General features: G+C 63.1%; 55 protein-coding genes and 1 riboswitch (2 of these 56 cut by a window edge). Of the genes, 29 read left to right on the top strand and 26 right to left on the bottom strand.

Features of this window, described 5'->3' with window-relative positions:
* Positions 1-3,125, top strand: the 3' portion of a protein-coding gene (locus R8L07_01620; protein ID MDW3204212.1) for an ABC transporter substrate-binding protein. It extends 22 nt beyond the left edge of the window; 3,125 of the gene's 3,147 nt are visible here — the last part of the coding sequence; the start codon falls outside the window, past its left edge; the stop codon is at positions 3,123-3,125.
* A gap of 54 nt (positions 3,126-3,179) precedes the next feature.
* Positions 3,180-3,575: a DUF393 domain-containing protein gene (locus tag R8L07_01615; protein MDW3204211.1), complete on the top strand. Its 396-nt coding sequence runs from the start codon at positions 3,180-3,182 to the stop codon at positions 3,573-3,575.
* A gap of 2 nt (positions 3,576-3,577) precedes the next feature.
* Here the strand turns inward: R8L07_01615 and R8L07_01610 are convergent, their stop codons facing one another.
* Positions 3,578-4,615, bottom strand: a complete 1,038-nt coding sequence (locus R8L07_01610) for a methyltransferase domain-containing protein (GenBank protein ID MDW3204210.1) — start codon at positions 4,613-4,615, stop codon at positions 3,578-3,580.
* Between the two features lie 169 nt (positions 4,616-4,784).
* On the opposite strand from R8L07_01610, the gene R8L07_01605 reads away from it, so the two are divergent.
* The 3 genes from R8L07_01605 (at position 4,785) to R8L07_01595 (ending at position 7,690) form a co-directional block, all read left to right on the top strand.
* Positions 4,785-5,972 (top strand): phosphoglycerate kinase, encoded by a 1,188-nt coding sequence (locus tag R8L07_01605; GenBank protein ID MDW3204209.1) that lies wholly within the window; start codon positions 4,785-4,787, stop codon positions 5,970-5,972.
* 78 nt (positions 5,973-6,050) lie between these two features.
* Positions 6,051-7,292, top strand: a complete 1,242-nt coding sequence (locus tag R8L07_01600) for a PQQ-dependent sugar dehydrogenase (GenBank protein ID MDW3204208.1) — start codon at positions 6,051-6,053, stop codon at positions 7,290-7,292.
* 80 nt (positions 7,293-7,372) lie between these two features.
* Positions 7,373-7,690, top strand: coding sequence for a hypothetical protein (locus tag R8L07_01595; GenBank protein MDW3204207.1), 318 nt, complete (start codon positions 7,373-7,375; stop codon positions 7,688-7,690).
* A gap of 124 nt (positions 7,691-7,814) precedes the next feature.
* Here R8L07_01595 and R8L07_01590 read toward each other — a convergent pair whose 3' ends face one another.
* On the bottom strand, positions 7,815-8,057 hold the full coding sequence (locus R8L07_01590; protein ID MDW3204206.1) for a hypothetical protein: 243 nt from the start codon (positions 8,055-8,057) through the stop codon (positions 7,815-7,817).
* A 223-nt stretch (positions 8,058-8,280) separates the two neighbouring features.
* Between R8L07_01590 and R8L07_01585 the strand changes: the two genes are divergently transcribed.
* On the top strand, positions 8,281-8,556 hold the full coding sequence (locus R8L07_01585) for a helix-turn-helix transcriptional regulator (protein MDW3204205.1): 276 nt from the start codon (positions 8,281-8,283) through the stop codon (positions 8,554-8,556).
* Here R8L07_01585 and msrA read toward each other — a convergent pair.
* The 4 genes from msrA to R8L07_01565 form a co-directional block, all read right to left on the bottom strand.
* Positions 8,531-9,193, bottom strand: a complete 663-nt coding sequence (gene msrA, locus R8L07_01580) for a peptide-methionine (S)-S-oxide reductase MsrA (GenBank protein MDW3204204.1) — start codon at positions 9,191-9,193, stop codon at positions 8,531-8,533. The genes R8L07_01585 and msrA overlap by 26 nt on opposite strands.
* 83 nt (positions 9,194-9,276) lie before the next feature.
* Entirely contained in the window at positions 9,277-10,242 is a 966-nt protein-coding gene (locus R8L07_01575; protein ID MDW3204203.1) for a methyltransferase domain-containing protein, read from the bottom strand.
* Positions 10,243-10,333: 91 nt separating this feature from the next.
* On the bottom strand, positions 10,334-11,536 hold the full coding sequence (locus tag R8L07_01570; GenBank protein ID MDW3204202.1) for an MFS transporter: 1,203 nt from the start codon (positions 11,534-11,536) through the stop codon (positions 10,334-10,336).
* 123 nt (positions 11,537-11,659) lie between these two features.
* The gene (locus tag R8L07_01565; protein MDW3204201.1) at positions 11,660-13,177 is read right to left on the bottom strand and encodes a UbiD family decarboxylase; all 1,518 of its coding nucleotides are present in this window, start codon (positions 13,175-13,177) and stop codon (positions 11,660-11,662) included.
* Between the two features lie 148 nt (positions 13,178-13,325).
* On the opposite strand from R8L07_01565, the gene R8L07_01560 reads away from it, so the two are divergent.
* Both R8L07_01560 and R8L07_01555 read left to right on the top strand, forming a co-directional pair.
* Positions 13,326-13,700, top strand: a complete 375-nt coding sequence (locus R8L07_01560; GenBank protein MDW3204200.1) for a DUF4170 domain-containing protein — start codon at positions 13,326-13,328, stop codon at positions 13,698-13,700.
* Positions 13,697-14,419, top strand: a complete 723-nt coding sequence (locus tag R8L07_01555; protein MDW3204199.1) for a hypothetical protein — start codon at positions 13,697-13,699, stop codon at positions 14,417-14,419. The genes R8L07_01560 and R8L07_01555 overlap by 4 nt, the downstream gene beginning before the upstream one ends.
* On the opposite strand, the gene R8L07_01550 is transcribed toward R8L07_01555, so the two are convergent.
* Positions 14,409-15,017, bottom strand: a complete 609-nt coding sequence (locus R8L07_01550; GenBank protein ID MDW3204198.1) for a TetR/AcrR family transcriptional regulator — start codon at positions 15,015-15,017, stop codon at positions 14,409-14,411. The two genes, R8L07_01555 and R8L07_01550, sit on opposite strands and share 11 nt — an antisense overlap.
* A gap of 136 nt (positions 15,018-15,153) precedes the next feature.
* Between R8L07_01550 and R8L07_01545 the strand changes: the two genes are divergently transcribed.
* Complete coding sequence (locus tag R8L07_01545; GenBank protein ID MDW3204197.1) at positions 15,154-15,894, top strand: SDR family oxidoreductase; 741 nt, start codon at positions 15,154-15,156, stop codon at positions 15,892-15,894.
* A gap of 136 nt (positions 15,895-16,030) precedes the next feature.
* Here the strand turns inward: R8L07_01545 and R8L07_01540 are convergent, their stop codons facing one another.
* A complete protein-coding gene (locus tag R8L07_01540; protein MDW3204196.1) occupies positions 16,031-16,708 on the bottom strand; it encodes a hypothetical protein in 678 nt (225 codons plus the stop codon).
* 168 nt (positions 16,709-16,876) lie between these two features.
* Complete coding sequence (gene leuA / locus R8L07_01535) at positions 16,877-18,550, bottom strand: 2-isopropylmalate synthase (protein MDW3204195.1); 1,674 nt, start codon at positions 18,548-18,550, stop codon at positions 16,877-16,879.
* 437 nt (positions 18,551-18,987) lie between these two features.
* Here leuA and R8L07_01530 point away from each other — a divergent pair, with 437 nt between their 5' ends.
* Complete coding sequence (locus R8L07_01530; GenBank protein MDW3204194.1) at positions 18,988-20,598, top strand: thiamine pyrophosphate-binding protein; 1,611 nt, start codon at positions 18,988-18,990, stop codon at positions 20,596-20,598.
* A gap of 3 nt (positions 20,599-20,601) precedes the next feature.
* On the opposite strand, the gene R8L07_01525 is transcribed toward R8L07_01530, so the two are convergent.
* A complete protein-coding gene (locus R8L07_01525; protein ID MDW3204193.1) occupies positions 20,602-22,005 on the bottom strand; it encodes a mechanosensitive ion channel in 1,404 nt (467 codons plus the stop codon).
* Between the two features lie 25 nt (positions 22,006-22,030).
* Positions 22,031-23,080, bottom strand: coding sequence for an A/G-specific adenine glycosylase (gene mutY / locus R8L07_01520; protein MDW3204192.1), 1,050 nt, complete (start codon positions 23,078-23,080; stop codon positions 22,031-22,033).
* Between the two features lie 59 nt (positions 23,081-23,139).
* Here mutY and R8L07_01515 point away from each other — a divergent pair, with 59 nt between their 5' ends.
* The 3 genes from R8L07_01515 to R8L07_01505 all read left to right on the top strand — a co-directional run bounded on the left by R8L07_01515 (position 23,140) and on the right by R8L07_01505 (position 28,335).
* Positions 23,140-23,685 (top strand): DUF721 domain-containing protein, encoded by a 546-nt coding sequence (locus R8L07_01515; protein MDW3204191.1) that lies wholly within the window; start codon positions 23,140-23,142, stop codon positions 23,683-23,685.
* A 100-nt stretch (positions 23,686-23,785) separates the two neighbouring features.
* Positions 23,786-24,475 (top strand): DsbA family protein, encoded by a 690-nt coding sequence (locus R8L07_01510; GenBank protein MDW3204190.1) that lies wholly within the window; start codon positions 23,786-23,788, stop codon positions 24,473-24,475.
* A 137-nt stretch (positions 24,476-24,612) separates the two neighbouring features.
* A complete protein-coding gene (locus R8L07_01505; protein ID MDW3204189.1) occupies positions 24,613-28,335 on the top strand; it encodes an AAA family ATPase in 3,723 nt (1,240 codons plus the stop codon).
* Here R8L07_01505 and R8L07_01500 read toward each other — a convergent pair.
* Positions 28,332-29,252, bottom strand: coding sequence for a LysR family transcriptional regulator (locus R8L07_01500; protein MDW3204188.1), 921 nt, complete (start codon positions 29,250-29,252; stop codon positions 28,332-28,334). The genes R8L07_01505 and R8L07_01500 overlap by 4 nt on opposite strands.
* A gap of 100 nt (positions 29,253-29,352) precedes the next feature.
* On the opposite strand from R8L07_01500, the gene wrbA reads away from it, so the two are divergent.
* Together wrbA and R8L07_01490 are read left to right on the top strand one after the other, a co-directional pair.
* Entirely contained in the window at positions 29,353-29,988 is a 636-nt protein-coding gene (gene wrbA, locus R8L07_01495; GenBank protein ID MDW3204187.1) for an NAD(P)H:quinone oxidoreductase, read from the top strand.
* Positions 29,988-31,277 carry an MFS transporter gene (locus R8L07_01490; GenBank protein ID MDW3204186.1) on the top strand — a complete coding sequence of 430 codons (1,290 nt, stop codon included), beginning with the start codon at positions 29,988-29,990 and terminating at the stop codon, positions 31,275-31,277. Before wrbA ends, R8L07_01490 begins: the two co-directional genes overlap by 1 nt.
* On the opposite strand, the gene R8L07_01485 is transcribed toward R8L07_01490, so the two are convergent.
* Positions 31,207-32,604 carry an FAD-linked oxidase C-terminal domain-containing protein gene (locus R8L07_01485; protein MDW3204185.1) on the bottom strand — a complete coding sequence of 466 codons (1,398 nt, stop codon included), beginning with the start codon at positions 32,602-32,604 and terminating at the stop codon, positions 31,207-31,209. The genes R8L07_01490 and R8L07_01485 overlap by 71 nt on opposite strands.
* Positions 32,605-32,816: 212 nt before the next feature.
* Between R8L07_01485 and R8L07_01480 the strand changes: the two genes are divergently transcribed.
* Positions 32,817-33,485: a DUF2062 domain-containing protein gene (locus R8L07_01480; protein ID MDW3204184.1), complete on the top strand. Its 669-nt coding sequence runs from the start codon at positions 32,817-32,819 to the stop codon at positions 33,483-33,485.
* A gap of 21 nt (positions 33,486-33,506) precedes the next feature.
* Here R8L07_01480 and tenA read toward each other — a convergent pair whose 3' ends face one another.
* From tenA to R8L07_01435, 9 genes are all read right to left on the bottom strand, one after another.
* Positions 33,507-34,172: a thiaminase II gene (gene tenA / locus R8L07_01475; GenBank protein ID MDW3204183.1), complete on the bottom strand. Its 666-nt coding sequence runs from the start codon at positions 34,170-34,172 to the stop codon at positions 33,507-33,509.
* 32 nt (positions 34,173-34,204) lie between these two features.
* Entirely contained in the window at positions 34,205-35,173 is a 969-nt protein-coding gene (locus R8L07_01470) for an ABC transporter substrate-binding protein (protein ID MDW3204182.1), read from the bottom strand.
* Positions 35,174-35,218: 45 nt separating this feature from the next.
* The gene (locus R8L07_01465) at positions 35,219-35,971 is read right to left on the bottom strand and encodes an ABC transporter permease (protein ID MDW3204181.1); all 753 of its coding nucleotides are present in this window, start codon (positions 35,969-35,971) and stop codon (positions 35,219-35,221) included.
* Positions 35,968-36,729 (bottom strand): ABC transporter ATP-binding protein, encoded by a 762-nt coding sequence (locus R8L07_01460; GenBank protein MDW3204180.1) that lies wholly within the window; start codon positions 36,727-36,729, stop codon positions 35,968-35,970. Before R8L07_01460 ends, R8L07_01465 begins: the two co-directional genes overlap by 4 nt.
* Before the next feature lie 17 nt (positions 36,730-36,746).
* The gene (locus R8L07_01455) at positions 36,747-37,847 is read right to left on the bottom strand and encodes a TRAP transporter substrate-binding protein (GenBank protein ID MDW3204179.1); all 1,101 of its coding nucleotides are present in this window, start codon (positions 37,845-37,847) and stop codon (positions 36,747-36,749) included.
* A complete protein-coding gene (gene thiD, locus R8L07_01450; protein MDW3204178.1) occupies positions 37,844-38,665 on the bottom strand; it encodes a bifunctional hydroxymethylpyrimidine kinase/phosphomethylpyrimidine kinase in 822 nt (273 codons plus the stop codon). The genes R8L07_01455 and thiD overlap by 4 nt, the downstream gene beginning before the upstream one ends.
* Positions 38,662-39,336, bottom strand: coding sequence for a thiamine phosphate synthase (gene thiE, locus R8L07_01445; GenBank protein ID MDW3204177.1), 675 nt, complete (start codon positions 39,334-39,336; stop codon positions 38,662-38,664). The genes thiD and thiE overlap by 4 nt, the downstream gene beginning before the upstream one ends.
* On the bottom strand, positions 39,333-40,106 hold the full coding sequence (locus R8L07_01440; protein MDW3204176.1) for a hydroxyethylthiazole kinase: 774 nt from the start codon (positions 40,104-40,106) through the stop codon (positions 39,333-39,335). Before R8L07_01440 ends, thiE begins: the two co-directional genes overlap by 4 nt.
* Before the next feature lie 78 nt (positions 40,107-40,184).
* A riboswitch (TPP riboswitch) is annotated at positions 40,185-40,289 on the bottom strand.
* Positions 40,290-40,350: 61 nt separating this feature from the next.
* The gene (locus R8L07_01435) at positions 40,351-42,954 is read right to left on the bottom strand and encodes a hypothetical protein (GenBank protein ID MDW3204175.1); all 2,604 of its coding nucleotides are present in this window, start codon (positions 42,952-42,954) and stop codon (positions 40,351-40,353) included.
* Between the two features lie 119 nt (positions 42,955-43,073).
* On the opposite strand from R8L07_01435, the gene R8L07_01430 reads away from it, so the two are divergent.
* The gene (locus R8L07_01430; protein MDW3204174.1) at positions 43,074-43,253 is read left to right on the top strand and encodes a DUF4169 family protein; all 180 of its coding nucleotides are present in this window, start codon (positions 43,074-43,076) and stop codon (positions 43,251-43,253) included.
* Between the two features lie 4 nt (positions 43,254-43,257).
* On the opposite strand, the gene R8L07_01425 is transcribed toward R8L07_01430, so the two are convergent.
* Together R8L07_01425 and R8L07_01420 are read right to left on the bottom strand one after the other, a co-directional pair.
* A complete protein-coding gene (locus tag R8L07_01425) occupies positions 43,258-43,509 on the bottom strand; it encodes a cyclase (protein MDW3204173.1) in 252 nt (83 codons plus the stop codon).
* A gap of 112 nt (positions 43,510-43,621) precedes the next feature.
* Positions 43,622-44,521 carry a GGDEF domain-containing protein gene (locus R8L07_01420; GenBank protein ID MDW3204172.1) on the bottom strand — a complete coding sequence of 300 codons (900 nt, stop codon included), beginning with the start codon at positions 44,519-44,521 and terminating at the stop codon, positions 43,622-43,624.
* A gap of 212 nt (positions 44,522-44,733) precedes the next feature.
* Between R8L07_01420 and R8L07_01415 the strand changes: the two genes are divergently transcribed.
* Positions 44,734-45,507, top strand: a complete 774-nt coding sequence (locus R8L07_01415) for a class II glutamine amidotransferase (protein ID MDW3204171.1) — start codon at positions 44,734-44,736, stop codon at positions 45,505-45,507.
* 6 nt (positions 45,508-45,513) lie between these two features.
* Here the strand turns inward: R8L07_01415 and R8L07_01410 are convergent, their stop codons facing one another.
* A complete protein-coding gene (locus R8L07_01410; GenBank protein MDW3204170.1) occupies positions 45,514-45,804 on the bottom strand; it encodes an usg protein in 291 nt (96 codons plus the stop codon).
* Positions 45,805-46,126: 322 nt separating this feature from the next.
* On the opposite strand from R8L07_01410, the gene groES reads away from it, so the two are divergent.
* From groES to R8L07_01380, 6 genes are all read left to right on the top strand, one after another.
* Positions 46,127-46,441, top strand: coding sequence for a co-chaperone GroES (groES, locus tag R8L07_01405; protein MDW3204169.1), 315 nt, complete (start codon positions 46,127-46,129; stop codon positions 46,439-46,441).
* A gap of 55 nt (positions 46,442-46,496) precedes the next feature.
* Positions 46,497-48,131 (top strand): chaperonin GroEL, encoded by a 1,635-nt coding sequence (gene groL / locus R8L07_01400; GenBank protein MDW3204168.1) that lies wholly within the window; start codon positions 46,497-46,499, stop codon positions 48,129-48,131.
* 349 nt (positions 48,132-48,480) lie between these two features.
* On the top strand, positions 48,481-49,803 hold the full coding sequence (locus R8L07_01395) for a pentapeptide repeat-containing protein (protein ID MDW3204167.1): 1,323 nt from the start codon (positions 48,481-48,483) through the stop codon (positions 49,801-49,803).
* A complete protein-coding gene (locus R8L07_01390; protein ID MDW3204166.1) occupies positions 49,800-50,885 on the top strand; it encodes a HAMP domain-containing sensor histidine kinase in 1,086 nt (361 codons plus the stop codon). The genes R8L07_01395 and R8L07_01390 overlap by 4 nt, the downstream gene beginning before the upstream one ends.
* A gap of 23 nt (positions 50,886-50,908) precedes the next feature.
* Complete coding sequence (locus tag R8L07_01385; protein ID MDW3204165.1) at positions 50,909-51,601, top strand: helix-turn-helix domain-containing protein; 693 nt, start codon at positions 50,909-50,911, stop codon at positions 51,599-51,601.
* A complete protein-coding gene (locus R8L07_01380; GenBank protein ID MDW3204164.1) occupies positions 51,598-52,590 on the top strand; it encodes a hypothetical protein in 993 nt (330 codons plus the stop codon). Before R8L07_01385 ends, R8L07_01380 begins: the two co-directional genes overlap by 4 nt.
* 6 nt (positions 52,591-52,596) lie before the next feature.
* On the opposite strand, the gene R8L07_01375 is transcribed toward R8L07_01380, so the two are convergent.
* Positions 52,597-52,932, bottom strand: a complete 336-nt coding sequence (locus R8L07_01375) for a hypothetical protein (protein MDW3204163.1) — start codon at positions 52,930-52,932, stop codon at positions 52,597-52,599.
* 227 nt (positions 52,933-53,159) lie between these two features.
* On the opposite strand from R8L07_01375, the gene R8L07_01370 reads away from it, so the two are divergent.
* The 5 genes from R8L07_01370 to R8L07_01350 all read left to right on the top strand — a co-directional run.
* Positions 53,160-54,209: a PA0069 family radical SAM protein gene (locus R8L07_01370; protein MDW3204162.1), complete on the top strand. Its 1,050-nt coding sequence runs from the start codon at positions 53,160-53,162 to the stop codon at positions 54,207-54,209.
* Between the two features lie 121 nt (positions 54,210-54,330).
* On the top strand, positions 54,331-54,825 hold the full coding sequence (locus tag R8L07_01365) for a PAS domain-containing protein (GenBank protein ID MDW3204161.1): 495 nt from the start codon (positions 54,331-54,333) through the stop codon (positions 54,823-54,825).
* Between the two features lie 111 nt (positions 54,826-54,936).
* Positions 54,937-56,415: a cation:proton antiporter gene (locus R8L07_01360; protein MDW3204160.1), complete on the top strand. Its 1,479-nt coding sequence runs from the start codon at positions 54,937-54,939 to the stop codon at positions 56,413-56,415.
* Entirely contained in the window at positions 56,408-57,052 is a 645-nt protein-coding gene (locus tag R8L07_01355) for a ribonuclease HII (protein ID MDW3204159.1), read from the top strand. The genes R8L07_01360 and R8L07_01355 overlap by 8 nt, the downstream gene beginning before the upstream one ends.
* 125 nt (positions 57,053-57,177) lie before the next feature.
* Positions 57,178-57,271: the 5' end (the start) of a site-specific DNA-methyltransferase gene (locus tag R8L07_01350; protein ID MDW3204158.1), read on the top strand. Its footprint extends 989 nt past the window's final position; 94 of the gene's 1,083 nt are visible here — the first part of the coding sequence; it begins with the start codon at positions 57,178-57,180; its stop codon lies beyond the right edge, outside the window.

The raw sequence follows: 57,271 nt of genomic DNA, 5'->3' as shown, positions 1-57,271 counted from the left end.
TGGTCATCCTGCTGATGATGGCCGGGACATCGGCCGTGTTCTCGCTGCTGACCCGTGTCACTGTTCTGGACCTGAACTATTCGAATCCGGTCCGTATTGCGGTTGTCGGTCCTCTGGACGGGGTGGATTCCGCATCCGGGGCGGCGATGCTGCGCGGGGCGAGCCTCGCCGCAGAACAGACTAACGAGAGCGGCGGCATCCGTGGTCGCGCCGTGGTGATCGAAAAGTTCGATGACTTCAATTCGGCGGAAGGCGCTGTCGCCGCCGCCCAGGAAATCGCCGGACGCGAAGGCATCACCGCCGTCATCGGTCATTGGTCCCCGGAGGCGACGGCCGCCGCTGCCCCGATCTATGAAGCCGCCGGAATTCCGCTTCTGACCACCGCACCGGCCGAGGCCCGGTCCGAAGGGGACCAGCCGCAATGGCAGTTCCGTACGGTCTATGACGATCTGGAGCAGACCCGCTTTCTGGCGAACTATCTGCGCAACGTCGTCGGACAGGAAACGGTGTCGATCATTCATGCCGACACCGCCCGCGGTCGTGAGCTGGCCGATGCGTTCGACAAGACCTACCGACGGTTCGGCACCAAGGTGCTGAACTTCTGGGCCTATGATCCGGCGAATCTGGACGGCCTGACGCGTCGTGCGGAAGCGATCGCGCAGGAAATGCGGGACAAGAAGCTGACGGGCCATATCTTCGTCCAGGGCGGCGCGCCGCAGGCCGCGCGCATTGTTACGGCCCTGCGCCAGGGGCGGGTCCGAAACGGGATCGTGGGACTGTCCGACATGGCCACCGGGGCCTTTGTATCCGAGGTCCAGGCGGTTCTGCCGGACGGTGAACCTGCCGCGTCTGTGACCAACGGCATCTTTGTCACAACGCCGCTTCTCTTCGATACGGCGACCGAGGTCGCGCAGAATTTCCGAACGGATCACATCTCGGAATATGGGATCACGCCCGACTGGACCGCCGCCTTCGCCTTTGATGCGGCGCATCTGGCCATCGCGGGCATTCTTTCCGATATCGGGCAGGCACCGGCTGACGAGGCAGAGGCGGAACTCGCCCCGATTGAGGTGCTGCGCGGTGCCGTCCGGGATTACCTGAACGGGTTCGACCATCCCGAACGCGCCACGCGTGTGGTCGGCGGCGAACGGTATTTCGGGCCGGCCGGCGAGAACACGACGAGCGTTCAGATCGGTCTCTACAACGGCGCCAGCATGATCTCGGCGCTGACGCAGTTGCAGCCCATTCTGGAACGCGGCGTGACAGGCTTCCTGGATCTGGTGCAGCAAGGCAAGGTTCTCTATGTCAACGACCGGTTCATGTATCGAACCAATGTCGTCTATACCGGCGTCCAGCTTCAGAATGTCGAGAAGGTCTTCGAACAGCAGGGCGAGGACACTGTCGTTCTGGAAGACCGGTTCAAGATCGATTTCCTGATCTGGTTCCGCTATCGCGGCGATTTTGAGCCGCAGGACATCGTGTTCGTGAACGCGGTGGAGCCGATCAGCTTGGGCGAACCGGACAAGACCGGGGTCGACGGCGACCTGAAATACGAATCCTACCGGGTGTCGGGGACATTCAAGCTCGAATTTTCCGACATCAAGCATGCCTACGGCACGCTTCTGACCGGGTTGGGCTTCCATCACCGACTGCTCAGCCGCAACAACCTCATGTATGTCACCGACGTGCTCGGCATGGGATTGGTGAAGTCCCGCAACGATGCCGCGACGGCGGGCCCAGCTCAGCCGGCGGCCGCGGAAGTGGCTGAGGCGGAGGGCTGGTTGGATGTCCTGGGGCTGGGCGATATCGATCTGGCCTCGCTCCTGGGCGAAGGGCCGAGTGGCGATCCGCTGCTGGACGGACTTCGCGAGCGCCGTGTCTTCGCCGCATTGCCGGAGTGGACTGCGGAGCGCAGCTGGATTTCCCAGGAAGTCTACGAAGGCACCGGGGAGGGGGATCCGGCATTCATTGGCTTCGGAAAGCAGGCACCGGAATTCACCCGCATCGATCTGGGCGTCATCCTGGGCCAGGCCGGGGTCGATCCTGCCGATGCCGTTCCTTACAACTGGTTCGTCTACCTGTTGATCTTTGCAATCGTCGGTCTGCTCTTCGCGGCCGTCATGGACCGCAAGGACCGCGGGCAGTTCTGGCGCTTCCAGACCCTGGGGATTCGAGTGATCTGCTGGCCGATCCTGCTGGTCTCGCTCGGAACGCTGGTGCTCGACTATTCGGCGCAGAACATGCCGGACGCCGTCACCGATACGTTCGTGATGATTTTCGACACGCTGTGGTGGCTGATCCCGGCACGGCTGCTGGTGATTTCGCTGGAACGGTTCCTGTGGGTTCCGATCGAGGAGCGCTCAGGCCGCAGGATCCCCAATGTCGTGCGTCTCTTCGCATCGGGCAGCGTTTACTTGCTGGCAATCTTCGGCGTCGTGGCCTTCGTGTTCGATCAGAAACTGACCAGCCTGCTGGCCACGTCCGGCTTGCTGGCCATGATCATCGGTCTGGCGATCCAGGCGAATATCGCGAACATCTTTTCCGGGATCGTTCTCAACATCGAGCGGCCGTTCAAGGTCGGTGACTGGGTGATGGTGGATGAGATGATCGGTCAGGTGACGGATATCACCTGGCGAACGATGCGTCTGATGACCCGCGACGGCTACCATGTCAGCATCCCGAACGGGCAGGTGTCCGAAGCCCTGATCCAGAACTATTCGACCGGGGACATGGTTCGGTTCAGTGCGGAGTTTTTCGTGCCGGAACGCTATCAGCCGCGCCAGGTGGAGGAATCCATTCGTGCAGCGGAGGCCCGCATTCGGGCCCGTCTGGTCGAGGTCCTGGGGCGGGACGATGCGCTGGACGACTACACTTGGCGCTATGACGGCGTGAAGGTGTTCGAACTGGGCCTGTTCCACCGCTATCGTGTGGACTTCTGGATCGACGAATACTTCGATTTCGAGATCGTCCGCGATACCGTCTATATCGAAGTCTTCGAGCAGTTCGGGGAGGACGGTATCGAGCAGGGGCCGGCCCCGATGGAAATCGATCTGATCCGTCACAAGAAGTCGGCGCCGCATCCGGTCGTCGGAAAGGCCCAGCCCGCCGGCGGTGCGGCGGAGTAGCACAGGAGGTCCGCTCCCCTTGCCGGGCAGGGGAATGCGCCCGACATCTGTCCTATGACTGAAACGACACCGTCATCTGGCCGTGTAACAGCCCTCTATCACGGGGCCTGTCCGGTCTGCAGCGCCGAAATCTCCCATTACCAGGGATATTGCGAGCGGCAGGCCGTTGTCATTGGCTGGGCGGACATCTCATCGGGTGTCGATGCCCCGATCCTGGAAGAACTGGGGCTGGATCGGGAAGATGTGAAGCGCCGCATGACGGTCCTCGACGCCGAAGGCAACGTCCATCGCGGGGTGGACGCGTTTCTCGTGCTCTGGCGACAGATGCCGCGCTATCGCACTCTGGCGCGCCTTGTGGCATTGCCGGGCGTCTACCATCTGGGCGCAGCGCTTTACGATTGGGTGCTCGCGCCCGCACTGTACGCCTGGAATCGCCACCGGGGCCGCTGACCTCATTTCGGTCGATCGAAGGTCATGACCCGCGCGAAGAATGCCCGCGCGGTCGATCGATGAACCAGCCCCGCTTCTGCTGCCGCCGTGACCAGATCGTCCCGGATATAATCCTTGTAATAGGGCTCGTGGAAGGCCAGCGGGAACCGGTCCAACAGCCTGTCATAGGCCGGGTGGTCGCCGATCTGGATCGAATCCACCAGAACGAACCGACCGCCGGGCCGCAGGACCCGGGCGACTTCGCGAAGGACGGACCGACGGACCTTTGCCGGCAACTCATGAAACAGGAAGATCGCTGTGATCAGATCGGCGCCTTCGCGGTCGCGCAACGGCATCGCCTCGGCCTTCGACAGGATCGGACGGAAATCCCCGCGCCAGCGTCTTAGGTTGCGACATGCCCGTGCCAGATAGGCTTCGCTGAGATCCAGCCCGACGACCGATAGACCGGGATGGGCACGTTTGACGTCGAACAGAAACCGTGCCGTGCCGCAGGCGACATCCAGGAGGCGCTTGTTCTCGATCCCGTTTGCCCGGATCCAGTCGCCGATCGGAACCAGGGCCTGCCGCCGCATCGCATCCGCCCCACCCGTGAACAGGACCTCGACCTGATGGTCGTACAGCGCTGCGCTGTCCTCCGTCATCCAGCCGCCGGACTGATAGTGGAAGTTCTGGAGATAGTATCGCGGTCGTCTGCCCCGGTACTGCTCGTTGAACGTCTCGCTGTTCGCCTTCAGGCGGCGGCGCAGGTTGACGGCCGGGACATCGCGCAGGAAACGCGCAGCATTGCGCAGCATCTTGCCGGGCGGAACGAGTAGATCCGCGGGCGGGGGATAGTAGCCGGCCTCGACGTTCGACCAGTCGCGCTGTTGCAGCCGACGCAGATCCTTCAGGATGTAGGGCCAGCCCGGAATGCTACCCGGCGCCGGCACCGGCCCATCAAGCGGCGGTGCAAGTTTCTGGGCGATACTGTACTGTGCTCCGAACCATACGGCACGGGACGCCTGACCGGCGCTGAACAGGGCGCGCCCAAAAATGGACATAACCGGCCCTCCTTGTCCTCATGACCCGACCCATACAATCTGGTGTCTGTCGGGGAAATCGACCAGCATCGATTGCGCGACACTTCGACCGGGCATCGCGGGCTTTCCCAGCCGGGACCGATCCGATAGAGGAATAGCGGATTTTCCAACTCTTCAGAGGCGGCGCAGCATGTTCAAGACCCTCGACGATATCGATCTTTCCGGCAAGACGGCACTGGTCCGGGCGGACCTCAATGTGCCGATGCGCGATGGCGTGGTCAGCGATGCAACGCGTATAGAACGCCTGCGTCCGACGGTGGATTCCCTGATCGGGGCAGGGGCGAAGGTTGTCCTGCTATCCCATTTCGGACGACCGAAGGGCCAGCGCGTCCCCGAAATGTCCCTGGCGCCGGTCGCGAAGGCCGTTGAAGAAGTGTTGGGCCGTCCGGTGACCTTCGCCGAGGAATGCGTCGGCGACGCTGCTTCTGCCGCCATTGCCGCGGCGCCGCAGGATGGCATCGTTGTACTGGAGAACCTGCGCTACCACGCCGAGGAAGAAGGCAACGATGCGGAGTTCGCGAAGGCCCTCGCCGATTTGGGCGATGTGTATGTGAATGACGCCTTCTCGGCCGCTCACCGCGCCCATGCCTCCACCCATGCCATCGCCAAATGCCTGCCCGCGTTGGCCGGGCGCAACATGCAGGCGGAACTGGAAGCACTGGATGCGGCGCTTGGAGACCCGAAACGCCCGGTCGCGGCGATTGTCGGCGGTGCGAAAGTTTCCACGAAACTGGCGGTGCTGAACCATCTGGTCGAGAAGGTCGATCTGCTCATCATCGGTGGCGGGATGGCGAACACCTTTCTGCATGCGATGGGCAAGGATGTCGGCAAGAGCTTGTGTGAAAAGGACCTGGCCAATACTGCCCGTGAAATCCTGGGACGCGCCGATGCGGCCGGTTGTCGGATCGGCCTGCCCAGCGATGTGACGGTGGCCTCCGAATTCGCCGCCGGCGCCGCGAGCGATACCGTACGGCTGGACGCCGTGCAGGCCGACAAGATGATTCTCGACATCGGACCGGATACCGCCCGTGCGTTGTCCGCGGAACTGGAAGATTGTCGAACGCTGATTTGGAACGGTCCGATGGGGGCCTTTGAAATTCCGCCCTTCGATGCCGGAACCGTAGCGCTGGCCCGGAAGGCTGCGGAACTTACCAAGGCCGGGACGCTGGTCTCCGTCGCCGGGGGCGGGGATACGGTGGCGGCTTTGGCGGCGGCCGGCGTATCCGACCAGTTCAGTTATGTCTCCACGGCCGGCGGTGCATTCCTGGAGTGGATGGAAGGGCGCGAACTGCCCGGGGTCGCCGCGTTGGAAGGCTGATCACTTACGAACCGTCGACATTGGCGCCCGGGCCCTTACTCTTAGGTCGTCCATGACTACGAATTGGAGGGGCGGAGAATGAAATCGGCCGCGGCGTCACTGTTCGGCATGGCATTGGTGCTTGCGGCACCGGCCGAGGCCCAGGACCGGCCGGGGCAGGTCTTTCATCTGCCCCCGGAGGACATGCCTGCACCTTACGCCACGGAATCCGTCTCCAACAGTTCCGATACCGTACCCCGTGGCGGGCGCGAGCCGGATGTTCCCGACGGTTTCGAAATCCGCCTTTTCGCGCAGCAGGTCGGTGGGCCACGCAAGATGCTGGTGGATGCCGGCGGGTTGGTAATCGTCGCGCGCAGTCGCGCCGGGACGGTCAGCGTGTTGCCGGACGAAGACGGAAACGGCCGCGCGGACGAGATCGTCGATGTCGTGCGTGGCCTGAGCAGACCCCATGGTCTGGCCCTGCATGACGGGTATCTTTGGATCGCGGACACGAACCGTCTCTATCGCGTTCCCTGGCGGGACGGCGGCGGTCCGGCCGATGATGTGGAGGCGGTAAGCCGCGACGGCGTATTCGGGTCGGGCAGCGGGCACTGGACCCGAAACATCGCGTTCTCTCCGGACGGCAGGTATCTCTACGCCAGCATCGGATCGCGCGGCAACATATCCCGAGAGGATCCGCCTCGCGCCACCATCCAGCGGTTTGAGGTCGACGAGGATGGGTTGCTCGGGCCTGGCGAGACATTTGCCGCGGGGCTGCGCAACCCGGTCGGAATCGCGGTGCGCCCGGAAGATGGCCGCCTCTATACGGTCGTGAATGAGCGCGACGGTATGGGGGACGGCCTGGTGCCGGATTACTTCACCGAGGTTCGGCAGGGCGCTTTCTATGGTTGGCCCTATGCCTATATCGGCGCCCACCCGCAGCCCGGTTTCGGTGAGGAGCGTCCGGACCTTGTGGCCCAGTCCGTGGTGCCGGACGTCCTCATTCAATCCCACAGCGCGCCGATCGGACTGGCCTTCCTGGCCGATGCCGATGTCCCGGAGGCATGGCGCGATGACGCCCTGGTCACCCTTCGCGGCAGTTGGAATGCGGCGGAGCCGACAGGATACAAGGTTGTCCGGATTGAATTCGAGAACGGCCGGCCGACCGGACGCTATGTTAACTTTGCCACCGGCTTCCGGATCGATGTTCCCAACCCGGCGACACCGGGCCCGGCCAGGGTATGGGGCCGACCGGTCGGGGTCGCGATCGGGCCTGACGGTGCAATCTATATTGGTGATGAAATCGGCGGAACGATTTGGCGAATAACAAGAAAACCCTAGTTTGTCTTAGGGATTTCTTAATTTATCGGCGTTACAAGTGGCTCCATGGACAGAAGTCCGCCGCAATGGGATGAAACGCCATGATTGTAACAGGCACCGAACCGAACACGCTTTTGGCGGCTCAGGCCGCCTCCGTCCAGCGACAACCCGCCCAGGACGCCGCCGCCGCGCAACAGCGTGATCGTGCGGCGGATACGCAGCAGGTGTCGCGCCAGGGCGAAGCAGAGGCCCCGCAGCAGCGCGCCGCCGTTGCGCCGGTCGACGGCGAAGATTCCGGTCGGTCCGGGCAAAGCCGTCAGGACCTGCCCAGCGATGCTCAGGCGACGGCCCGTGCCGCGATCGAACGCAGCGGAAACAATGCGCCGCCGCGCGGGTCCGCGGTGAATCTGCTGGCATGATCGGATGGCCGGGCGGCTGCCCGGCCCAATGATATCTACCCTGAAATGCGTATCGCCCCCTTCCGGAAAAGGGGGCGATTTTTGGTGTGCTTTCTGAACGCGCTGAATTCGAGCGCCGTGTTGATCAGGCGACCGTGATCACATGCACATGGCAATCCGGGTGCTTCTCGACCAGTTTGCGGACCTCGATATCGTCCGTCGTGAAATGTCTGCGCCCATCTTCGAAATCGACGCGAAACACCAGCTTCGCATCCCAGTCCAGTGTATGCGCACGGGCGGCATGGACGGCGATGTGGGCGGATTCGGCGCGGGCGGCCGACACTTCATCGCGATAGGCATGTTTTTCACCGACATAGAGAGTGGCCATGATTTCAGCCTCCTTCCGGCCGGGCGGAGTCGGGAGGAATTCCCGAAGCGGTGACCCGACCAATTTGTCAAAGGTTGCGCACGTGGTGCGCCTCTGATAGTTACCTAGGCGCACTATGTGCGCAGGGCAAGGAAAAAATGCGCACAAAGTGCGCTTTGTGATAAATAGTCAAGTGTCAGGGGTCGGAATCCGTCTTGGGTAACGGAAGAGCAGGGGCAGGGTATTGAAACCGCACGACTTCAAGAATTGGCGTAAGAGCCTGGACCTTTCACAGAAAGAGGCCGCCCACGCGTTGGGGCTGAAGCGTCGCGTCGTTCAGTATTATGAAAAGGGGGAGCGGGACGGAAAGAAAATCGAAATCCCGCTCTATATCCGCCTGGCCTGCGCGGCCTATGCCTCGGGCATTCGGGACTATGACGGTCCGCCCAAAGGCCGGACGCCCCATAACCCCGCCCTCGAGGTCGCGGGTTCGGTTACGCCACTGTCTGATCCGGAATAGCGGGGCAGGCGATTCCCGTCCCACCCAGCCCGCAATATCCGCCAGGATTCTTGCTGAGATAGCCCTGGTGGTAGTCCTCGGCGTAGTAGAAGTCCGGCGCATCGACGATTTCGGTGGTCACCGGTCCCAGGCCGCGAGCGCGAAGCACCTCCTGATAGGCGGCCTTTGCCGCTTCGGCCTCCGCCCGCTGGACGGAATCGAAAACATAGATGCCGGATCGGTATTGCGTGCCGACATCGTTGCCCTGGCGCATGCCCTGGGTCGGATCGTGTGCTTCGAAAAAGACCTTCAGCAGATCCGCGTAGCGAACCGCGCCCGGGTCGTAGACCACCTGCACAACCTCGTTATGGCCGGTCTTGCCGCTGCAGACTTCCTCATAAGTTGGGTTCGGTGTAAATCCGCCCGCATATCCGACGGCGGTCGAATACACACCGCGGGTCCGCCAGAAAACGCGCTCCGCCCCCCAGAAACAGCCAAGACCGAAGACCGCCTTCTCCGTTCCGTCGGGGAAGGGCGCAACAATCCGGGTGCCCAGATGGTGGTGGATCGGATTGACCCGCATGGCCTCGACCCGGCCGGCCAGCGCATCGCGCGGGTCGGGCATTTCTGCCTTGTCCTGACGGAAGTTGAAGAACATCGCATCTCTCCTGACTGACGATTCCGGGGTCAGCATATGATCTGGAACTGAATGATGCGCCAATCAAGACACGGTGAAAGCTATCACACGGGGTTGCGCGCCCCGCCGTGGTTCCGTGCCGTGGGGATGAGTTGTTCCGATGTCAGATCCGGTTTGCGCAATGTCAGCACCATGGCCTGAACGGGGCGCCCCTTTTCCTGACGCAGGACGCAGCGTTCCAGCGCCACGATGTCGAGCAACGCTGCGGCGATCCACGGGCGTAGACGAGACAGCGCGTGGCGGTAGCGGTGCCCCTCGCTGAGGTCGATGTCGTGGCGTGTCCCGGCCTCTACCGTGAAGACAAAGTAACCGCCGGGGACGAGCGCTTCCGCAGCCATTCGAAAGACCGGTGCCAGATCGCCAATATAGTTCAGGACATCGGCCGCCGCGATCAGATGATAGGCCCGGTCCGGCTCTGTCCACGGGGTGGTCAGAAGATCGGCCTGCGTGACGCGGTCATAAAGACCGGTCGCCGCCGCCTGGCTCAGCATGCCCGCCGACAGGTCGATGCCATGCAACTCCGACGCAACGAGTTTCAGGGCGCGACCGCTCAGTCCGGTGCCGCATCCCAGATCCAAGGCACGGGCGGCATCAGGCAGGGCGCCGGCGATCTTCTCAACGGCGCGGGCAATATGATCGGGGCCGCGATACTGCAACGTGTCCACCATCTTGCGGTCGAAGCGGTGGGCCTCCTGATCGAACAAGGCTTCGACATAGGCCGCGGGAAGACGCTTCGGAACCGGGGCGGCGCCCATCAGGCCCAGGCGAATCCGGGCGCCCATCCGGTCGTCCGGATCGCATTTCAGATAGGCGCGATACGCCGTTTCGGCTTCGCGGAGACGTCCCAGTTTCTCCAGAACGTCGCCCAGGGCGAAATGCGCGTCGGCCCAATTCGGCGCGATGGCGCAGGCCTCGGTCAATGCTTCTCCGGCACCGGCGAGGTCGCCCTCATCCACCAGTGCCAGGCCGAGATTCAAGCGGCGCTCGGCGCGCAAACGATCATCCTGCATGTCCGGATATCCGAAGAAACGACGCCGGTTGCGCCGCGCGGCTGATATGCCGTCGGTTCCGGATTCTGGCAAGAGTAATCCGTGCCAGATCTCAACGGACAGGGCGACGCGGCAGCATCACCGCCGCGATGCCTGCGGCGCCGGCGCAGACCGCCGTCATCAGGTAGGCCCGGCTCAGGTCCGTCTCACCGATCAGCCCGGCGAGCACCGCACCGAAAGCCCCGACCCCGTCCAGAAGCGCGAAGGCGATGCCCAGAGTGGTTGCTTCGCTGCGCCCGGACAGATCGACCGCGCAGGCCAGAACCACCGACCGCACCGATGTCAGCGCGCCCAGACACAGAACCAGACCGCCCACGACCCAATAGGTGTCCGTCGACAGGAAGACGACCACCCCACCGATGGCGGAAAGTACCGCCGCGGCAAAGATCAAGGGGCGACGCCCGACGTCATCCGCCAGGCGGCCCAGCCGCGGTTGCAGCACGGCACCGACCAGCAGAACCCCGGCAAAGATCTGCCCGGCCTGCCAGACATCCATGCCCTGATCGGTCTGCAGGAACAGCGGCGTCATGGCCGTCGCACCGATCAGGCCGAGGTTGTAGAGCACCATCATGGCGACCAGACCGGCGCCGAAGGGCGTGCCCCAGTCACGTATCAGGCCGCGGAAATCAGGGCGTGCGACCGTGCCGGGTTCGACCTTGGGCACCTGCCGGGAAACATGGATCAGGAACAGGAAACCCATGACTGCTGTCGGCAACACGACAACGATCAGCGTGTCGCGCCAGTCCATTTCCATCCCGAACAGGCCGTGATCGAGCAGGTGACTGGCAAACAGTGGTGCAAAGACCCCCGCCATGGCTCCGCCGATGGCGTGGATGCCGAGAACACGTGCGCGCTGACCCGGTGCGGCCTTGACCAGAATGCCGGTAGCCATGGGATGCCAGGCGGCGTCCCCCATGCTGGCCACCGCCATCAGGATCGCCAGGGGCCAGAACCCCTGCGCGTAGCTGGCCAGGATGTATCCGAAGGAGACCCAGAAAAATGTCGACATCAGGATGCGGCCACGATTGGACACCCGATCCATCAGCAGGCCCGCCGGCAGATAGGCAAGCGATGCCCCGATGCTCTGAATCGTCAGCAGCAGGCCGACCTGCGCGGGAGACCAGCCGAACGACAGTCCGGCCGCCGGTGCGATCATGTAAAGGGCACCGAACGGCCAGTCGATGCACAGATGTCCGGCACTGAACCAGTAGGGAAGCCGGTCCTTCGGCGCTGTGTCGGATTGTATAGCGGCCATTGGCTTCTCCCCCGGCTTTCGAAAGTAAATACTTTGGAAAGTTAGCAGTGGCCTAGTGAGAACAGAAGCCGAAAAAATTCATGCCTCGGATAAGCAAACTCTATTCGAAGCGGCTGTGCCGTGTCATGCCTTCCAGATGCTCTTGCCGTCGCCGGGCAAACCGAGATCGGGCCACAGCCTGTCGATCCGGTCGATTACCGCCTGGTCCATCCGGATTTCCTCGCCCCATTCTCGTTTGGTTTCCGGCGGCCATTTGTCGGTCGCATCCAGCCCGATCTTGGAACCAAGGCCACTTTCCGGCGAAGCAAAGTCCAGATAATCGATGGGCGTGTTCTCGATCACGGTAATGTCGCGGGCGGGATCCATCTTGGTCGAGATGGCCCACATGACATCCTTCCAGTCGCGGGCGTCGATCTTGTCGTCCACGACAATCAGCCATTTCGTGTACATGAACTGGCGCAGATAGGACCAGGCACCCAGCATGACGCGCTTGGCATGACCGGGATAAGCCTTCTTCATGGAGATCACCGCGATGCGGTAGGAACATCCCTCCGGCGGCAGCCAGAAATCCGTTATCTCCGGGAATTGCTGCTGCAGCAGCGGAATGAAGACCTCGTTCAGGGCCTCCCCCAGGATCGATGGCTCGTCCGGCGGCCGGCCGGTGAAGGTCGACAGGTAGATCGGGTCCTTGCGCATGGTGATGGCGCTGACCTTGAAGACAGGGAAGGGCTCTACCGAGTTGTAGTATCCGGTATGGTCGCCATAGGGGCCTTCGTCGCCGTATTCATCCAGCATGACATGGCCCTCAAGGACGATCTCCGCCTCGGCAGGCACTTTCAGCGGTACCGTCTTGCAGTCGACAAGGTCGACCTTCTTGCCGCGCAGCAGACCCGCGAACTGATATTCGGACAAGGTATCGGGCACTGGCGTCACCGCCGCCAGGATGGTGCCCGGGTCTGCGCCGATCACCGCGGCGGCGGGCAGTGGCTCCGGGCGTTGCTTCTTCCAGCGGGCGTAGTGCTGGGCCCCGCCGCGATGCTTCAGCCAGCGCATCAGTGTCGTATCGCGGCCGGTGACCTGCATGCGATAGATGCCCAGATTGAATGCATCCGTCTTGTCGCCGCCCGGATTGGGGCCCTGCGTCACGACCAGGGGCCAGGTAATCAGTGGCGCCGGCTCACCTGGCCAGCAGGTCTGAACCGGCAGGCGGGACAGGTCGATCTCGTCGCCCTGCAGAACGACTTCGTGAACGGGGGCGCGGCTGACGCTTCTCGGCTTCATCGCCAGGACCTGCTTGACCAGTGGCAGAAGTCCGATCGCCTCCTTCAAGCCGCCCGGAGGTTCCGGCTGGCGCAGGAAGGCCAGCGTCTCGCCGACGGCACGCAGTTCCTCCGGCGTCCGGTCCATGCCCAACGCGACCCGTCCCACCGAACCGAAAAGATTGACCAGGACGGGCATCTCCGAGGGCTTGCCGCCGGACACGGTCGGGTTTTCGAACAGCACGGCCGGCCCGCGATCCTTCAGCAGCCGGGTCTGGATCTCAGTCATTTCCAGTTCGGTCGAAACCGGCGCTGTCACCCGGTGCAGAGCACCCCGGCTTTCCAGCATCTCCAAGAAGTCGCGAAGGGATGAATAGGGCATACGTTCCGTTCTAGGGCATGTCGATGTCAGATCAATGCGATATCGGATAAGCCTACCGGTGTCGAGGAATAGACACCCTGTTCCGGTTGAGCAGCCGGTGCGTCTGTGCGAAATAGAGCGCGCATTTTCAATAGGCGGGAGAAGCTCCATGTCCGCACGCTATTGGGTCGTCGGCGGCGTATACGCCGATACAGGTTTCACGGATATCGCCAGCGGCGGCAAGGAAACGCGGCTGGGGCCATTCGACGATTACGCACAGGCCAAGGCTGTCTGGCGCGCCAAGGCGATGGAGACGGTGGACGACGCCCACGCGCGCTACTCCATCGAGAAGGAAAGTCATGAGGAATACTGGGTGATCGGTGGCGTCTATACCGACACCAATTTCCATGAACTGGCGGATGGCGGAGAGGAAAGGAAGTTCGGGCCGTTCGAGACCTATGACGACGCCCAGCGGGAATGGAAGGCGCAATCCATGGCCGCGATCGACGACGCCTACGCCCGCTTCCGGATCGAAAAACTTTGAGCGACGCGACCGCCGAAATCCTTCGGCGCGCGCGGACCTATCCCTACGAAGCGCCATCGGGCAGCTACACCTGGCATCACGGTGAAGTCCGGGATTTCGCACCGGAGGACCGGGCCGGACGGACACCGGTTCTGGCCTTCGGGTCCAACCGGGCGCCGGAGCGACTGCACCAGAAATTCGCGCATTTGGGCGATCACCGAATCCCGGTCGAAGCCGCTAGGCTGACCGATTTCGACGTGGTTTATGCGGCCCATATCACGTCATACGGCGCAGTGCCGGCGATGCTGCAGCGGGTGCCGGGCGTGACGGTGAACATCGCCATAACCTGGCTTGATGCCGCGCAGCTCACCATCATGCATGACAGCGAGATGAGCGCCGCCAATTACGTCTATGCGCGGCTCGACGGCGTATCCCTGGAACTGTCGACCGGCGGCGGAGCAGATCACGCCTTCTGCTATGTCGGGACACGCGGCCATCTGGTGTCGGAGGATGGCGGCACCATCCCCCTGCTGGCGGTACAGGCTTCCGGCCGTCAGCATCCCGCGGCCGCGACGGGCGAGGTGCTGGAGTTGATCCGGGCGCGCGTCACGGCGCGTCAGGATGCGGATACTTTCGTATTGGACCTCGTCCGCGACGAGGCATATCGGCAGGACATCAGCGACCGGATTTCAGGCGATGCCGTTCCTTTCGACTATCCGGTGACGGTGATCAGCCGCTGACCGGTTCCGGCCCCAGAACGGCGAGAGCGAGGTCGATGAAGCGACCGATGGAATCGCGGCTTTCGCCGGACCGGGCCATGAGGGCGATCGCCAGGGTCTGCCCCCAGAAATAGTCGGCCAGCGCCATGGAGCTGGACGACGACGGCAGGTCGCCCCGCGCCTTGGCCTTGTCGAAGACCTGGACCATGATCGCTGAACGCTTTTCTTTTGCCAGATCCATCATGCGCCGGGTCTGTTCCGGCAGGTTTTCCGCATCGACGATGCTGTTCACGACGAAGCAGCCGCAGGGACCCGTCCGGTCGGTCGCCCGGTCCGCCACGTCTTCCAGATAGCTGCGCATGACTGCGCGGATGGGGCGGTCGTCGCTGCCGATCCGGCCCAGAATCTCGTCCCCGACCCCTTCCATGTAGCGCGTCAGCGCCTTGGTATAGAGTGCCTCTTTGTCGCCGAAAGTGGCGTAGAGGCTGGGTTTCGCCATGCCTGTCGCCTCGACAAGGTCGGCCAGCGACGTCCCTTCGAAACCCTTGGTCCAGAAGACCTGCATGGCGCTTGCCAATGCGCAATCGGGGTCGGTCTTTCTTGGTCGTCCGCGAACCATGATGGAGGACTCTTCCCGTCAAATGGAATTTTTATACCGAACGGTATTTTGAAGCGTTGAACCCGAAGTTCAAGCACCCATTTATGTACCGAACGGTAGGAAATAACCTGCCGCCTGACTTCGGAGGTAAATGAGAATGAATTCCTTCCATGGCAAGACGATCCTGGTTACCGGCGCCAATCGCGGCATCGGCCGGGCCTTTGTGGAAACCCTGTTGAAGGCGGGGGCCGGCAAGGTCCTGGCCGCCGCGCGCAAGCCTGAATCGCTGAATGACCTGGTTGCCAACGGGTCCGGACGGGTGAGGGCGGTACGCCTGGACATCACCGATGCGGATCAGGTTTCCGCCGCGGCTGCGGATCACGCCGATGTCGACATCCTGATCAACAATGCCGGCACCGCGGCCCTGGCCGGGTTCATCCAGGCGGACAGCCTCGAGGCGGCACGGGCGGATATGGAAACCAACTATTTCGGAACCTTGAACATGGTGCGGGCCTTCGCGCCGGTGCTGGCGCGGAACGGCGGCGGGATGATCGTCAATCTGGCTTCCATCGCGTCCCATGTGAATTTCCCGCTGCTCGGCTCCTACAGCGCGTCAAAGGCGGCGGTGCATTCCCTGACCCAGGCGATCCGGGCGGAACTGAAAGAGTCCGGTACCAAGGTCGTCGGCGTCTATCCAGGACCGGTCGATACCGACATGGCCCAGGCGCTGGATATCGACAAGACGTCCCCGGAGGACGTTGTGGCCGCGGTCCTTCAGGGAATCGCGGTCGGCAGCGAGGACATCTATCCGGACGCCCAGGCGCTGGAACTGCACAGCGGCCTGCGCGCCGACCCGAAAGCGGTCGAACGCCAGATCGGCCAGATGCTGCCGCATTAAAGACCTCGACGGATTAAAAACGGAACCGCCCCGGAAGACCATCCGGGGCGGCCCGCTTAGCCAACGCAATTCAGATTGACTGTGAGGGCTTTCAGCTTGTCACAGACAGTGGGAGGCGGAGCACTGTTTGCCAACCTTAGCGGCAAACGAATTTCCCCCATCCTTCTTCCCGAGCATCCTCGTATGTATGGAAGCCTGCTCGAGGATGAAACCCTTGTGTTACCAATCTTTTCTGTACTTTTCCCGAAAGACCCGGATAGTTCGCCGCAACCCAGTCGACCGCCTCCTGGTATCGGTCTTCCAGCGAGTATAGCGCTGGAGCCTCCCAAAACTTTTCGCCAGAACTCGTTGTGAGAAAAGGCGGACGCTCAGGATCCTTGAGTTCGCTCTTGGGTAGGACTTCCCATTCAAAGTGGCCCAGATAGACAACCTCGCCAGCTTTTACGGCAAAGCTATGGGTTTGATCGTCGCGGAAAGTGGCATGTATTCCGCCCCAGCCAATTCCAAAATACGAGAAGACATAGGTTCCGGGCTTGATTTCGAACGCACGATATCCAATCCCTTGGTCGGCCACGTCGATCCTGGACATAAAGCCCACATGGGTAAGGTCGGATAACTCGTCGACTATGCGGCACCACCACATGTATGGGCCATTGTCGGCGACCCATTCGGTATCCGTGCCGTGTTCACCCACTGAAAATACCACAATCGCCCAATCGGTAGGACCCTTGGTGGTGGGATCGACATTCCAGTAGTTAAGTTTACATCCTGCGAGTGCAGCAATGCTGAACAGAATGGCTGCAACCTTACTCATACGTGCCCCCAATTGTATTGCGTCGCCAATATAGAAACTCGCGAGTATGAAACGCATTAGCGCCTGACCGATACGAACACGCGACCGGTAGGTTGGGCAGATGCTGTCGAAATAATGAAAACGGCCCGCTCTTCCTTTTGGAAGGGGCGGGCCGCGTTCCTGGCGTGATTACAACGCGCTCGCCCGGTTGACCGCGCAGGTCACGGCTTTCAGGGAGGCGGTGACGATATTGGCGTGGCGGCCGACCCCGTAGAGGCGTTTGCCGTCGGCCGTGCGGGCCTCGACATAGGCGATGGCCATGGCGTTGGCGCCTTCGCCGATGGCGTGTTCGGAATAGTCCATCACCGATATCTCGATGCCGGCGTCGTCCTTCAGGGCGTTGACATAGGCGTCTATCGGACCGTTGCCCTTACCGTGCAGCGAGACCTCCTCGCCATTGCGTTTGACGATAGCCAGGATGGACCGCAGTTCCGAGGCATGAGTATCCGCTGTCGTTCGGTGATCGACGAAGGCATAGGGGGTCTCGTTGTTCAGATAGACCTCCTCGAAGCTGTCCCAGATCATCTGGGGTGCCAATTCCTTGCCCGTTTCGTCGGCGATGGTCTGGACGATGGTCGAGAATTCGATCTGCAGGTTGCGCGGCATGCGCACGCCGTAATCGGTCTCCAGGATATAGGCGACGCCGCCCTTGCCGGACTGCGAATTGACCCGGATCACGGCCTCATAGGAGGAGCCGACATCCATCGGATCGACCGGCAGGTAGGGCACATCCCAGATACCGCTGTTCGAATCCTTCATCGCCTTCAGGCCCTTGTTGATGGCGTCCTGATGGCTGCCGGAGAAAGCCGTGAAGACGAGGTCGCCGCCATACGGATGGCGCGGGTGGACCGGCAACTGATTGCAGTATTCGACAATCTTGCGCATCTCGGGGATGTTGGTGAAGTCGAGCTGCGGATCGACACCGGTTGCGACCATGTTCATGCCAAGGGTCACGATGTCGACATTGCCCGTCCGCTCCCCGTTGCCGAACAGCGTGCCTTCGACCCGGTCGGCACCGGCCATCTGGGCGAATTCCGCCGCCACAACGCCCGAACCCCGGTCGTTATGGGGGTGAACCGACAGGATCAGGCTGTCGCGCCGGGTGAAGTTGCGATGCATCCATTCGATGCCGTCGGCATAGACGTTCGGGGGCGCGACCTCGACCGTGGCCGGCAGGTTCAGGATGATCGGTTTCTCCGGTGTCGGCTCCCAGACATCCATCACCGCCTCGCAGACTTCCAGGGCGTAGTCCGGCTCGGTCTGGGTGTAGCTTTCCGGCGAGTACTGGAAGCGCCAATCGGTTCCGGGGTTCTTTTCCGCATGCTCCCGTACCAGCTTTGCGCCATCGATGGCGATCTGCTTCACACCGTCGCGGTCCTGCTGGAAGACGACGCGGCGCTGGATCGTGGAGGTCGAATTGTAGACGTGGACGATTGCCCGGTGGACACCCTTCAGCGATTCATAGGTTCGCTCGATCAGATGCGGGCGCGCCTGGGTGAGGACCTGCACCGTGACGTCCTCGGGGATCATGTTCTTTTCGATCAGCTCTCGCGTGAAGTCGAAATCGGTCTGGGACGCGGCCGGGAACCCGATCTCGATTTCCTTGAAGCCCATGCGGACCAGCAGTTCGAACATGCGGCGCTTTCGGTCCGGCCCCATCGGTTCGATCAGGGCCTGATTGCCGTCGCGCAGATCGACGGAACACCAGATCGGCGGCTTGTCGACCACCCGTCCGGGCCACTGGCGGTCGGGCAGATCGATCCGGTCGTACATGCGGTATTTATCTACGGGCATGCGGTTCATAACGGGGTCCTCCTGAAGCTCTTTCTGGCCGCGCCAGCCCGGTTCTTCTAGGCGCCGGGCGGCGCGGTGTCCATGGTTTGAAGCGGATTTCGCGGCAGGGCTACGGCCATCGGTCTGCCGCGGGCGGACCGACGACCGTGAATTAGTCGCGCCAGCGCCTGCAGGGAAAGGCTGCGGGACGGTGCGGTAATGAAAATCGGGTGCGGGGTCATGACGACGGTGTCTTTCCGAAGGGGGAGGCAGGCTGTCGGAGGAAGGGCAAAAGGGCCCCTTCCGCGCTCAGATTAGAGCGTGGCCTAGTAGCTTCGATAGAAGCAGCATGCCGCCGGAAGTCGTCATGGGATCAGGCTATCGATGGCTGCGGGCGCGGTCAAGCGGCTTGCGCCGCTCCGCTTCCACCGGAAAAGTAGCACCGGGAAACGATAGAGGGAGGTTCCATGCGCGCCGCCGATATACTCGCCCGACGCCTCTACGAGGCCGGATGCCGCTTTGCCTTCGGTATGCCGGGGGGGGAGGTTCTGACCCTGCTGGATGCGATGGAGCGGGCCGGCATTCGCTTCATTCTGGCAAAGCATGAGAACGCGGCCGGTTTCATGGCGGAGGCGACCTGGCACCGGACCGGCGCGCCGGGCATTCTTCTGGGCACGGTCGGACCCGGAATCCTGAATGCCGTGAACGTGGTGGCGAATGCCGAGCAGGACAGGGTTCCGCTCATCGCCATTGCCGGCTGCGTCGATCCGGCCGAGCGACTGACCTATTCCCATCAGGTCCTGGACCATACGAAGGTCTTCGATCCGATCTGCAAGGCGGTGTTCACCCTGACGGCGGAGGCCCCGGGAGAGGCCGCCGAAAAGGCGGTTCAGGCTGCAATGTCGCCCCGCTCCGGTCCTGTCTTCATCGATGTGCCGATTACCGTGGCCGAAGCCGAATGCGGTGTCGGCTATGCGCTGCGGCATCCGGAGCCGTCGCCGTCCGTGCCCGCAGAGGGGCCGGAGCTGGCGCGGGCGCAGTCCATGCTGTCCGGGGCGCGGCGGCCTTTGATGATCGCCGGGTTCGACGCGGTCTGCGACGATGCGGGCGATGCCGTGCGGCGGTTCTGCGAAACGCTCAATGTGCCGCTGATCACGACCTATAAGGCAAAGGGGCTGGTGCCGGAGGACCACGCCTGTGTCGTCTGCGCCGCGGCCCTGTCGCCGTCCGCCGATGCCGTCGTGAAGCCGCTCGTCGCACAGGCCGATCTTATTCTGCTGGCCGGATACGATCCGATCGAGATGCGTGTCGGCTGGCGCAATCTGTGGAATCCGGCAAAAACCGATGTCATTGAAGTCGTCGCCCGGCCGAACGATCAGTACATGCATCAGGCCACGGTCAGTTTTGTCGCTGATATCGGCCGCACCCTGGATCTCCTGAGGAGCGGCATGACCGGCAGTGCGACCTGGCCCGATCAGGCCCCGACCGGGATGCGCGACCGGCTTCGGCAGTCCAATGGTGCGACGGCGGAATGGGGGCCAGGCGCCATCGCCGATACGGTTCGCACCGCGGTGCCGCGCAATACCGTCGCGACGGTCGATTCCGGGGCTCATCGGATTGTGCTTTCCCAGGTCTACCGCTGTTTCGAACCGCGCAGCCTGCTGCAGTCGATGGGGCTGTGCACGATGGGATGTGCCCTGCCACTTGCCATTGGTACCAAGATCGCCGATCCGGCCCGGCCGGTTGTCGCCTTCACCGGCGACGGTGGACTGATGATGGTGCTGGGGGAGTTGTCGACCCTTGCCGATTATCGCCTGCCGATCCCCGTCATCGTGTTCTCCGATCGCAGCCTGGCCCTGATCGAATTGAAGCAGCGCGGCATGCAATTGGGCAATGCCGGCGTGGATTTCGCAGGCGGCTACGACTATGGCGCCCTGGCAAAGGCGTTTGGCGGCGAATGCGCCACCGTTCGGGATCGTGCGGCACTCGCGGCGGCGGTAAAGGACGCTCTGTCCGCCGAGACATTCACCTTGATCGTCTGCGAAATCGACCGCCGGTCCTACGATGGGGTCCTGTGACGATCAGGTGTCCTCGCCCTCGTCCTCTCCGTCGCCCGAAGGACCGTCCGAGCCCTTGCGCGTGGCGCGCCGGGCCGCGACCCGTTTTGCACTGATCCGTTTAGATCCCGATTTCTTGGAGCCTGCCTTCTTCGTTTCCGCCTTCTTCGCCGAGTTTTTCCCAGCGGTGGGCGGATTGAAGGCCTCCGGCGCTTCGCCCGGGACGGATTCTATGTAGAGCGACTGGCTGGGGAAGGCGAAGCCGGTTCCCGCTTCCTCCACGATGTCCTTGATGGCGTAGGCCAGCTTTTCCTTGATCGCCAGCCATTCGCCCCAGACCGTCGTGTGGGTGAAGCAATACAGCATGATGTCGATGGAACTGGCGTTGAAGCTATCGACACGCACGAACATGGTCGCCCGCTCCGGCGGGACGAATTCCGGCTGGGACAGAATGTAGGCCTCGATTCCGTCTCGGATTTCCTTCAATTGTGCCACCGTGGTCCGGTATTCGACGCCGATCATCCAGTAGATGCGTCGATGGGTCATGCGGCTGAAATTGGTGACCGCGCTGTCCGACAGTTGCGCGTTGGGGACGAAGACAGGGGCCTTGTCGAAGCGCCGGACGAAGGTTGAGCGAAAGCCGATGGATTCCACGGTGCCTTCGACCACACCGTCGACACGGATCCATTCGCCGATGGAGAAGCGTTTTTCCGTCAGGATGAGGATCCCGGCGATCAGGTTCTTGAACAGGTCCTGCGCCCCTAGTGCGACGGCAACGCCGAACAGGCCCAGCCCGGCAATGATCGGGGCGACCTGGATGCCCCAGATTTCAAGCACCGTCGCGACCCCGATCAAGGCGATGATCAGTTTGATCGCCTTGATCAGCCATTCGACCATTGCGGAGGTGAAGACGCGCTCGACCCGGTTCAGCAGGAAGGACAGGGGATCGACCATCCGGTAGAAGCCCCAGAACAGCACCAGCACGATCAGCGACCGGTTCAGTGAGGTCGCGATATCCTGTGCCGTGCCGCTCAGAGACAGGTATTCGGTGGCGAAGAAGACGCCCATCACCGCCGGGATCATGCGGATCGGACCGGCCAGCGCGGTCGTGATCGTATTGTCCAGCCGGTTGCTCGATCTCTCGGCCAGAACCTCAACCCGATGCAACACGAAGCGACTGAAGATCTGACGGAAAATCAGGAACACGAAGAATATCGTCAGCGCGACCAGGATCTCGCCCAGATCAATGCCGCCGACGCCATAGGACCAAACCTCGCGCACCAGCGCCCAGAAATCCGCCAGACTGTCGACCCCTGTCCATCCGGTTCCGGTGGCCGGCGGCGGGCTCATCGTGCCCGTGGCAGCGTCCAGGACCGGTGTCTTCGCCTCCCCGGATTGCGCGATTTGTTCGGTACTGGATCGGGACACGGGCGAATAACTCCTGAACAGCTGGTCAGTCGGACAAGGCGGCCCTGGCGACCTTGCGCATGACCGTCGGCAGGGCACGATCGCCCAGTCCGTCCGGCAGGCACCAAGTACAGTCGGAGGGTACGGTTTCGTCAATTGCGCGCGCGCGAAAGACGGTCAGTTCCAGATGAAAATGGGTGAAGGTGTGCCGGATCGCGCCGGCCATTCCGGTAACGGTCGCCATCGCGGGCAGCCCGGTATCGTGAAACGCGTCGCTGCCGGCTTCCGTCCAATCCGTGCCGGGGAATTCCATCATGCCCCCCAGCAGCCCCCTTTCCGGGCGACGGCGCAGCAGGATCGCCCCATCATCGCGTTCGATCCAGAAGGCGGCGCCGCGCCGGGTCGGCTTGGGCTTCTTCGGCTTCTTGCGTGGCAACGTCTCCGCAATCGACTGCCCGCTACAGAAATCCGTCAGCGGGCACAGCATGCACTTCGGACGGCCCGGCGTGCAGACGGTTGCGCCCAGATCCATCATCGCCTGGGCGAAATCGCCGGGGCGATGCGTCGGCGTCATCGCAGTCACGAAGTCGTAAAGCGCCGGTTTGGAATCGGGCAGCGGCGTTTCGATGTTGAAAAGCCGGGTTGTCACCCGTTCGATGTTGCCGTCCATCACGGCGGCCGGCCGGTCGAAGGCGATGGCGGCAATGGCCGCGGCGGTGTAGCGGCCGATTCCCGGCAGATCGCGCAGGGCGTCCTCCGTGTCCGGGAACTGTCCGTCACGCTCTGTGGCGACACGGATCGCGCATTTGTGCAGGTTTCTGGCCCGGGCGTAATAGCCCAGGCCGGCCCATTCCGTCAGGACATCGTCCAGATCGGCTGCCGCCAGATCGCGGACAGTCGGCCAGCGGGACAGGAAGCGGCGGAAGTATTCGCCGACTGTCGCTACGGTCGTCTGCTGCAGCATCACTTCGGACAGCCACACATGGTACGGGTCCGCGACCCGGCCGGGCGGCGCGCGCCAGGGCAGCTTTCTGGCGTGCCGGTCATACCAGGACAGCAGGGCCGGTGCGATATCGGTTTCGGATTGGACAGCCATGGTTCACAGTGTAATCGGCGGCGGCGCAGAGACCAGCCCCCGCAACCCCGGAATCGATCATGACCAAAGACGACGGCGCGCCGAAGGACAAGCGAAAGAAGACGGACGACATGCGTTACGGCGGCACCCAGTCGCTGGCCGCCATTGTCCCCAGGCTGGCCCGAAAGGCCGTCGGCAAGCGTGGATTCATGGATGCCCGCATCCTGAACGAATGGCCGATGATCGTTGGCACCGATCTGTCCAGGCATGCCCATCCGGACCGCCTGACCTTTCCGCGTGGGAAGCGGGATGGCGGGACACTGCACATCCGCGCGATGGGACCGATGGCGACCGAGTTGCAGCATCTCGAGCCGGTTCTGGTCGACCGCATCAATTCACATTTCGGTTATCGCGCGGTGGCGGGAATCAAGTTGCTTCAGGCGCCACCGACCCGGACTCCGGCGACGTCGCGGCGCACCGAACAACGCAAGCCGCCCCCGCGGCCCGCGGATTCCCGGGAGTTGGCCGATCTGGATCGCCGGCTGGAGAGTGTCGACGATCCGGAGCTGCGGGTCATCCTGCGGCGCCTGGGGGAGGGGATTCTGCGCCGGAACGCTCAAAAGTGACGCCGCGTCCCCGTTCTTGCGCCATGTGAGGGTTGCCATCGACGCGGGAAGTCCATAGGTAAGCCGGACATGATTCAATGCGAGGGTGAGGATCGCGTCCATGAGCCTGTTCCAGCACAAAGCCGCTCTTCCTGTCGTTGTCGTCGCGGTCGTCGCGGCCATTGGCGGCCTGATCTACTACGTGAACCGGTCTCCGGAAGCCCCGATCGCCAGCCAGGTCGATTCCAATCTGGCCAACGCGGACGCTTCCGCCGCATCGCCGGACACGAACCCGCTGATCAAGCCGCGGGTGCTGGGGGATCCGGACGCGCCGGTCACGATCATCGAATATTCCTCGCTCACCTGTCCGCATTGCGCGGCGTTCCACCGCGAGACGCTGCCGCAGTTGAAGGAAACCTACATCGATACCGGCAAGGCGAAGCTGGAACTGCGCGATTTCCCGCTGGACGACGGTGCGACGCTGGGTGCTCTGCTGGCCCGTTGTGCCCCGGAAGACCGGTATTTCGCGCTGGTCGACCTGCTGTTCCTGCAGCAGCGCAGCTGGGCCAGGTCGGAAAATCTTGTCGGCGAACTGGCGCGTCTCGGCGGCTTTGCCGGCATGTCGGAAGAGAGCATTCAGGCCTGCTTCGAGAACGAAGAACTGTTCCGTGCGATTCGCGAACAGCGTCAGGTCTGGTCGAATCTGCACGAGATCTCCTCGACGCCGACCTTCATCGTCAACGGATCGAAGGTTTCCGGCGCCCAGCCTTTCTCGGAATTCCAGAAGATCATCGACAGCGAATTGAACTGACGCCGAATCGTTTCGCGATTCCAGCGGGCTCCGGGAACGACTCGACTCTTCCCGGAGAATCCGTATTGCCTTACCTGTTGGGCGCGATTCGGCGCCCGGCACAGATTGTCGTCTAAGGCTTTACGGACCGCGCCTCAGTGCATTTCAAGAAGCTGAAAGTCCACGGTTTCAAGTCCTTCGTCGACCCGGTCGAGCTGATGATCTCGTCCGGGATCACAGGCGTTGTGGGCCCGAACGGCTGCGGCAAATCCAATGTCATCGAATCGCTGCGCTGGGTCATGGGCGAGGCTTCGGCCAAGCGCATGCGGGGCGGCGAGATGGACGACGTCATCTTCGGTGGATCGTCCAGCCGGCCGCAGCGGAACAGCGCGGAAGTTACCGTTTATCTCGACAATTCAGAACGTAAGGCCCCTGCCGCCTTCAACGATACGGATGAGCTGGAAATCATGCGCCGTATCGATCGTGGCCAGGGATCGACGTACCGAATCAACGGCAAGGAGGTCCGGGCCCGGGACGTCCAACTGCTGTTCGCGGATCTTGCGACCGGCGCGAATTCGACCGCCATTGTCAGCCAGGGACGGGTCGGTGCGCTGATCGGTGCGAAGCCTCAGGATCGGCGAACCCTTCTGGAGGAGGCCGCCGGAATCCGGGGACTGCATTCTCGCCGCCACGAGGCGGAACTGCGCCTTAAGGCGGCCGAGAGCAACCTGGAACGTCTGGAAGACGTCATCGGCGCCCTGGAGAGCCAGTTCGGCGGTCTGCAAAGGCAGGCGAGACAGGCGAACCGCTATCGTCGCATCGCGGAGCAACTGCGCGCGCAGGAGGCCATCCTGCTGCACCTCCGCTGGACGGAGGCAACGGCGAAACTGGAATCGGCGCGCCTGAAGCTGAACGAGGCGCAGGCCGTCGTCACCGAACGCACGCAGATGGCTGCACAGGGTGCCAACCTGCAGGCCCATGCGCATGACAAGATGCCGAAACTGCGCGAGGCCGAAGCCGAGGCTGCGGCACGCCTGCAGTCGCAGGTCATCGCCGAACGGCAATTGGAAGCCGAAGGCGAACGCATCACCGAGCAACTGGCGGACCTGCGCAAGCGACTGGATCAGATTTCCTCGGACATGGTGCGGGAGGAAACGCTGGCATCCGACGCGATTGAGGCGCTCGAACGCCTCGGCCAGGAGCGTAAGCGCATCCAGGAGCTCCAGGCGTCCGAGAAGGCCGAGACTGAAAAGCTGCGTGCCGAACGGGATGAAGCCGACAAGTCCGTCGCCCGGGAAGAGGCGAAACTGGACGAGTTGAATGAGCATGTCGCCGCCGTGGAGGCTCAACGGGCCGCGCTGACGCGCCAGATCGATGATGCCCGGAAACGCCTCGCGGCGCTGGAGCAACGTTCGGCGGCCATCGCATCGGAGACGGAGACCCTGAACGCGCGGATCGCAGAGGCCGGGGATGTCGAGGGCGCCAGGGCAGCGGTCGACGCGGCGGAGCAGGCCCTTGTCGCGGCCCGGACGGCGGCGGAAACCGCTGAGGAGGGCCGTGCGCTCGCTGAGGCGAAAGCGACCGAGACGCGCAATGCGCTGGCCGAAGCCGATCAGGCTTTGCGGCGGGATCTTGATGCGGCGCGCAATCAGGCGCGCGAGAGCCTGAGCACAGCCGAGCGGGACGCGCGCGACAAGGTGGCTTCGGCGGAGAAGTCTGCCCGGGAGAGTGTCGAGGAAGCGGATCGGCTGCGCGGTCGCCTAGCGGCCGAAGAGGCGGCGCTGAGCGATCTTCTGGCCCAGGATGACGATGGCGGCGCGCCGGTCCTGGAAGAAATTCAGGTGGCGGCCGGTTATGAGACCGCTCTGGGCGCCGCCCTGGGCGATGATCTGGATGCAGCGCTGGATGAGGAGGCGTCCCGTCACTGGACCGATCTGGGCACGCTGGAAGGTGCGCCGGCACTGCCGGATGGCGTGACGTCTTTGGCCGACGAAGTGAGGGCCCCGGCCGCCCTGTCCCGACGCTTGTCTCAGATCGGCGTCGTTGCGGATGCCGAAACGGCGGTACGCCTGCAAAAGGAACTGACGGTCGGTCAGCGCCTGGTCAGCCGGGATGGCGGACTGTGGCGCTGGGACGGATTGCGTATCCGGCCGGGAACGGCGACGGCAGCGGCGAAGCGCCTGGAACAACGCAATCGGCTCGCGGATGTCAGTGAGGCGTTGGCACGGGCCGAGAGTGATCTGGCGCGCATTCGCGAAGAGGCGGAAAGCAAGATCGCGGATGCGAAGCAGTCGGCGGAGCAATCCCTGTCGGCCGCGCGTGACGCGGCTGAGAAGCTTGTCGCCGAGGCCGAGGAGCAGGCGGAAGGCAAGCTGGACGATTTGCGCGCCGCGTCTGAGGCCGCTGCGGCAGCGCTCACCGAGGCGGCCGCGCGGGCGAATGAGGCCCGCCGCGCGCAACAGGATGCCTATGACGCCGCCGGTGCCGCACGGAAGACCCTGGCGCGGTTGGAACAGCAGGTCTCCGAAAGCCGCAGCCGTCTGGCGGCGCTGGAAGGGGAAACGGACCGGATCGAGACCGAGAGGGCCGACGCGAACGAGCGTGTGGACTCCGCGCAAAAGGCCGTCGCCGTTCTGGAAGATGCCAACATTCTGCGCGAACGCCTGTCGTCTTCCCGCGCGGCACTGGCCGAACTGCGTGCGCGGCAGGTCGAGAAACGCTCGACCTATGACCGGCTGGAACGGGAAGCGAAGGCCCGTGGCGAACGGCTGAATGCGATCCTGGCCGAGGAGCAGTCCTGGACAGCACGCTCCGAAGGGGCGGCACGGCGGCAGAACGATCTGAAGGAACGGCATCTGGCGGCCGGGCGGGAACTGACCTCCCTGGAGGCACGGCCGGCGGAGATCGCCGAGCAGCGGGCTTTCCTTCAGGGCAAGATTGCCGAACTGGAAGAGGAGCGGAAGGCGGCGGCCGACCGCCTGGCCGAGGCAGAACTGGCCCAGCGCGATATGGACCATGCGCTGAAGGCCGCCGAGCAGGCGCTGGCGGAGGCACGTGAAACCCGCGTGCGCCGCGAGGCGGAGGTGGAGCAGGCCGAACAGGCCATGGCGACCGTGACGGAACGGGTCGCCGAGAAACTGGAATGCACCCCGGAAGAGGCGTTGTCCCAGTCCGGCCTGTCGGAAGATGCCGAATTACCCGATCAGGCCGATGTCGAGCAGCGCATCGAACGGTTAAGCCGTGAGCGGGACAACATCGGACCGGTCAACCTGCGCGCCGAACAGGAAGCGCAGGAACTGGAAGAACAGATCGCGTCGATGAAGACGGAACGCGACGACCTGATCGGTGCGATCAGCCGGCTGCGCCAAGGAATCAATGCGCTGAACCGCGAAGGTCGGGAGCGTCTGCTGCGCGCCTTCGAGGAAGTCGACACCCATTTCCGGCAGTTGTTCGTCGAACTGTTCGGTGGCGGAGAGGCGCATCTGAAACTGACGGAATCCGACGATCCGCTTCAGGCCGGACTGGAGATCATGGCGAGCCCGCCCGGCAAGAAGATGCAGATCCTGTCGCTTCTGTCCGGGGGAGAACAGGCGCTGACCGCGCTGGCGCTGCTGTTCGGTGTCTTCCTGACCAATCCCGCGCCGATCTGTGTGCTGGACGAGGTCGATGCGCCGCTGGACGATACGAATGTCGACCGCTTCTGTCAGATGCTGGACAAGATAGCCAAGGCCGGGACGACCCGTTTCCTGGTCGTCACCCACCACCGCATGACCATGGCCCGTGTCGACCGGCTGTTCGGGGTGACCATGGCGGAACGCGGCGTTTCGCAGCTCGTATCCGTCGATCTGCGGCAGGCCGAACGGATGCGGGAAGCGGGTTAACCGCCGGACTCCCTGTCATCCTTAGTCAGGAGAATCTGACGGAGCGTGCGGGCGGCCGGGCCCAGCGGCGCATCGTTGCGGTGCGCCAGATAGCACCCCATGATCGACGCGCCATTCAGTCCCAGAGCGACTGCGTTAAGCCTTACCAGACGGCCGGATTCCAGGTCCTCCTCCGCTGCCCAGAGCGGCAGGCGCCCCCACCCCAGACCGGCCCGGATGAGCGCGTGTTTGGAATCCTGTCCGGCAACCCGCCAGGTCGAAGGCGACAGGACCCCGATATCGCGCCCCTCCGACCAGGCGGTTGGGTCCTCCTGGACGATCTGCAGATGATCCACCAGATCCGCCGCGTCCAGGGAAACGCCCGCCCCCCGCCTTGCCAGCGGGTGCATCGGGGCGGCAACGGCTACAAAGACAACGGGGCGCAGCGCCTCAAGCGTGACATGGGGATCGCGAAACTCTTCGCCGGCAGTGATCGCGATCTGGCAGCGACCGTTCAGCAGCGACGTCAGCGGTCCGCCCAGTGCGGCGGTTTCCAGGCGGATGGCGACCGATGGGTACATCTCGCGCATCCGATACAGCGCATCGGAAATCGCCGGAAGGGAATACAGAACGTCGACACAAAGCGAGAGCGAGAGCTCGACGCCTTCGCCAAGCCCCCTGGCCCTGGCTCGAAGGGAATCCGCTTTCAGCAGGATGGCGCGGGAATCCTCCAGCAGGGCGGTGCCGGCGCGGGTCAGGACAGGTTTATGTCCCGATCGGTCAAACAGGGTGACGCCCAGTTCCGCCTCCAGATTGGCAATGGCGTGACTGATTGCGGATTGAACGCGCGATAGCCGACGGGCGCCCTGGCGGAAGCTGCCTGCCTCGGCCACGGCGACGAAGACCCGGATCTGGTCAAGGGTGAGAGCATCCAACATGATCTATTAAATCGATCAATTTGATCAAAATTACAACAGTTCAATAGATTGATACTGAGTGCCATCTATGCCGTCGATCATCGCAAACGGAGGCAACTCAATGACCCGTGTCCTGGTACTTTACTATTCTTCCTACGGTCACATCGCACAGATGGCCCGACATGCCGCCGATGGTGCACGGGACGCAGGGGCCGAAGTCGCCCTACGCCGGGTGCCTGAACTCGTGCCGCCCGAGGTTGCGGTAAAGGCCGGCTATGTGACCGAGGATGATGTTCCGGTCTGCCGGATCGATGAACTGCCGGAGTATGACGCCATTCTCTTCGGCACGCCGACGCGGTTCGGGAACATGGCCAGTCAGATGAAGAACTTCTTCGATCAGATGGGCGGGCTTTGGTTCTCGGATCGGTTTGTCGGAAAGGCGGGCGGGGTCTTCACCTCGACGGGCAGCCAGCATGGCGGTCAGGAAAGCACGATCCTGTCGACGCATATCGTGCTGATGCATCTCGGCATGGTGGTGGTTGGACTGCCCTATACCTTCAAGGGGCAATCCCGCATGGATGAAATCACCGGTGGTTCGCCCTACGGGGCGACGACGATGGCCGATGACGGGCAGGGGGGAGACCGGCGGCCCAGCGATAACGAACTGGACGGCGCATTCTTTCAGGGCCGGCATATTGCCAGGGTCGCCGCGGCGCTTCGCGCCGGGTCGTTCCTTCCCGAACCGGAAGCGGCTTGATGGACCGAGTGGAGCAGGGCGGCGCGCACAGGGGATGGGGCGCGGTTGCCGTCATCGTCGGCGCTGGCGTGGTGTCCGCCATCCAGGTCGGCAAGGCAACGGCCGCAATGGACGAAATCCGCGCAGATCTGATGCTGGATATTGGCACGGCATCCATGATTCTTTCCGTCTTTGCGTTGATCGGCGCCCTGGGCGGTGCCGCCATCGGAATGGCGGTCGACAGGATCGGTGACCGTCGGATGGCGATTGCCGGCCTCGTCTTGCAGGCACTGGGGGCGGCGATCGGCGGATTGGCGCCGGAGGAATCGGTTCTGCTGGCGGCCAGGGTTCTGGAGGGACTTGGATTTCTGGCGGTGGTCGTGGCTGCGCCGGCCATGATCGCTCGTCTGGCGCCGCCGGGCCGGTTGAACGGTGCGATGGCGCTGTGGGCGACCTTCATGCCGGTCGGGCTCGCCCTGATCATGGCGGCGACCCCGCTGCTGTCGGCAATATCCTGGCGCGACCTGTGGCTCGGCAATGCAGCGCTGCTCGGTGCCTATGCGGTAATTGTGGCGGCGACCATACCCAGCCCACCAGCCGTGGTTCAGGTTCCGGGGATTGAGAGATCGATCCTGGCGGATCTTGCAGCCGCGTTGCGGACCGGGCCTCCCCTTCTGCTTGCTGTAATATTCTCTATCTACGCGGCCCTGTTCTTTGCAGTGTTCGGCTTTCTTCCGTCCCTCCTGTCGGAGCGGCTGGCCTTGGGGCCTGAGCTTGCGGGACCGGTCGCCGGACTGACGATAGCGTCCGGCATTGTCGGGAACCTCGCCTGTGGAAGGATGCTCAGGGGGACTGCGCCGCCGGCGCATATCCTGATTGCCGGATTCGCCGTAATGGCGGTAACGGGATGTCTTTTCTTCTGGATGCCGCTGCCGGCGCTACCGGCCTTGATCCTCTGCATTCTGTTTGCGTTGGTCGGTGGCGTGGTTCCGGTCGTCCTCTTTGACGCCGCGCCACGTTTCGCGCCCGGGGGATCGGGCGGCGGATCGCTGGTCGGGGCCACCATGGGATTGATCATGCAGGGCAACAATATCGGCCTGCTGGTCGGGCCGCCGCTGGCCGGGGGCCTCGCGACCACATTCGGCTGGCCATCGGTCGCCTTCCTGGTGGCTGGTCTGACTGGTGTGGCAGCACTCTGTGTAATTGTTTTTGCGCGGCTCGACCGGGCCGTCTTCGCAATCAGGCGCTCAGAATCTTTCCCGGGTTCATCAGGTTGTCCGGATCGAAAGCCTGCTTCAACTGACGCATGACGGCCACCGCCTCACCGTGTTCCGCGGTCAGGAAATGCTTCTTGCCGTAGCCGATGCCGTGTTCGCCGGTACAGGTTCCGCCATAGGCGATGGCGCGCTGATTCAGCCGCTCAACCATATCCTTGGCGCGCTTCAACTCGTCCGCGTCATCGGGGTCAAACATCAGGCACAGATGATAGTTGCCGTCCCCGACATGACCGACGATCGGTGCATAGATGCCGGAATCCTGGATGTCCCGCTTGGTATCCAGAATGCAGTCGGCCAGTTTCGAAATCGGCACGCAGGCATCGGTCGCCATGCCCTTCTTGCCCGGCGCGGCGGCGCAGGCCGCATAGAAGGCGTTGTGACGGGCCTCCCACAGTTTCGTGCGCTCCTCCGCCTGACTCGTCCACCGGAAGGCGCTGCCGCCAAATTCGTCGGACAGGGCCTGAACCTGTTCGGCCTGTTCGGCCGTGGACGCCTCCGAGCCGTGAAACTCGAAGAACAGGGTCACCTTCCGTTCGAACCCATCCAGTTTCGAATAGTCGATGCAGGCGCCCATCTGAACATCGTCCAGCAGCTCGATCCGGGCCACCGGAATACCCGACTGGATCGTCAGAATGACGGTGTTCACCGCGCTTTCCAGGTCCGGGTACTGACAAACGGCGGAGGTGACGGCCTCCGGAATGCCGTACAGGCGCAGCTGCACTTCGGTGATGATGCCCAGCGTGCCTTCGGCGCCGACAAAAATCCGGGTCAGATCGTATCCCGCAGCGGACTTACGGGCCCGACCGCCGGTCTTGATGATGCGGCCGTCGGCCATGACCACCGTCAGGCCCAGAACATTTTCGCGCATGGTGCCGTAGCGCACGGCGTTGGTCCCCGAAGCACGGGTCGACGCCATGCCGCCCAGCGACGCGTCCGCCCCGGGATCAATCGGGAAGAACAGGCCGGTGTCGCGCAGGTATTCGTTCAGCTGCTTGCGCGTCACACCCGCCTGGACGCGGCAATCCAGGTCTTCATTGTTGACTTCCAGCACTGCATTCATCTGCGAAACGTCGATCGACACGCCGCCTTCCAGCGCCGCCACATGGCCCTCAAGCGACGTGCCGGTGCCGAAGGGGATCATCGGAATCTTGTGCTCGGAACAGACCTTGGCGATTTCTGCCACCTCCTCGGTGGAATGGGCGAAGATCACCAGGTCCGGCGGTGCGCCGGGAAACCAGCCTTCGCCGTGGCCGTGCTGTTCGCGCACGGCCGCCGAGGTGGAGGCACGGTCGCCGAACCGTTGCTGCAGGATGCCGATGCCGGGGTTCGCCGCGTGCTTGGATTCTGCTGATCTGGCCATGGTGCTGCTCCGGAAATTTCCGCTGTATGAGATACCTGGAAAGGTCATACCATTTCGATCGGGCGAGATCACGATCGAAGATCGGCGCCGGTTTTCCGCGCGATGCCGCCGACCACGATATCAGAGCGCGGTGCGTCGATAACACCGTTGCCTGTCATCGATTACGCGATATGGTGCGCCCAAATTGGTCCGCATAGTCAAACGCAAAAGGCATGGCCGAGACAGAAACGCCGCCCCCAAGCGAGCCGGAAACGGAAGCTGCCCAGCCGAACGGCAAGAAGCGGCTGACCGGTCTGGCGCGCCTTCTGCAGTACAAGTTGGTTATTCCGATTGCGCGAGGGCGCCATAACGGCGTTCCGACGGCGCGCGGTACGGCGATCGGGCTTGCCTTCGGACTAACGCCCACGGTCGGCATCCAGATGCCGATGATTCTTGTTTTCTGGGCCGCCATCAAATGGCTGAAGCCCAGTTGGAAATTCAATCTGATCGTGGCGCTGGCCTGGACCTGGCCGACGAATGTGCTGACCGCCCCGGCCTACTACTATCTCTGCCTGCTGACAGGGCGGTTGATGATGGGCGACAGCACCGATCTGGGCTTCGATGTCTTTCAGGCCCATGTGGAAAGTGTCCTGTCGAAGGATGCGACTTTCGTCGAATCGCTTTGGGTCTATACGCACGAGATATTCCGAACCTGGGGCGTGCCGCTGTTTGTCGGTTGCATCCCTTGGGCCGTTGCCGGAACCTGGGCGGGATATGTCCTGACCCTGAAGTTTCTCGCCAAGTTGCGGGAGCGGCAGCGCCGTCAGATGCTGGCGCGGCATGCCCGCCGAGCCCGCAAGCGCGCTGCCAAGGAACGCGCGCGGGCGACCCAGACCGAATAGCCGGGCCGCCCGTTTCGGAGTTCAGGCCGCGTCCAGCCCCATCTGCCAGAACTTGATTTCCAGCCGGGTCGCGTCGCGAAAGGTCCGGGCCAGATCGTCGAAGCGCGTGTCCGACAGCTGGGGCCCTGCAAGGCGGTCGATATACCGGCGTTCATCGGCACAGGCGTCCTGATAGTCGGATCCGGCATACATCGCGATCCAGTCGGCATAGGGCGTGTCGACACCCCGTGCCTTCGTTTCGGAATCCAGTGCCGGACCGATTTCGCCATAGCCCAGCATGCAGGGCAGCAGCGCCACGTGAAGGTCCAAAAGATCGCCCGCCATGCCGCATTCCAGGACATAGCGTGTATAGGCCATGTTGGCCGGGTCTTCGGGAAGGTTCTCCAGGTCGGCCGGATCAATGCCCCATTTCCGGCAGAACCCGACATGCAGGTTCAGTTCCACATCCATGATGGCCGCGATACCGTCTTTTGCCCGTTTCAGGTCTTCCACGGTTCGCGCCTTGTATCCGGCCAGGGCATAGGCGCGGGCGAACTGGATCAGGAACAGATAATCCTGCTCCAGATAGTACCGGAAGGCCGGTTCCGGCAGGGTGCCGTCCGCCATGCCCCGAACGAAGGGGTGGCGGGTATAGGCCTCCCAGTCTTTCGGACAGGACGCCTTCAGGCGGTCGAACAGATCAGGCATGGTTCCCTCCGAAAAGCGGATCAGTTGGCAGATCAGTTGGCGGAGCAGTTGCAGGGAACCGGCAGTTCCTCCGCATAGACATGAAGCTCCGGGCTGGATTCGATCAGGCCGGATTCCAGCATGAAGGCTGCGAAATCGTAGTATCGCTTGGCATCCAGTTTCGCGGGTTTGTCGGCGAGAAGCGGGACCGTGTCCTTCCATGCGCGCCTGTTCAGTTCGTCATCCAGATCGGGATAGGCGGCAATGAACACCTCCCAGGCCTCGGCCGGATTCTCCTGAACGAAGGCCGTCGCGTCCTCGAGTGCGCGCAGGAAGCGCGGCAGGCGCGGGTCGTCGCGGCCATGGCTGGAACTCAGCAGAATCAATTCGTCATAAGCCGGGACGCCGTGGTCTTCGGGCAGGAAGGCGCGGCCCGGATGGCCTTCGATGTCCATCTGGTTCAGTTCGAAATTGCGGAAGGCGCCGATCACGGCATCGGTCTGTCCGGCGATCAGGGAGGGCGACAGCGACCAGTTGACGTTGATCAGTTCGATGTCGTCCAGCGACAGGCCGGCCTCCTTCAGCATCGCCCCCAGCAGGGCGTCTTCGAACCCGCCGACGGAATAGCCGATCCGCGCACCTTTCAGATCGGCAATGGATTTGACCGGACCGTCGGCCAGAACCACAAGACTGTTCAGCGGCTGATCCACCAGGGTGCCGACCCGCACCAGCGGCAGGCCCTGATCGGCCATCATGTGCAATTGCGGCTGATAGGATACCGCCACATCGGCCTTTCCGGCAGCGACCAGTTTCGGCGGGTCGTTCGGATCGGCAGGTGCGATCAGTTCGACTTCCAGGTCCTGATCCGCGAAGAAGCCCTTGTCCCGTGCGACGACCAGCGCCGCGTGGTCCGGATTGACGAACCAGTCCAGCAGGACGGTCATCTTGTCCTGTGCCATGCCGGGACGGGCTGTGGCCAGCAACAGGGCCGCGGACAGTGCGGCGATCAGGGTGCGTTTCATCCGGTCATTCCTTTATCGGTTCGTTTGTCGGTTCATTGTTTGCGTTCAGGCATAGCCGTCCTCCGGCTGCCATCGGGTCAGGGCGCGGGCGCCCGCATCGACCGCTGCGTAGAGCGTCAGCGCCATGACGGCGAGGACCAACAGGGCAGCGAACATCAGGTCGGTCTGCATGCGCCCATTCGCATGCAGCATCAGATAGCCGAGCCCGGCGGAGGACCCGACCCATTCCCCAACCACGGCGCCGATCGGGGCGACCGCGGTTGCCACCCTCAGGCCGCTGCCGAAGGCGGGCAGGGCGGCTGGCAGGCGCAGATGCAAAAGGGTCGTGGCGCGACTGCCGCCCATCACCCGGGCGAGATCGAGCCAGCCCGGATCGATGCGGCGCAGACCGTCGTAAAATGCGGCCGTGACCGGGAAGAAGATGATCAGCGTCGCCATCGCGATCTTCGAGGCCAGACCATAGCCGAACCAGAGTGTCAGAAGCGGGGCCAGTGCGAAGACCGGCAGGGCCTGGCTGACAACCAGCAACGGCATCAGCCAGCGTCGGACCGGTGCGACGGAGACAAGAAGCAGGGCGCTTGCCCCGCCAAATATGGTTCCCAGAGCGAGCCCGATCAGGATTTCCACCCCGGTAATGCCGGCATGGGGAAGGATCGACCAGAAGCGCTCGACCAGGACCCCGATCACCCGTGCGGGATCGGGCAGCATGAAGGGCGGGGCCTCGGTCAACCAGACCAGCAGCCACCAGGCGGCCAGCAATCCGACGGTCGTCACGGACAGGCGGAAGAGGCGTGTCATGCCACACGCTCCCCCGGACCCGCCAGGTTACGGGTCAGTTCCGCCGCCCTTGCGGCCATGACCTCGCTGCCGGGATCTCTTGGTCTTGCCGGGCTCGGCGGCGCCGCTGTTTCCTGCAGCCGCGCCGGCTCACCAGCCAGGATCAGGATGCGATCGGCCAGCCGCAAGGCCTCCATCGGATCGTGCGTCACAAGAAACACCGTACGATCCTGCAACAGCGATGCCGCCGATTCCTGAAGCCGGAACCGTGTCAGGGCGTCCAGCGCGGAAAAGGGCTCGTCCATCAGGACGACGGGTCGGTCTTCCATCAGGGTCCGGGCGAGCGCGACGCGTTGGCGCATTCCGCCCGACAAGGATGCGGGCCTGTCTTCGGACCGATCCGCCAGTCCGACCTGATCCAGCAGATGCATCGCGCGATGGCGATCCTGAGGTCCGATCTGTGTGCCGCGCAGACGCAGCCCCAAAAGCACATTGTCGACGACGCTGCGCCAGGGCAGCAGGAGGTCGCGCTGCGCCATGTAGGCTATGCGGCCGGTCAGTTCCGTCCCGTCTGTCGCCGAGACCTTCCCCCGAATTTCGCCGCCGTCTGCGGCCGGAAGTCCCGCCATCAGACGCAGCAGACTGGACTTTCCGACACCGCTTGGGCCCAGCAGCGCCGTCCAGCATCCACCCGACAATGTCAGCGAAAGGTCGTTGAAGACGGGGCGGCCGCCAAAGGACAGGCCGGCCGCTTCAACCGTTATGCCGGGAGATGCCATGACGGTCGGGTCCGGTGTCAGGCGCCGCGCATGGTCTGGTAGGCGGCCGTGCCGACCTCCGCCCAGCGTCGTGCCTTGCGCTGTGCCGCGGCATATGATTCCAGGATTTCCGGCCCGAGATGGGCGCCGTCCAGCGCTTCCTTCATGACGGTATCGGCCTCGCTCCGCGCCCGGGCCACAAGATCCTGCGGCAGGGCCATGAGTTCCACACCCCGTTCGCTGACCAACCGGTCCAAAGCGTCGGCATTCTTCCAGTCGGCTTCGGCGAGGGCATAGGCGTGCTCCGCCATGCAGGCATTCGTGACGATCTGTTTCAGCGCGTCCGGCAGCTCGTCATACAGCGATTTTCCGATCAGGCATTCGCCGGTACCATTCGGCTTGTTGAATCCCGGCCAGACATAGTACGGCGCGGCCTTGTAGAAGCCGAAGGCCTCGTCGATCCAGGGGCCGAGAAATTCCGCGCCGTCCACGGCGCCCGATGCCAGGCTGGTGAAGATGTCGGAGGCGGGGAGGGAGACCGGCGCCGCGCCCATGCGACGATAGATGTCGCCGCCGAAGCCGACGATGCGAACCTTCAGACCCTGCAGATCGTCGATGGAACGGATGGGTTTCTTGAACCACCCCCCCATCTGCATGCCGGTATTGCCGGCCATGAAGGGCTTGATGCCGAACGGCTCGTACAACTGATCCCAAAGTGCCTGTCCGCCGCCGTGATAGATCCATGCCATATGCTCGCGGGAGGTCAGGCCGAAAGGCACGGTGGTGAAATAGGCCGACGCCGCGGTCTTGCCGGTCCAGTAGACGGCGGCGGTATGCGCCATTTCGGCAGTGCCGCCACTGACGGCATCGAAGACCTCAAAGCCGGAAACCACTTCACCGGCACCGTAGACCTTGACCACGATCTTGCCGTCGGATGCTTCGGTTATGCGTTTGGCCAGGCGCTCTGCGGTCTGGCCTGGACCGGGCGAGTTCTTGGGCCAGGAGGTCAACATGCGCCATTTTCGAACGCCGTCCGCGATGGCGGGGGCGGGGAAGGCACTTGCGGCGGTCGCCAGGCCGATGGCGGCACCGCCGGTCAGGAGGGAGCGTCGGGTCGGAGTCATCGTCGGTTTGGTCATTTTCCAGCCTCTGCCCAATATGCGTGGAAGTGGTGAACAGGCCCGTGGCCGTGGCCGACCGACAGACGGTCCGCCGCGGCGATAGCATTTGCGATATAGGCCTTTGCGGATTTGACTGCGTCGTCCAGCGTTTCGCCTTTCGCCAGTCCGGCGGCAATGGCGCTGGAAAGGGTGCAGCCCGTCCCATGAGTGTTTTGCGTGTTGACCCGTCGGCCCGGCAGCCAGGTGCTGCCCTCCGCCGTCATCAGCAGGTCGGCGGAATCCTGCCCGGCCAGATGACCGCCCTTCAGGACGACGGCTCCGGGCCCCAGGTCCAGCAGAGCCTGTGCGGCTTCGACCATCGCATCCGGGTCGTCGATGGCGTCCTTGCGCTTCAGCAGTGCCGCGGCTTCCGGCAGATTCGGTGTGACGACATGGGCCATCGGCAACAGGTCGGCGACCAGCGCCGTGACGGCTTCCTGCGCCAGCAACGCGTCGCCGCTCTTGGCGACCATCACCGGGTCGAGAACGATCCAGTCCGGCTTGTGGGTCTGCAGACCGTCCCGAACTGCGCGGATCAGGGCTGCATCGCCCAGCATGCCGATCTTGACCGCATCGACGCCGATATCGTCGAAGACCGCATCCATTTGGGCCCGCACGAACTCCGGCGCGACCGGGCAGATCCCGGTAACGGCCCGCGTATTCTGTGCCGTCAGCGCGGTGATCGTGGAACAGCCATAGACGCCCAGGGCCGAGAACGTCTTGAGATCCGCCTGGATACCGGCGCCGCCGCCGCTGTCGGATCCGGCGATGGTCATGGCAATGGGGGTATTGGTCATGCGAAAGACCTTTCATGCTCGCGTTTCGCCGCATCGACCACGGCGCGCAATTGCTGCGCGGCGTTGAAGGGATCGGTCGAACGCGTAATGGCACTGACGACGCAGACACCGTCGACGCCTGCGGCGATGACCTCCGCGGCGCGCGTTCCATCGATTCCAGCGATGGCACACCGTGGCAGGCCCGGGGACCCGGCCGTCAGCACAGCGGCCATCTCGCGCAGACCGTCCAGGCCGATCGGCGGATCGGGATTGATCTTGCTCTCTGTCGAGAAGACGCCGCCGACGGACGCATAGTCGACGATGCCGGGCTCGACCGCTCTGGCTTCTGACGGGTTCTTGACTGTCACACCAACGATGCGGTCCGATCCGACAATGGCGCGTGCGTCGGCCGGGGAAAGGTCGTCGCGCCCCAGATGCACCCCGTCCGCACCGGCTGCGACCGCCACATCCGCGCGATCATTGATCAGCAGCGGCACTCCTGTCCCGTCGAGGGCTGCCTTCAAGGCGCGGGCGGAAGCAACCATGCCGCCGGTCGTCGAGGTCTTGTCGCGCAACTGGACCAGGGTCACGCCGCCCCGGACCGCATCCCGCACCAGCGGAGCCGGGTCGCCATCGACATGGGACGGGCCTACGATCAGATACAGGGTCAGGTCCAGGGAAGGCCGGGTCATGCGCTGTCCTCCGCGCGAAGTTCGTAGGATTCGATCCGCCTGGCGATCCGCTCGGCATCCAATGTCGACAGGCTGTCCAGCAGATGCACGGCAAGGCTGCCCGGCCCCGCCGCACGTTCTGCCGCTTCTGCCCCGGCCGCGCCGAAGGCTGCCAGCGCCGCCAGACCGGCCGCCAGCCGGTCTTTCGGATGGACGGCCAGAAACGCGGCCAGAATGGCGGAGAGGGCGCATCCTGTCGCCGTGATGCGTGCCAGCATCGGGTGCCCGACGGCCAGGGAGGCAAACCGCGTACCGTGTCGGACCCGATCCACCGCGCCGGTGCAGGCGATGATTCCGGCCAGCCCGGTCATTGAATTCGCCAGCGCCGCCGCTTCCGCATCATTGCAGCGAATGGCGGTCGGCCGCTCGGCAATCAGGGTTTCGGCCTCGGTCCTGCGGCGATCCGACCGGTCGACCATGACCGGGTCCAGAACCCAGGGTAGGCCGGATTTCGAGGCGACGGTCGCGGCCAGTCGCCGGACGGCCTTCTTTTCAGCGCTGGGCGTGCCCAGATTGATCAGAAGAGCGTCCGCACTGCGCAGGAAGTCCGGCAATTCCTCGGAATCTGCCGTGAGGCTTGGCACCGCGCCGATCGCCAGAAGGGCGTTGGCGGTGATCGGTTCGGCGACGGAATTCGTCAGGCAATGAACGCGAATGCCCCGCTCCGCGATCCGGTTCAGCAGATCGGCGGATAGGGTGGCCAGTTCAATTGCATTTCCAGGGGCCGTCACGGCGTGGATGTCCTTTCTCGTCACGGGCGGACGATGCGGGACCGGCTGCGGGGGGATTGCGTGGCCTGCCGGGGGCGGCCAAACGGTTATCTCCCTTCCCTACGCCGGTCCGAACCGGGTCAGGTTCCACGGGTCGACGGCACGCCGCCTCTCAGCCTCCATTAGGCACCCCGAGGAGATTTCTTTGGACGACACTACGCATTCGCGTCTTTCGGTCAAGCCCCGCCTGCAAGGGCGCACGCTGCTATCGACCAGTGATCCAGGGGCCTTTCAGGCGAACATCCGGCGCGCCGGTCGGCCCAGTGGCGATCAGCTCCAGCAGCGGGTCCGGCGTCCGGTGTCCGTATACCGACAACGAGGCCTGCAGGGCGTCTCTGCTGCGACTGACGCCAATTTTCCCGGTCACGGTCGCACCGTTGCCATCCAGCTGCAGATCGGCGTCCAGGGTGTCCGGCGCGATCTGAACAGTGCCGGTCAGGGGCGAGGTGGTGCCAAAACTCTCACGCAGCCGCGTGCGCAGCGTGTCGAAGTTTCCGAATTTGCCGCCACCACCGCGGCGAACATTCAAGGAGACATCGCCACTTATCGCCAGATCGCCGCTCGCTGTCGCAAGCGCGGAAAACAGGCTGCGCCCTTGTCCCGTTATGCTGCCTGACAGTCGGATTTCCCCTTCCGGAAGAACCGGGAAGCCGCTGCGCGCGGCGAACAGACCGATGTCCAGATCCATCGCCATGACCGTCAGGTCGACCTGTCGGGCGGACGGCGTTCCATCCAGACGCAGGGCCCCCGAGAATCGCATGCCGGGTGTTTCGGCAGACAGTCCGTTGCAAAGCCAGACCGCCCCTTCAGCGCCGTTACATCGGGCTTCAATGTGGAACAGGCTGATATCCCCCAGGTTCAACGCGCCTTTTGTGATCTCCAGAACGGGCTGCGGGCCGGGTTCGAAAAGGCCGCTGATCCGGGCATCGCCGCCGCTGCCGAGGGCTTCGACGGCATATCCGAAGCCAACTTTGGGATTTCCCGAGACATCAAGGGTGACGGTTGTCTCGCCCAGCGATGCCATACGGGCGGCCTGTCGGGCGGGCATGCCGAGGGCGCCGAGAAAACGATCCGGCGTTGGCGTTTCCAGGCGCAGGGAAAGGTCCGCGGGCAGGGAAGCATTGGCAAGATCGACCTCGAATGTCCCTGTGGCCGTGGCGCTGGCGAGGGATGCGGCGCGCAATGTGCCTTGCAGCCGTTCGGCCGGCCGGTAGCTCAACTCCGCCCCGGCGCCATCAATTCGGACGCCCGATATCGTAGCCTGATCCACGGATAGCGAGAGCCTGTGATTTGACCCCGCGGTCGTCGGTGGCAAAGCCGCAAGCAGGCCCAGTCCCAGTTTGGTCGCCCCGCTACCCTGCGGGACATGACGGTCCAGGTTCAGGCGGTCCCCTTGCAGAAGAAGATCGACACCCTGATCCGTTCGGGCCGACAGGGCGCCTGCCCAGGACGTTTCGTCGACCCGACCATAAAGCTCTGTGATCTCCAGACCTTCGCCATCCGCATAGACACGCGCGGATACATCGACGGATCTCAGCCGATCTTTTGGCAAGGCTTCCAGCGGGGCCATCGCGTCGGGATAGAACGCGACCAGCGCCGATCGGACATCCGGGCTGACGACCGCAACTTCCCCGTCGACCACCCATCCCGTCTGGTCGGGGCGCAGGCTTCCGAAAAGGCTGATATCGGTTTCGCCGGGAAGAATGGCGGATGCGTTTTCGATCACCGCCAAGCCGCCGCCGGCCGCAAGTACGATCTGAAGCTGGCGCAGGGCGCCGCCGGGGGTATCGATCCGATCGGCCAGAACCCGCGCGGTCACGTCGATGCCGGAAAAATCGTCGAGCGCCTTGGACAGATCTCTGGCGATCCAGGCGGGGGTGGGCGGCGTGTCCGTAAAGTCGGCGCGTTTCAGCGCTACCGCCAGATCAAAGGCATTGCGCGGGCCGGGAACGATGGTGGCCGTCGCCTTTCCTGTCAGGCGCTTCGTGTCGATCCGTTCCGCACCGATGGAGACGATGCCGGCGGGAGAAACCGTCACCGTGGCGTCGACGGTCGCGGCCCCGTCGCCGATGAGACGGGTGACAGCCTCCGCATTCAGGGTCGACAGGAAGCCGGCCTCCTCCAGTATCAGAGTGACCGTCCCGCTCCATCCGCCGTCCTCGGTCGGTGCCCCGTCCAGAACAAGGTCCGACGCGCTGGGCCCATGGGCAAGAGTGAGCACCAATCCGCCCTTGCCATCGCCCTCCACGGCGATGCCGACGGGTTCGCCGGAAAGCCGTGCTTCACCGTCGAACCCGAACAGGCGGCCATTGCCGGTACCCAGTGCGAGACGGCCATCGATCTGTTCGACGGTATCCGGCAGCCATGTCGGACCACCGGTGAGGGTGAGCCGACCGTCCTGGACATCCACGGAGGTTCGGCCGGCATAGGGCGCTGCCTCGTTCTGCATGAAGGGCAGGGTCAGGTCGGCCTCGACCAGTTCCACGTCGCGCGGCTGCATCCTTCCGGTTAGGAGGGCGCGGGGATTCAAACTTCCACGCAGCCAGCGGATATGGCCGTTGGCCGTTTCACCAGATACGCGGATATCCGCCGCGGTGATGCGGGGCTGTGGCAGCAGTTCGATTCTGAGCGGCCCGCGCAGATCAACCTTCACACCCAGCTCGTTCGACATGAAGGCGGCGATTTCGGGCTTGAACGGGCTCCAGTCCACCATGCGGGGGCCAAACCAAAGGGCGGCAAGCAGCCCGACGGCACAGCCGAGGCTTCCCCACAATTTCCAGCGGCGAGACCTGGATGCGGGTCCCGTCATGATAAGCCCCCTTGCGATGCACCCCCTGCGAACATGCGTTTCGGGTCGACGCTGGACGTCCGACCCGAAACGCCATTAGCTTAAACCAGCAATCCTTCCCGACAAGGCGGAGACACCTGATGGCCGAGATCGTCAATCTGCGCACCATGCGGAAACGCAAGGACCGTGCCGAGAAATCGGCAAAGGCGGAGGAAAACCGTCATCTTTTCGGACGGACGAAGGCCGAAAAAGCGGAGAAGAGGGCCCGTATGGAAAAGGTCGACCGCGACCTCGACGGCAAGAAGCTGGACCGGGACTGAACCGCTATCGGTCCATCCTGTCCCGCTTGTGCGCTTCGCGGATAATGCGTTTGTTCAGGATCCGGACCGCGCCGACCATCAGCAATCGCATGTCGGCGACGATATAGTCTGCAAGGTCATCGTCGGAAATGTCGGTGCCGTCGATGTCCAGCCGGAATCCCTGGCCCTGCAATCCGCCGCCATTGGAAAAGTCGATCTCGAAATCAAACAGGACACGATGGTCTGATCCGGAAGGTTGCGTATGTCGTGCGTTCATGTCGTGCCGCTCCAGAAAGTGAAGGGGGCACGCTAACGCCGGTTCAGTCGGCTGAGAAACGATGTCTCGCGATGGAATTGATCGCCGATTTCGATGATCGACGGGATCGGCCTCAGGCGCGTTCCAGTCGGTCCCGGCCACGATCCTTCGCCTTCAGGAGGGCCCGATCCGCCCGGTTGATCAGGTCCGAGGAATCGCGGTCTTCCGAATCCAGTTCGGTAATGCCCACACTGACCGTGATCGACAGACTGCCGCGCGGCAGCGGAAAGGCGAGGTCGCTCAACCGGCGCCGCAAACGGTCCAGCACGGCCGACCCGCCGGACAGGCCGACCTGGGGCAGGCAGACCGCGAATTCGGTACCGCCAATCCGGCCCGCCACGTCCATTTCCCGCAGGATGCGAACCGTATGACCGGCGACCGCGTTCAGGACATGGTCGCCGGTCCCGACGCCGTGGCGAGCATTGATTTCCTGCAATCTGTCGACATCGATCAGCGCAACGGCCAGCGGATCGTCGCCGCGCCTGGCCCGCGCGATTTCCCCGTCGAGCCGGGATAGAAAGGCACGCCGGTTCATCAGGCCTGTCAAGCCATCAGCGATGGATTGGGACTGGCGATCTCCCCTTTCCGTCCATAGCGCCGCGCGTGCCTCGGCGAGGTCCAGAAGTATTGAAATCCGGTTTCGCAGTTCGGCGGGATGGGCGTCGCGACGGCAGATTTCCTGTGCGCCGGCTGCAAGGGCGGCGGCCGGCGTGGCCGCGTCATCGCCGTTCAGGATGGACAAGAGCGCCGTTCCGGCTCTCTCGGCGACCGGCCTCAGCACTTTCAGCGTTTCGATATGGGCATCGCCGCCACCTGCCACGATCAGGGCCGCCGCCGGCTTTTCCGACATGATCCACGCAGAGACTTTGTCCCGTTCGTCGAAACGTGTCGTCCGCACCCTGGTCAGGGCGGTCAGGTCTTTGTCCAGGCGTCCTGCCAGGCTGTGATCGCGAGAGTAGATGGCGATGCGCATGCCACATACATTAAGGCAACACTGCGGCCCGGAAAATCGCCCAGATGCGTATTCGGTATTTTCGCAAATGACTGTCGCGCCATTGACGATACCGGCGCCGATGCTGCGCTGCGCCGACAGAAACCTTGCGTCATGATTCTGCCAAAGCCCTTGCAAGCCCCGGCAGGCAGGGCCCAAATGCCCGGCGCGTTCGCAGTCTCGGAGATTCGATAATGTGCCGTTGGTTGGCTTACTGGGGACCGCCCCTGTTTTTGGAAGATCTGGTCGCAAAGCCCGACCATTCCCTGATCCATCAAAGCCTGCACGCGGCGGAGGCGAAGACCGAAACCAACGGCGACGGGTTCGGGCTGGGCTGGTATGGCGAACGGCCGGAGCCAGGCCTGTACCGTGAGATACTGCCGGCCTGGAACGACGAAAATCTGAAGCATCTGTCGGCGCAGATCCGGTCCCGGCTGTTTTTTGCCCATGTACGCGCGTCGACCGGGACCGCGACCACCCGGTCCAACTGCCATCCCTTTGCCCACGGCCGATGGTTGTTCATGCATAACGGCCAGATCGGCGGTTATGGCCTGATCCGGCGCAAGCTGGAGCAGATGCTGCCGGACGAGTACTATCTCAGCCGCCAGGGAACCACCGATTCCGAACTGATTTTCCTGCTTGCGCTCTCACTGGGACTGGACAGCGACCCTATCGGGTCGATGGCGGAAAGTCTCGGGATCGTGCGGCGTGAAATGTCACAGGCCGGGATTGACGACCCCCTGCGGTTTACCGCGGTCCTGTCGGACGGAAACCGGATATTCGCTTTCCGCTGTGCATCGGATTCCATGGCGCCGACCCTGTATTACACGGGGGCCGGCAGCGCCGCATTGACGCTGGTATCCGAACCACTGGACACGGATCGGCCGCGATGGACCGCCGTGCCGCAGGCTCATGTCATCTCCGTCTGCGAGAACGGAAGGCTCTCGACCGAAGGCTTTGTCGTCTGAAACGCCTCAGTGAATCTGCATCCACGCATCCGTGAAGCGGGTGTCGCCCGGTGTGACCAGATCGTATCGCGCGACCCGGACCGAGTGCAGCGGTCCATCGATGTTCTCGACCCAGAAGTCGAGGAAACGATGCAGTTCGGGATATTTTGGGGCGATATCGTAATGCTGCCATATGAAGCTTTGCAGCAATCCTGGATGATCGGGCATGTGATAGAGAATTTCGGCGGTGGAAAGCCGGTAGCCCTTCATCTGCAGGGAAAGTCCGTCCGTGGCGGCCGGGGTATCGGTACCTGACATAAGGTTACGCCTCCTACTGTCGCGGTTGTTGCTTTTCTTCGCGAACGGGAGGTGCGTTTCGGCGCCAGTTCAGGCGGGGAGTCGCATCTCCCGCATATCTGAATTTTGCCTCCAATTCGTATGTTGCTGCAATAGAAATAGTTTATTTTCAGTAGGTTGGCAGCCGGCCGCATTGAGTGCTGATAATTTCTTCCAAACCCTCTTGAAAGCCGTGAAGGATTTTCATACATGGATCGCGCGCGGATTGGCACTCCAATGCCAAGAGTGCCAATCCATATTCAGCATGACAAACCTTTGTCTAAAGAATGGAGGAGGTTCAATCATGGCATTCCGTCCCTTGCACGACCGGGTTCTGGTTCGTCGCGTCGAAGAGGATCAGAAGACGGCCGGTGGGATCATCATCCCGGACACCGCCAAGGAAAAGCCGATGCAGGGCGAAGTCGTCGCTGTCGGTAACGGCCATATCCAGGAAGACGGCTCCGTCCGCGCCCTGGATGTGAAGGCCGGTGATTACGTGCTGTTCGGCAAATGGTCCGGTACGGAAGTGAAGATCGACGGCGAAGAGCTGCTGATCATGAAGGAAAGCGACATTCTGGGCGTCATGGACGCGCCGGTCGCGAAGAAGAAGGCCGCCTAAGACGGGGTCTTCGGACAAACCGTTACTGCCACAACCTGATACGGAGTAGCGAATTATGGCTGCAAAAGAAGTTAAATTCTCGACCGACGCGCGCGACCGCATGCTGCGCGGCGTCGATATCCTGGCGAACGCCGTCAAAGTCACGCTGGGCCCGAAAGGCCGCAACGTCGTGATCGACAAGTCCTTCGGTGCCCCGCGCATCACGAAGGATGGCGTCACGGTCGCCAAGGAAATCGAACTGAAGGACAAGTTCGAAAACATGGGCGCCCAGATGGTGCGCGAAGTCGCGTCGAAGACGAACGATCTGGCCGGTGACGGCACGACGACGGCGACGGTTCTGGCCCAGGCCATCGTGCGCGAAGGCGCCAAGGCCGTGGCCGCCGGCATGAACCCGATGGATCTGAAGCGCGGCATCGACCTGGCCGTCGAAACGGTCGTGGCGGATATCGCCAAGCGCGCACGCAAGATCGAAAAGAACAGCGAAATCGCCCAGGTCGGCACGATTTCCGCCAACGGCGACAAGTCGGTCGGCGACATGATCGCCGAAGCGATGGAAAAGGTCGGCAACGAAGGCGTGATCACGGTTGAAGAAGCCAAGTCGCTGGACACCGAACTGGAAGTCGTCGAAGGCATGCAATTCGACCGCGGCTACCTGTCGCCGTACTTCGTGACCGACAGCGACCGCATGCAGGCCGAACTGGAAGACCCGTACATCCTGCTGCACGAGAAGAAGCTGTCCAACCTGCAGGCCCTGCTGCCGGTGCTGGAAAGCGTTGTTCAGAACGGCAAGCCGCTGCTGATCATCGCCGAAGACGTCGAAGGCGAGGCGCTGGCGACCCTGGTCGTCAACAAGCTGCGTGGCGGCCTGAAGGTCGCGGCCGTCAAGGCCCCAGGCTTCGGCGACCGTCGCAAGGCCATGCTGGAAGACATGGCGATCCTGACCGGTGGTACGGTCATTTCCGAAGACGTCGGCATCAAGCTTGAAAACGTGACCCTCGACATGCTGGGCCGCGCCAAGAAGGTTTCGATCACGAAGGACGAAACCACCATCGTCGACGGCGCCGGCAAGAAGAAGGAAATCGAGGCGCGCTGCGGCCAGATCAAGTCGCAGATCGAGACCACGACCTCCGACTATGACCGTGAGAAGCTGCAGGAACGCCTGGCGAAGCTGGCGGGCGGCGTCGCCGTCATCCGCGTCGGCGGTGCGACCGAGGTCGAAGTGAAAGAGAAGAAGGATCGCGTCGACGACGCCCTGCACGCGACCCGCGCGGCCGTGGAAGAAGGCATCGTCGCCGGCGGCGGCACCGCGCTTCTCTACTCGCTGCAGGCGCTGGACAAACTCCAGGCCGGCAACGACGACCAGAAGGTCGGCATCGAAATCATCCGCAAGGCCCTGACCGCCCCGGCGCGTCAGATTGCCGACAACGCGGGTGCGGACGGCGCCGTCATCGTCGGCAAGCTGCGCGAATCGAAGGACACCAACTGGGGCTACAACGCCCAGACCGGCGAATTCGTCGACCTGATGAAGGAAGGCGTCATCGACCCGGCGAAGGTCGTCCGCTGCGCCCTGCAGGACGCCGCGTCGGTCTCCGGCCTGCTGATCACGACCGAAGCCATGGTCGCGGACAAGCCGGAACCGAAAGAGCACAGCCATGGCGGCGGTATGCCGGACATGGGCGGCATGATGTAAGCCATCGGCTGCATCTGCGAATGCTTGGGAAAGGGCGGTGCCGCGGGCACCGCCCTTTCTTCTTTGAAGCGGGCTGCCGGGTCGGTCAATACAACGAAATCTTAACTGTTCCGGGGTTATCTGACGGGTGCAGATAAGTGGTCCGAATGGGAATGCGGACCGTAAAACTTGGGAAAACTGGCGGGACGGGCGCATTGCATAGTATGGTTAACGCCCGGCAGGCGGGGGCACAGGACCGACCGGAGTACAAATCGTCCTTAGAATGGGGCCGACAGCACGGACTGCGCGGGCCGGAAATCGGCCCGATTCCCTCCCGGACCCGGCGAACTTATCAAGAGTGTCGGGGCTTATGATTAAGGGCGACCTTGAGGCCATTATCACGGCGCATGAACGCTTTCTGGAACGGAAGCCGAGCGGAAAGCGCGCGCTGCTGAAATATGCCGACCTTGACGGGGTCAGGATGCAGGGGCGCATCCTGGACGAGGCAGACTTCAGCGGCGCGAACCTGACCAGTGCCCGGCTGGATCGCGCGTCCTTCCAATACGCCAACTTCTACGGAGCCAATATGTCCCGCGCGGTGCTGGACGGCGCGAAACTTCATCGTTCGGACCTGCGGGGGACATGTTTCCGCGGGGCGTCTCTGAATGGTGCCGTAATGACGGAAGTGGACGTTCGGGAAGCGGTACTGGCGCAAGCCGACAAGCATGCCGGGCTCGAAAACCTCAGCGGCAACATGCAGGAGCCGGATATGTCCGGCGCATCCGTGCATGGGGCCAACATGACCGGGGCCAAGATCGGAAACAGCTTCGCGCTGGCGGCGGATTTTACCGGTGCTGAACTACGCGGCGTGACCTTTCGGCAGGCGGATCTGCGCAATGCGGTCTTCACCAACGCCAATCTGATGGGAACCAGCTTTTCCGGCTGCAAGGTCGACAATGCGGATTTTCGGGGCGCGATCCTGACCGATGTGGAGATCGCCGACTGCAGTTTCGATGGTGCGGATCTGACGGGCGCGATTGCGGACTTTGCGCTTCTGTCCAGCCCGATGCTGTCAAATGCGAAGCTGCCGGAGGCCTTCGCCGAGGCGGAGGAGGACATCGAAGGCATGAAGGAGGCGCATCGGCGGTGGGTTCAGTCGAACTCGTCCGATGGGGCGCGCCTTGCGCTGGAGGGCGTGTCGCTTCGTGGGGTGGACTGGCAGGGTGCGGTTCTGGCCGCAGCGCATATCCGGCGGACTTGCCTCTACGAATCCAATCTTTCGATGGCCAATATGGCATTGGTCGACATGACAGGGTCGGATCTGCGTATGGCTAGACTGGTTGAAGCGGATATGCGCGGCGCCCGACTGGGTGGCGCGCATTGCAACGAGGCCGACCTAACCGATGCCAATCTCAGTCCGCTTGTGCTGACCGACCGCAAACGGACGATGACGGCGAATCTGAGGAACGCCGTCTTGACCGGGGCTCGACTGTGCAACGCGAATTTCCGGCGCGCCGACCTGACTGGCGCCGATCTGCGCCGGGCGGATCTGACCGGAACCGATTTTGCCGGCGCCACGTTGAACGGGGCCAGCCTGGAGGGGGCGGTATTCTCCAGTACGAATTTCGAAGGCTGTGAGACAAAAGGGTGCATCGGTCTGCCAGAGGCAGCGTCGGGAGATATGGCGCCATGAAGGACCGAAATCCCTACCTGCCGCTGCCACGGATCGAACTCCAGGGCGGGACCATTGTGAACGCCGATATCCCGGCACTGGCGATGCTGGCCGGTACCGGCCGCGGCGTCATCGGACGCCGACTTACCGATTTCGTGGAATTCAAGCTTGGAACGGATCCTTTGTCAGACCCGCCGCCGACGCAGGACGGACGCTGGGTACGGGCGCAATTGAAGGCCGGGGGCGGCCTGGCGCTGTTTGCCGAGCAGGGGGAGGCCGGTGCCGATGTGCTGGCGGTATACCTCTTCCCGACGGATGAGAGCGCGGCCGGCATGCTGCTGACGGAACGTTCGGCCCCCAACGACGCGTTGACACAGCTGTTTTCGAACCTCTCCCATGAAATGTTGACGCCGCTAAACGCGGTGATCGGTTTCAGCGAAGTCATCGGCAATCAGCATTTCGGTCCAGTATCCGAGCAGTATCGAAACTATGCTAAGGATATCAATGCCTCCGGTCTTTACCTGCTTGCCATGGTGAAGAGCATGCTGGAACTCGGGAAGCTGAGTTCCGGGCCGGAGGCAATGGATGAGACGACCGTCGAACTGCGCGAAATCCTGCAGAGCGCGATGCGCATAGTCAGTGGCCTTGCAAGTCAGAAGGGCAGCATGATCGATCTGGTTGGGTTCGACGAGGCGCCCACCCTGTTTGCCGACGAATTGAAGCTCACTCAGGTTTTCACGAATCTGCTTTCCAACGCCCTAAAATATTCCCAAAGGGGAAGCAAAATCAGGGCGGTTTATGATGGTGTCACCGGCGGATTTGCCGTCGTTCGGGTGATCGATCCCGGCATCGGCATGTCTGAACAGGATATCGTCACTGCGATGATGCCCTTCGGGCGGGCATCGTATAGTTTCAACGCTGCGGAGCCGGGCACGGGGCTTGGCTTGCCGATCGCGCGCGCTATCGTCGCTTCCCATGGTGGCTGGCTCGAAGTGAAGAGCAGCCCCGGAATGGGCACGACGGTGATCGTCGCGTTGCCGGAAGACCGAATTCTGAGCGACGACGCGGGCGGTCTGGCCGGATTGCTCGGGACTCTCGACTGACACCGACCTTCGTTGGAGCAGCAATGGCAAGAAAACCGGAAACCGACATCGAGTCGGCGGTCATCCAGTCCGCCATGACACTGTTTGCAGAGCGGGGGTATCGCGCCGTCCGGCTGGCGGATATCGCCCTGCATGCGGGATGCGACCTTGGCGACCTGCGCCGACGCTTCGACGACAAGTCCGCGATTCTGGGGCGGTTTCTGATCGGCATCGATGCGGCGGTGTTGGGCGACGATCCCGATTTCGGCGAGGAGGAATCCGTTCGGGACCGACTTTTCGATCTGCTGATGCGCCGGTTCGATGCCCTCCAGCCCCATCGTGATGCCCTGGCGTCGGTACGACGGGACCTGCGTGGCGACCTGCCTGCCATGCTGTGCCTCGCACCACAGGGGCTGAGGGCGCTGGGTTGGTATCTGGAGGCTGCGGGAGAGTCGGCGGACGGTCTTGCCGGTGCGATCCGGATCAAGGGGCTGGCGGCGGTCTGGCTGAATTGTCTCAATGTCTGGTTCAAGGACGACAGCGAAGACCTTTCCAAAACGATGGCGGAACTGGACAAATCGCTGGCCCGCGCGGAGCGTGCGGCGAACTGGTTTGCCGGCCTGCCCGGCCCCCGACGGCCATCTGGGAGCGCGCCCGAAGACGCCGCCGCCGCGGGTGATGCGGATAGCCCGGCAGGTGGAGGAGAGAATGGGTCGGAGAATGGGGCCCGGGCTTGAACGCCATCGTCGATATCGTTCACCGCTATTTGCGCGATCCGGAGACAAGCTGGACCATCGGTGTCTTCGGGGCTTTGGCGGAATTCCATCGCGAACCCGGCCAGGCCGATGACATCCGACTGGACTCGTTCGGCGGAACGGTGATCGGGCAGGGCGGTGCGTTGCGCGTCGCACTCTCCGATCAGGCACGGCTCGCGCCCTACGAATTCCTGACCAGACGCCGGGCCTTCTGGCTGCATGGCGTCAATATCTGCCTCCCGACGCCGGCCGCCGCCATCGGCCGCTTCATCGGCATCACGGAGGTGGGGCCGGATGGCGATGCGATCCTCGATGAAGATCGGGCGGCCATTCTGTTCGACCTCGGTCTCGGCTTCGAGACGATGCAGGCCATGGTGCGTACGGACGACCCGGCGCTGATCCAGGGCCTGCGCGACCTGCAGGGCACGGACATTCTTGGAGCCTCCGGCACGCGGGCCTGGGAAATGCTTCTCGAAGGGCAGCCGCACCGGGTGTTTCGCAGTCTGCTTGGCCGCATAGAAGTCCATAACCCGATACCGGTGCCTGGGGGCAGTACGGCACCCGGCCCGCACACCCATATCCTGCCCGATCTGCTCTCGGCGCGGCGAACCCACTCCGCGAATGTGCCGGTTCCCGACGGATTTGTTCCCGTACTGCATTTCTGTCCGCCCAACCCGATCCTGCAGCGCGACGGGGACTCGGCGCCCCGTCTGGATCGCGAAAGGATGACGGAGTTTTCGCAGTTGCTGGACCGCTATGGGGAGGCTGAACTGGAGGCGGCCAAGCGCTTGGTTCGGGCCAGGCTCGCAGCCGGAGAGTCGCCGCCGGATCCGCATGGCTTCAACCGGCGACAGCGCACGGCCGTTCGGGTGGCCTTGCGAAAACTGGCGGCTATGAGCCCGGGAAGCGCCGATATCGCACACTGGCAATCGATCTTTGAGACACAACAGGACGATACGGCTGTCGGCTGAAACCCGTCAGATGATGTCGTCTTCGTCCGTCACGAGATTGCTGAGCGCGGAGAGACTCTTGCGGAGTTTCTGGCGTGCCATGAGCTTGCGCTGCGCTTCGACAGGGAAATCGGTGAAGTTGAGGATGTTCCGTGCCACGAGCACGTCGATCAGATCCTCGGAGATACGCGCCATTTCTGTATCCGTCGCGCTCAGCCTGTCCATCATGGCACTGGGGCTGGCGCCGCGCAGATAGCGGATCACCTCGGGGTGATCATTCGGCAGAAACTCTTTGGCATGCGGGGCCGGCCGGTCCCCGATTCCGTTGATCCGGCCTTCATCGTCGCGTGAAACATACGGCATCGACCGTTTCGTCCTCTTGTCCGAGACAGTGCCGAAGAGTGTAGGAACGGGCCGGTCATCCCGCAACCGCACTGCGGTGAATACCCGAAAAATGCCGGAGGGCGTCAGGAACCCAAATTGATCCTTGTTTGTTCTATTTTTGTTTGTGTGATGTGCTTATGACCATCGGCTATCATCCCATGCAGGAAGACCTCCGACCCGACGTTCCGACGAAGGGACGGGGATCCGTGACGAATCGGAGCGGCCGGTTCGAACGCCATGAAACGGCACGGATCGATGACGGTTGGCTCCTGGAGGAGGACCTGGATGGATCCGGGGCGCCTGCTCTCAGAACGCGCCTGGGGATCGATAGCGCCCGCAAGGTGATTACCCGGAATGACAGCCCGGACGTGCCCTTCGACCGGTCGATCAATCCGTATCGCGGTTGCGAGCATGGTTGTGTCTATTGTTTCGCCCGGCCGACACACGCCTATCTGGGCCTGTCGCCGGGGCTGGATTTTGAAACCCGTTTGTTCTGGAAACCCAACGCGGCGGAACTACTGATCGACGAACTGGCCAAGCCGTCCTATCGATGCGCGCCGATCGCGTTCGGGACGAATACCGACCCTTATCAACCGGTCGAGCGGCAGACCGAGGCGACTCGCGGCCTGCTGAGGGTTCTGAACGAGGCTCGGCATCCCTATACGATCGTCACGAAGAACGCCCTGGTCTGTCGGGATCTGGATCTGCTGGTACCGGCGGCGCGCGAGAACCGCGTCAGGGTGATGATGTCGGTGACGACCCTGGACCGGCATCTGGCAAACAAGATGGAGCCGCGGGCCAGCACGCCGGAAAAACGGATCGCCGCCATTCGCCGGCTGTCGGAGGCCGGGATTCCAACCGGTGTTCTCGTCGCCCCGGTTATCCCTGGGCTCAACGATCACGAAATCGAGGACATTCTGGAGAGGGTCGTGTCGGCCGGTGCGGGATCTGCCGGCTACGTGATGCTGCGTCTGCCGCTGGAGATCAAGGACCTCTTCCAGGAATGGCTGAAGGCCCATTACCCGGACAGGGCGGAGCGAGTGCTTTCCCTGATGCGGCAAAGCCGGGACGGGGCGCTCAACCATGCCGAGTTCGGAAAACGGATGCGGGGCACGGGGCCGATCGCCGATCTGATTGCCAATCGGTTCCGCCTTGCCCGGCGGCGGCACGGATTGGACAAGCGGCGTCAGTCCGACCTGGATTGCACGGCATTCGTGCCGCCACGGCGCCCCAGCCCGCAGATGGATCTGTTTTGATTTCATGGGTTTGGACCGGTTCACGGTGCGCAAACAAGCCTGTTAAAAATCATTGGTTCGACAGTGCCGGTTAACCTTGTTATGCAGCGCCCTCAGTCGCGCGAACATAAAGGTTTGTCGGATGTCCACCGACCCGGTTGCCCTCGATGGGGTGGAGCTGGAACGCTCCATGTTAATCACGTTCAACGCGTCCGAGCTGCCGACCGTCGGGCAGCAGGACGCCTTCGTATACTGGACCCAACTGCCCATGGAGGGCGGGCTGCCGGTCGTGGATCATATCGATCCGCTGACCCTGCCGCGCTCGGCGCTGCCCCTGATGGCCATTCTGGATGTCAGCGAATCCGACTTCCGCGTTCGGCTGGCGGGGACCGGCCTGACCGACATGCTGGGCAAGGAGTTCACCGGCACGAGGGTTAGCCAGTTGCCGGATGCGGATCAGGGCACCGAGCGGCTGCGTTGGGCGGTTCAACATCGCAAACCCTATTACGCGCGGTCACGGTTGACCTGGGCCGAGAAGCAGTTCCGGAACTATGGCGTGCTGACCCTTCCCTTCGGCCGTGTCGATGTCGTCGACCGCCTTGTCCTGGTCTTCGATTTCGAAAGCGTCCTCATCTGAGACCGCGGAATTCTTTCAGCGATTTCACGGCTTTGTCCTATTCGGCCGGAAAATACATGATAAGATGGCCGCATCATGCATGGTGCTTCTGAACTCACGGGAATCGCAATCGTGGCCGTCGCCGCCGTTTTGTGCGGCATGGCCATGGTCCGCCTCCGGCAGCCGGCGATCATCGGCTACATCTTCGCCGGTCTGATCCTCGGCCCGAACGGCCTGTCCCTCGTCGAAAACCGGGAGACCATCGACCTCCTGGCGCAGCTCGGCGTAATCATGCTGCTGTATTTCATCGGCATGGAACTCAGTCTGCGCAGTTTCCGGACAATCTGGAAGGTCGCGATCATCTCGGCCCTGGCGCAGATCGGCCTGTCCGTGGGCGCCCTCTATGTCCTGGGCGGCATCTTCGACTGGCCGCGGGAATGGGCAATTCTGTTCGGCTTCTGCCTCGCCCTGTCCTCGACCGCGGTCGCGGTGAAGGTGCTGGAGGATACCGGTGAACTGCGCAACACGGTCGGACGCCTGGCCGTCGGCATCCTGATCGCCCAGGACCTTGCCGTCGCCCCGATGCTGGTCGTTATCGGGAACATGGCATCGGAGACCGAAGGCGCCGTCCTGCACATGGTGCTGGAGGTAGCGCTGTCGATCGGCATCCTGGTGCTGATCATCCTGTTCCTGACCCGGCGTTCGAAGGTCGACCTGCCGTTCCACCAGATTATCGGCAAGAATGCGGACCTGAAGCCGCTCGCTGCATTCGCCATATGCTTCGGTTTCGCGACGATTGCCGGCGTGATCGGCCTGTCCCCGGCCTTCGGCGCATTCCTGGCAGGTCTGATTGTCGGCAACAGCGCCCAGCGCCAGGAAGTGCACGAGAACGCCGGACCCATCCAGGCGATCCTGATGATGGTGTTCTTCCTGTCGATCGGCCTGCTGATCGATCTCCCCTTCGTCTGGGAGAACATCTGGCTTCTGCTGGGCCTGCTGCTCTTCGTGGCGGTGTTCAAGACGGCCCTGAATGTCTTCATCCTGCGGCTGCAGGGCCAGAGCTGGCAGACCGCCTTCTCCGTTTCGCTGGTCATCGGCCAGTTGGGAGAGTTCTCCTTCGTCATGGCGGCCGTGGCCCTGTCATCCAACGTGATCGGCGACGAGATCCACAAGATGATCGTTGCCCTGACGGTTTTCTCGCTGGTTACCAGCCCGCTCATGTTCGACATGAACAAGCGTATCCGGCACCGGGCGGCGGGCCATATTTCCAGTGTCGGCGGCCTGCTGAGATTTGCCTATTTCCGTGAATGGCAGATCACCAAGCGGACGTCACGCGCCCTGTTTGCCGTCGCCTTCCGTATTGCGACCTGGCTGCAGATCCGCATCGACAGGATGCGCCGACATGCGGCCCAAAAACTGGACGAAAGCCCGATCCGCAGGAAGCTGCCGGGGGATGTCGACAAGTCGGCTCCGCCGCCGAAGGACGCTTCCATGGACGAAACGCCGCCCAAGACCCACAAGTCTCCGCCCAAGGCGGGGTCGGCCAAGAAGGTGACCGCGAAGCCCGCGCCGAAGAAATCCGGCGACGCACCATCGACCGGAAATGCCTGATCTGTCTCATGAGCTTCGTCTGCTCTCGGAGAGCGACGGCCCCGTGGCCGGGCTCGATGAGGTCGGCCGCGGTCCATGGGCGGGGCCCGTTGTCGCCTGCGCAGTGCTGCTTCCTGAGCCACACGCGCCGATGGCGGGTTTGCCGGCAGCGATATACACGGCACTGGACGATTCGAAGAAGCTGTCCGCCGAGCGCCGGGAGGCCCTCTATGAACCGCTCCTCGGCGCGGTCCCTCATGGGTTCGGGGAAGCCAGTGTCGCGGAAATCGATGAATTGAACATCCTGCAGGCCAGCCTCCTGGCCATGCGGCGCGCCCTGGCGGCGCTACCGTGTCCCGCGGGGTGCGCGCTGGTCGACGGAAACCGCGACCCCGGGCTCGGCATCCCGACACGCCTGATCGTGAAGGGGGACAGTGCCTCCATCGCCATTGCGGCCGCGTCCATCCTGGCGAAGGTGCGGCGCGACAGGCAAATGATTGCCCTTGCCGAGGACTACCCGGACTACGGCTGGGACAGCAATATGGGCTATGGAACGGCAGCCCACCGTGCGGGCCTCGATCTGCATGGAGTCACGCCCCATCACCGCACCAGCTTCGCACCGATCCGGGCGCGGCTTCAGACGGTGCTCAATATCTAGAGTCCTGCTTCGCGGTCGGGACTCTATATGTAGAAAAATTCAAGTCGAATCAGATACTTGTTGACCGCGACTCTCGAAAGAATCATGATTCGGGCTCTGGCAAGCACTAGGGCTCATGAAGAATCATGAAAAAACTTCCGCAGAATCAAATTCTGACAGGTGACTGTATTGAAGTAATGCGGTCACTTCCCGAAGAATCCGTAGATATGATCTTTGCGG

Source organism: Alphaproteobacteria bacterium, assembly GCA_033344895.1.
GTDB lineage: Bacteria > Pseudomonadota > Alphaproteobacteria > UBA8366 > Aestuariispiraceae > Pacificispira.
This window is presented reverse-complemented; position numbering and strand designations above follow the sequence as displayed.

Coding starts and splice junctions, on each gene's coding strand:
- R8L07_01615 (MDW3204211.1), top strand. CDS start 3,180: ATGACTGAAACGACACCGTCATCTGGCCGTGTAACAGCCCTCTATCAC.
- R8L07_01610 (MDW3204210.1), bottom strand. CDS start 4,615: ATGTCCATTTTTGGGCGCGCCCTGTTCAGCGCCGGTCAGGCGTCCCGT.
- R8L07_01605 (MDW3204209.1), top strand. CDS start 4,785: ATGTTCAAGACCCTCGACGATATCGATCTTTCCGGCAAGACGGCACTG.
- R8L07_01600 (MDW3204208.1), top strand. CDS start 6,051: ATGAAATCGGCCGCGGCGTCACTGTTCGGCATGGCATTGGTGCTTGCG.
- R8L07_01595 (MDW3204207.1), top strand. CDS start 7,373: ATGATTGTAACAGGCACCGAACCGAACACGCTTTTGGCGGCTCAGGCC.
- R8L07_01590 (MDW3204206.1), bottom strand. CDS start 8,057: ATGGCCACTCTCTATGTCGGTGAAAAACATGCCTATCGCGATGAAGTG.
- msrA (MDW3204204.1), bottom strand. CDS start 9,193: ATGTTCTTCAACTTCCGTCAGGACAAGGCAGAAATGCCCGACCCGCGC.
- R8L07_01575 (MDW3204203.1), bottom strand. CDS start 10,242: ATGCAGGATGATCGTTTGCGCGCCGAGCGCCGCTTGAATCTCGGCCTG.
- R8L07_01570 (MDW3204202.1), bottom strand. CDS start 11,536: ATGGCCGCTATACAATCCGACACAGCGCCGAAGGACCGGCTTCCCTAC.
- R8L07_01565 (MDW3204201.1), bottom strand. CDS start 13,177: ATGCCCTATTCATCCCTTCGCGACTTCTTGGAGATGCTGGAAAGCCGG.
- R8L07_01560 (MDW3204200.1), top strand. CDS start 13,326: ATGTCCGCACGCTATTGGGTCGTCGGCGGCGTATACGCCGATACAGGT.
- R8L07_01550 (MDW3204198.1), bottom strand. CDS start 15,017: ATGGTTCGCGGACGACCAAGAAAGACCGACCCCGATTGCGCATTGGCA.
- R8L07_01545 (MDW3204197.1), top strand. CDS start 15,154: ATGAATTCCTTCCATGGCAAGACGATCCTGGTTACCGGCGCCAATCGC.
- R8L07_01540 (MDW3204196.1), bottom strand. CDS start 16,708: ATGAGTAAGGTTGCAGCCATTCTGTTCAGCATTGCTGCACTCGCAGGA.
- leuA (MDW3204195.1), bottom strand. CDS start 18,550: ATGAACCGCATGCCCGTAGATAAATACCGCATGTACGACCGGATCGAT.
- R8L07_01530 (MDW3204194.1), top strand. CDS start 18,988: ATGCGCGCCGCCGATATACTCGCCCGACGCCTCTACGAGGCCGGATGC.
- mutY (MDW3204192.1), bottom strand. CDS start 23,080: ATGGCTGTCCAATCCGAAACCGATATCGCACCGGCCCTGCTGTCCTGG.
- R8L07_01515 (MDW3204191.1), top strand. CDS start 23,140: ATGACCAAAGACGACGGCGCGCCGAAGGACAAGCGAAAGAAGACGGAC.
- R8L07_01510 (MDW3204190.1), top strand. CDS start 23,786: ATGAGCCTGTTCCAGCACAAAGCCGCTCTTCCTGTCGTTGTCGTCGCG.
- R8L07_01500 (MDW3204188.1), bottom strand. CDS start 29,252: ATGTTGGATGCTCTCACCCTTGACCAGATCCGGGTCTTCGTCGCCGTG.
- wrbA (MDW3204187.1), top strand. CDS start 29,353: ATGACCCGTGTCCTGGTACTTTACTATTCTTCCTACGGTCACATCGCA.
- R8L07_01490 (MDW3204186.1), top strand. CDS start 29,988: ATGGACCGAGTGGAGCAGGGCGGCGCGCACAGGGGATGGGGCGCGGTT.
- R8L07_01485 (MDW3204185.1), bottom strand. CDS start 32,604: ATGGCCAGATCAGCAGAATCCAAGCACGCGGCGAACCCCGGCATCGGC.
- R8L07_01480 (MDW3204184.1), top strand. CDS start 32,817: ATGGCCGAGACAGAAACGCCGCCCCCAAGCGAGCCGGAAACGGAAGCT.
- tenA (MDW3204183.1), bottom strand. CDS start 34,172: ATGCCTGATCTGTTCGACCGCCTGAAGGCGTCCTGTCCGAAAGACTGG.
- R8L07_01470 (MDW3204182.1), bottom strand. CDS start 35,173: ATGAAACGCACCCTGATCGCCGCACTGTCCGCGGCCCTGTTGCTGGCC.
- R8L07_01465 (MDW3204181.1), bottom strand. CDS start 35,971: ATGACACGCCTCTTCCGCCTGTCCGTGACGACCGTCGGATTGCTGGCC.
- R8L07_01460 (MDW3204180.1), bottom strand. CDS start 36,729: ATGGCATCTCCCGGCATAACGGTTGAAGCGGCCGGCCTGTCCTTTGGC.
- R8L07_01455 (MDW3204179.1), bottom strand. CDS start 37,847: ATGACCAAACCGACGATGACTCCGACCCGACGCTCCCTCCTGACCGGC.
- thiD (MDW3204178.1), bottom strand. CDS start 38,665: ATGACCAATACCCCCATTGCCATGACCATCGCCGGATCCGACAGCGGC.
- thiE (MDW3204177.1), bottom strand. CDS start 39,336: ATGACCCGGCCTTCCCTGGACCTGACCCTGTATCTGATCGTAGGCCCG.
- R8L07_01435 (MDW3204175.1), bottom strand. CDS start 42,954: ATGACGGGACCCGCATCCAGGTCTCGCCGCTGGAAATTGTGGGGAAGC.
- R8L07_01430 (MDW3204174.1), top strand. CDS start 43,074: ATGGCCGAGATCGTCAATCTGCGCACCATGCGGAAACGCAAGGACCGT.
- R8L07_01425 (MDW3204173.1), bottom strand. CDS start 43,509: ATGAACGCACGACATACGCAACCTTCCGGATCAGACCATCGTGTCCTG.
- R8L07_01420 (MDW3204172.1), bottom strand. CDS start 44,521: ATGCGCATCGCCATCTACTCTCGCGATCACAGCCTGGCAGGACGCCTG.
- R8L07_01415 (MDW3204171.1), top strand. CDS start 44,734: ATGTGCCGTTGGTTGGCTTACTGGGGACCGCCCCTGTTTTTGGAAGAT.
- R8L07_01410 (MDW3204170.1), bottom strand. CDS start 45,804: ATGTCAGGTACCGATACCCCGGCCGCCACGGACGGACTTTCCCTGCAG.
- groES (MDW3204169.1), top strand. CDS start 46,127: ATGGCATTCCGTCCCTTGCACGACCGGGTTCTGGTTCGTCGCGTCGAA.
- groL (MDW3204168.1), top strand. CDS start 46,497: ATGGCTGCAAAAGAAGTTAAATTCTCGACCGACGCGCGCGACCGCATG.
- R8L07_01395 (MDW3204167.1), top strand. CDS start 48,481: ATGATTAAGGGCGACCTTGAGGCCATTATCACGGCGCATGAACGCTTT.
- R8L07_01390 (MDW3204166.1), top strand. CDS start 49,800: ATGAAGGACCGAAATCCCTACCTGCCGCTGCCACGGATCGAACTCCAG.
- R8L07_01385 (MDW3204165.1), top strand. CDS start 50,909: ATGGCAAGAAAACCGGAAACCGACATCGAGTCGGCGGTCATCCAGTCC.
- R8L07_01375 (MDW3204163.1), bottom strand. CDS start 52,932: ATGCCGTATGTTTCACGCGACGATGAAGGCCGGATCAACGGAATCGGG.
- R8L07_01365 (MDW3204161.1), top strand. CDS start 54,331: ATGTCCACCGACCCGGTTGCCCTCGATGGGGTGGAGCTGGAACGCTCC.
- R8L07_01355 (MDW3204159.1), top strand. CDS start 56,408: ATGCCTGATCTGTCTCATGAGCTTCGTCTGCTCTCGGAGAGCGACGGC.